Genomic DNA, 56,335 nt, shown 5'->3' on the forward strand with positions numbered 1-56,335 from the left:
ACGGCGGCGCTGTTCACGCACTGGACCGTCCCGCTGTCCGAGCGCTGGACGCTGGCGGCCGGCGCGCGCGTGGAGCGCAACCGCGTGGAACTGGCCCCCGTGGGCGCGGCGGCGCGCAGCGACGACTGGTCGCGCTTGAGCCCCAAGCTCTCGCTGCAATACCAGTGGTCGCCCCAGGGCCAGATCTACACCAGCCTCAGCGAAGGCTACCGCGCGGGCGGCTTCAACGTGTTCTCTCCGGCCATGGGCTATGCGGCCTACGAGCCAGAGACCGTGCGCGCATGGGAGATCGGCACCAAGGGCCGGCTGCTGGGGCAGCGCCTGCGCTATGCGGCCTCGGTCTACACCCAGCAGGTTCGCGACATGCAGGTGCAGCAGATGGGCCTGCCGGGCGTGGTCTACATCACCAATGCGGCGCGGGCACGCTCCACGGGCGCGGACTTCGAGCTGGACTATGTGTTCGGCGGCGGCTGGCAGCTGCAGACGGCCCTGGGCCTGAACCGCACGCGCTTCGGCAGCTTCCGCGACGGCGGCGCCGTCTACGACGGCCACCGCAACCCGTTTGCGCCCGACATGACGGCCCATGTGGCGCTGCGCTACGACGCGCCCGGCCGCTGGTGGGCGCAGGCCGCCGTGCAGGGCACGGGCAAGGTCTACCTGGACGCCGCCAACGCCTACCGCCGCCCCGGCTACGGGCTGCTCAACCTGGCGGCCGGCTATGCCCAGGGGTCCTGGGAAATCGCCGCCTACCTGCGCAATGCCGCCAACCGCCGCTACGACGCCGTGGGCTACCTCAACGGCCAGGTCGTGGTCTACAGCCCGCCGCGCGAGTTCGGCGTGCGGCTGACCTGGCGCATGTGACTCCCTTTCGTGAAAAGGACCTTCCGATGAATACACCCCGCTGCGAATCCCCTACCCACACCCCCTCCCACGCCCTGCAGCCGCTGTGGGACCTGGCCGCCGCCCAGGTGCAGGCCGAGGCCCTGGTGCTGGCGCTCGAATCGGGGGCACTGGACCGACTGGCCACGCCACAGACGCCGGCCGAGCTGGCCCAGGCCCAGGGCTGGAACGAGGCCAATACCTCCCATTGGCTGGAATTGCTGTGGAGCATGGGCCTCCTGCGGCGCGGCCAGCACGAGCCCGTGAGCTACCTGCTGGCCACCGATGCGCTGCGCTACCTTCACAGCGCATCGCCCGAGTCCTGCGGCGCGGCCTGGCTGTTCCGCCTGCGCTCGCTGCGCCACTCCGCCACGCTGCTGCGCGGCCTGGTCGAGCACGGCCCTGCCGGGGACGGCTCGGCCTGCAGCGCCCCCTTGGCCACGGGCAATGCCGAAGGCTGGGCCGCCGCCGCGCGCGCCCAGATCGGCCAGGAGCAGCGCGCCGTCAGCGTGCCTGCCGCGCTGAACCTGCTGCAGCAGGTTCCCGAGGCAGGCGCCGCGCGCCGCATGCTGGACCTGGGCGGCGGCCCCGGCTGGATCGCGCTGGCCCTGCTGCGCCGGCAGCCCGCGCTGCAGGCCAGCGTCTTCGACTGGCCCGAGGCCGTGGCCGTGGCGGCGGACAACGCCCGCCAGTCCCGCCTGTCCGACCGCTTCACCGCCCTGGGCGGCAACCTGGCCACGGACGGCATAGGCAGCGGCTACGACCTGGTCTGGTGCTCGTCCGTGCTGCACTTCGTGCCCGATGCGGCAGCCGTGGTCGCCAAGGTGTTCGACGCGCTGGCGCCCGGCGGCGTCTTCGTCTGCGCCCATGCGGAGGTGGACGACGCGCCCGAATCGGCCCTGCGCACCCTGCCCTACTACCTGCCCATGCGCCTGCTGGGCCGCAGCGTGACGCGGCGCGGCGAGCTGCAGGCGCTGCTGGCGCAGGCGGGTTTCGAGCGCATAGAACGCATCGAGTCGCGCGAGTTTCCGATGGCGCCGCTGGCCGTGCTCGTGGCGCGCAAGGCCGCGCCATGAAGGCCGCAGCTCCCCGCCCTGTCTGGCTGCTCCAGGCACTTTTCGGCTGGCTGCACCTGGCGCTCACCGCCCCCAGCGTCTACCTCTGGCTGGGCCTGCCCCTGGTCATGCGCCAGCATGGCTGGTCGGGCACGGCCATCGGCCTGTTCCAGCTGGCGGGGCTGCCCGCGCTGATCAAGTTCGCGCTGGCCGCGCCCGTGGAAGCGCGCAGCGCGAACGGCCAGCCGCGCTACCGCGCCTGGGCGCTGGCCCTGTGCCTGGCCTATGCGGCCGTGCTGCTGGCCCTGGGCTGGCAGCAGTTGCTGGCCGAGCGCCTGTGGCTGTTCGGCCTGGCCTTCGCGGCCGCGCTGGCCGCCACCTGGGCCGACATTCCCGTCAGCGCCCTGGCCATCCGCCTGCTGCCCGCGTCCGAGCGCATGCGCGCCGGGGGCGTGCGCGCAGCGGCGCTGTCGCTGGGCGCCATCGTGGGCGGCGGGATGATGCTGCTCATGCAGGCGAAATGGGGCTGGCGCGCGCCCTTCCTCTGCCTGGCCGGCGCGCTGGCCCTGGGCGCCCTGCTGCTGGCCTGGGTGGTGCGCCATGAGCCGGGGGATGCGCCCTCGCCCCTGCTGCTGCCTGCGCCCAAAGCTGGACTGGCCGCCATGGTCCGCGGCTATGGCGCCCAGCCTGGGGCCTGGCGCTGGGCCCTGGTGCTGGTCAGCTGCTTCCCCTTCATCGGCGCGGCCTGGTTCTACCTGAAGCCGCTGATGCTGGACCATGGCTTCGCACCCGCCCATGCCGCCCTGCTGGCCGGCATGGGCGGCGGCGTGGTGGCTGCGCTGGCGGGCGCGGCCTCGCCCCTGCTCACGCGCCGCCTTGGCACCCGGCGCGCCCTGCCCCTGTATGCGGGCTGCAACGTGGCGGCGCTGGCCCTGCTGGCCGCCGTCATCGCAGCCGGCGCCCCGGCCCCGGGCCTGGTCGCGGCCGTGGCCTGCGTGGCAGCAGCCATGGGCGCCTCCTCGGCCTGCGTCTTCGGACTGATGATGCAATTCGCCCGCCCGCGCTGGCAGGCCTTCGACTACGGCCTGCAGGCCAGTCTGTTTGCCGCCAGCCGCATGCTGGTGCCGCTGGCCGCCGGCGTGGCGCTGGACGCCGTGGGCGCGGCAGCCATGCTCACCGGGCTGACCGTAGCGGCCGCGCTGGCGTGGGTGTGGGCGCTGCGGTGTGCGGGGGATGGTTGGGCTTCAGCCACAGCGTAGGCCGCTAATCCCGCTGCCGCTCCGACGCATACACCGCCGCCTGCACGCGCGAGCTCAGGCCGAGCTTGCGCAGGATGTGTTGCACATGGATCTTGACCGTGGTCTCGGCAATGTCCAGCGTGCGGGCGATTTCCTTGTTGCTGGCGCCCCGGGCGATCTGGACCAGCACCTCTTCCTCGCGCGGGGACAGCGGCGAGGCCGGGGCCTCGTCCGGCTCGGGCGCCTGGGGCTCGGGCGCGCCCTGGGACTGGAAGGCGGCCACCAGCTTGCCCATCATCTCGGGGCTGACCACAGGCTCGCCGCGCGCGGCGCGGCGCAAGGCTTCGGACAGCAGGTCGCCGTCGATGGTCTTGAGCAGATAGCCCTGGGCGCCGTTGCGCAGCGCGGCCGCCAGGTCCTGGCCGTCCTCGCTCACGGTGAGCATGACGACGCGGCTGCCGGGCGATGCGGCCCGCAGGCCCGCGATGGCATCGACGCCCAGCACGCCGGGCAGGTGGTTGTCCAGCAGGATGACCTGGGGCGCCAGCGCGGGCACCAGGCGCAGGGCCTCGCCCGCGTCGCCGGCCTCGCCGACCACGCGCAGGCCCGCATCCTGGGCGATGAGGGCGATCAGGCCGCGGCGGAACAGCGTGTGGTCGTCGATGACGAAGACGGAGATGGGGCTGGAGAAGGACATGGGGCGGCTTTTTTCTTCCGGGAGCGTGTCACGCGTTCGAGGGGAGGGCCTGCGCTGGCGCGCCGGCCGAGGCCGACGGCGGCAGCTCGATCAGCACGCGCGTGCCCTCGCCGGGGCGGGAGTGGACATGGACCAGCGCCTGCGCCAGCAGGGCGCGCTCGCGCATGATGCCCAGGCCCACATGCAGCGAGTCCGGCGCCACGTCGGCGGGGACGAAGCCGCAGCCGTCGTCGCTGACCTCGAAGCGCCAGGGGTGGCGCCCCACGCGCAGCTGCACATGCCTGGCACCCGCGTGCTTGCGCACGTTGGACAGCGCCTCCTGCACCATGTGCAGCACCTGGATCTGCACATCGGGCGCCAGCGGCAGGCCCTGGCCCGTCATGCTCAGCGAGGTGGCAATGCCCGTCTGGTGCTCGAACTTGGACAGCGTGGCGCGCAGCGCGGCCTCGATGTCCTCGGCGCTGGTGCGCGTGCGGAAATGCACCAGCAGCTCGCGCACGTCGGCATAGCATTCGCGCACGCCCACTTCCAGCTCGCCCAGGCTGCGGTCGCGCGCCTCGTCGCGGCCCTTGGCCACGGCGTCGCGCAGCAGCTGGGTCTGTATCTTGAGAAAGGCCAGCGACTGGGCAATGGAGTCATGCAGCTCGCGCGCGATCAGGCCGCGCTCCTCGGCCACGGCGGCTTCGCGCTCCAGCGCCGTGGCGCGCAGGCTTTCCATGGCACTGGCCAGGTGGCGCGCCATGGCGGACAGCAGGTCGCGCATGTCGTCCGTGAGCACCACGCTGGAGCGAAAGAACAGGTTGACCTCGCCCAGCAGGCGCTGCTGCAGTTGCACGGGGATGCTGACCACGGTCTCGAAGCCGGCCTCGCGGCAGTGCGGCAGCTGCAGGTCGCTGGCCGGCGTGATGGGGATCACGCGCAGCCGCGCCTGCTCGCGCGGCTGGCCGCACAGGCAGGCGCCCGTGTGCAGGCAGTGCTCCTGCACCGACATGGACTGGGGCAGGCCGTCGCCGGCCAGCAGCACGTAGCGCTCGTTGGCCTCGTCGGACCAGCGCACCGTGGCCGCATCGGCCTGGGCTGCCAGGCGGACCTGGCGCACAAAGCCTTCGGCCAGGGCCTGGAGGCTGGCCGCCTCGGAGGCCTGCACGCTGACCGCGTACAGCGCCTGCAGCTGCTGGTGCTGCACGTTGAGGCTGGCGGTCTTCTCGCGCACCTTGTCTTCCAATTCGGCGTGCGAGCTTTGCAGCGACTGGGCCATGAGGTTGAAGCCGGCCGCCAGCTGGCCGAACTCGTCGTCCACCTCCACGCTCATGCGCGTGTCCAGGTGTCCGCGGCGCATGCGCTCCAGCGCCGAGCGCAGCTGGCCCACGGGATGCAGCACCAGCCAGTAGCTGGTGGCCATGAAACTCACGGCCGCGATGATGGCCAGCGCCATCAGACACATCTGAAACAGGTGCAGGATGGCCGTCCAGCGCGAGAGCCGGTCCTCGATGGCTTCGACAAAGCCGTCCACCTCGCGCACGAAGGCGTCGGCGCTGCCCATGATGGCCTGCGCATCAGCCTGGTCCTCGGCCTGCCAGCGCGCGTGCAGCGCGCTCCAGTCGCGGCGTATGCGCTCGTAGCGCGCCCTGACCTCGTCGCTCCAGGGCACGAACAGCGGGCGCGACATGTCGCCGCTGCGCAGCAGGTCCAGGCTGGCGTCGAACTGCTGCGCGCGCGCCTGCCACTGCGCAGGCGCCTCGTTCTGGCGCGCCATGGCCATGCGCACCATGCTCATGCGCAGCCGCCCGGCCTCGTTCACGGCGGCCGCGCCGCCCTCCAGCTGCCAAGCCACCCACAGCGTAAAGCCGATCGATGCCACGGCCGCCAGCAGGCAGGCCGCGCCCATGAGCAGCAGCTTGGTCGAAAGCGAGGGCTTGCCATGCATGGTCGCACTGTAGCCACGGCACATTTGCGCGTCTTGACCTGAATCAAGCGCCACCCGTTTGCGCCGTGCCCCCGCCCCGATTCCTAGGATCCTTTCCAACTGCCCCCAATGCCCACAGGGCCTATGGAGGCCCCGGGCAAGGCCAGTGTTTAGCATGGGGCCATGCAAGTCCGCTCCATCCCCCGCCCCTTCATCCGCACCCCGCGCCTTGCCGGCCTGGCTGCGGCCGCATGGCTGGCGGCAGCCCTTGCCGGCTGCGCCAGCTCCTCCACACCGGCGCGGGACTGGACGCAGCAGCTGCAGCGCTGGTCCGACGCACCCCTGGTGCTGCTGGGCGAGCAGCACGATGCGGCGGCCCACCAGGCCTGGCAACAGGCCACGGTGCAGCAGCTGGCCACGCAGGAGCGCCTGGCCGCGCTGGTGATCGAGATGGCGCCGCGCACGGGCTCCACGGCCAGCCTGGCGCGCGATGCCTCCGAGGACGCTGTGCGGCAGGCCCTGCAATGGCAGGACGCCGCCTGGCCCTGGCCGCGCTACCGCGGCGTGGTCATGGCCGCCGTGCGCGCAGGCGTGCCCGTGCTGGGCGGCAACCTGCCCCGCGCCGACATGAAGCAGGCCATGCGCAACCAGAACCTGGACACCCACCTGCCGCCCGAAGCCTGGCAGCGCCAGCTCGACGCCATCCGCGAAGGCCACTGCGGCCTGCTGCCCGACACCCAGTTGGCGCCCATGGCCCGCATCCAGCTGGCCCGCGACGCCAGCATGGCCGAGGTGGCCAGGGCCGCAGTCAAGCCCGGCAAGACCGTGCTGTTGGTGGCCGGGCGGGGCCATGTCCTGCGCGGGGTGGGCATCCCGACCTGGCTGCCGGAGTCCGCAGCAGCCAAAGTGGCCGTGGCGCAGGCAGGCGAGACATCGGTGGCGCACGAATCCGATGTGGACTGGCTGCAGAAGACGGACGCCTTGCCGGCCAAGGACCACTGCGCAGAGCTGCGCGAGAAGTTCAGGAACCCGCCGGCACCGCGGGCGGATGCGGGTCGGGTGGACTGAGCTTCACCCCTGCACGGCCCACATCCCCTCGTTGCCCGAGACCCACTCGCCGAACGCCTGCGCAGGCATGGGCTTGCTGCACAGATAGCCCTGGAAGAAGTCGCACCCCTTGCCGCGCAGGAATGCCAGCTGCTCGGCCGTCTCCACGCCCTCGGCCAGCACCTTCAGCCCCATGGCATGCCCCAGCGCGATCACCGACCCGCTGATGGCCATGTCGTCGGCGCTGTGCGGGATGTCGCGGATGAAGCCCTGGTCGATCTTGAGCAGGTCCAGCGGGAAGCGCTTGAGGTGGGCCAGCGAGGAATAACCGGTGCCGAAGTCGTCGATGGCCAGCCGCAGGCCCTGGGCGCGCAGACGGCGCATGACGGCCAGGGCCTCCTCGGGGCGCTCGGCCAGGGCGCTTTCGGTGATCTCCAGCTCCAGGCAGTGCGGGGCGAAGCCCGTGGCGGCCAGCGCGTCGGCGGTGGCACCGGCGATGTCGGTCAGCAGGAACTGGTGCAGCGAGACATTGACCGCGATGGTCATCTCGGGCAGGCCCTGATCGCGCCAGCGCTGGCCCTGGGCGCAGGCCTCGCGCAGCACCCACAGGCCCAGCGCGCCGATGACGCCCGAGCTTTCGGCCACGGGAATGAAGCGTGCCGGGGAGATGAGGCCCTCGTCCGGGTCCAGCCAGCGCACCAGGGCCTCGGCGCCCACCAGGCGGCCCGTGGCCAGGTCGATCTGGGGCTGGAAGTACAGGCGCAGGTGGCCCAGGTCTATGGCCTGCCGCAGCCGTGCCTCCATGGCCAGGCGCTCGCGCGCGGCCGAGGTCATGTCTTCCTCGAAGAAGCACCAGGCACGGCCGCTGCGCGACTTGGCGCCGTAGACGGCCGCATGCGCGCCCTGCAGCAGGTCCTGGGCATTGCCGGCGTGGGAGGGGTACATGCAGATGCCCACGCTGACGCCGGCCATGACGGACAGGCCGTCCGGCGAGCTCCAGGGCTGGCCGGCCGCCGCGATCAGTTGCCGTGCGCGGGCGATGGCGTCGCCGCGCTCGCTCATGCCCTTGCACAGCACGGCCAGTTCGTCACCGGCCATGCGACCTATGAGGTCCTGGGGACCCAGGGAATCGTGCACACGGGCGGCGATGTGGCGCAGCACCTGGTCGCCGATGGCGTGGCCGTAGCTGTCGTTGACGTCCTTGAAGCGATCGATGTTCAGCAGCATTACGGCCAGCGTGCCCTGCTCGGCGGCCGCCTCGGCCACGGCGTCTTCCAGCAGCGCTGTGAAGCGCACGCTGTTGGGCAGGCCGGTGAGCATGTCGCGGTGGGCCAGGAATTCGAGCTGGGCCTCGCGCGCCTTCTCGGCCGAGATGTCGGTGAACATGCACACGTAGTGCGTGACCTTGCCCTGTGCGTCCTTGACGGCGCTGAGCGACATGCGCTCGGGAAAGACCTCGCCGTTCTTGCGGCGGTTCCAGATTTCGCCCTGCCAGTGGCCCGTGGCCTGCATGCTGTCCCACATGGCCTCGTAGAAGGCCTTGTCGTGGCGGCCGGACTTGAACATGCGCGGGGTCTTGCCCAGCATCTCCTGCTCGGTATAGCCCAGCAGCCGCGTGAAGGCGCTGTTGACCGAGAGGATGCGGCTGCGCGCATCGGTGACGACCACGCCCTCCATGGTGTTGTCCACCACGGCGGCGGCCAGGCGCTGGCGTTCGTCGGCCTCCCGCCCGGCGGCCATCGCGGCATGGGCAGTGCGCTCTCCACGGCGCATGCGCCACAGCAGCCAGCCGCCGCCCACGGCCGTGACCAGCACCAGGGCCACCGAGGACAGCATGCGCCGCTGCGCTGCCGGCCCCGGCGGTATCTGCAGGTGCGCCAGCAGCCATTCCACGCCCCAGAGCCACAGCAGACCTGCGCACACATACAGGGTCAATGCGCCCCAGAGCGGTATTCGGGGCTGCTCTCCCTGATCTTGCATGTGGTTCCTCAGAACGTTCCCAGAACGTGTGACTTGCGCAGGGTCGTGTGCATGCTGCGACAATTGCGCCGCTATGACCCAAGCCTATATTCTTACCCTTTCGTGCCCCGACCGGCTCGGTCTGGTACATGCCGTCTCGGGCTTCCTGCTCGAGCAAGGCGGCAACATCGAAGAGGCCGCGCAGTATAACGACCCGGCCACCGGACTGTTCTTCATGCGCGTGCAATTTGCCTGCAACGGCTGCGATCCCGCGGCTCTGAGGGCGGCCCTGGCCGACCTGGGCGGCCAGTACCAGATGAAGTGGCGCCTGCACACCAAGGCCGAAGCCATGAAGACCGTGCTCATGGTCAGCAAGGAAGGCCACTGCCTCAACGACCTGCTGTTTCGCTGGAAGAGCGGCCTGCTGCCGGTGGACATCCGCGCCATCATCAGCAACCACCGCGAGTTCTACCAGCTGGCGGCCAGCTACAACATTCCCTTCCACCACATCCCCGTCACGGCTGCCACCAAGGCCCAGGCCGAGGCAAAGCAGTTCGAGATCATCGAGGCCGAAGGCGCCGAACTCGTGGTGCTGGCGCGCTACATGCAGGTGCTGTCCAACGACCTGTGCACCAAGCTGGCCGGCCGCGCGATCAACATCCACCACAGCTTCCTGCCCAGCTTCAAGGGCGCCAAGCCCTACTACCAGGCCCATGACCGCGGCGTGAAGCTGATCGGCGCCACGGCCCACTATGTGACGGCCGACCTGGACGAAGGCCCGATCATCGAGCAGGACGTGGCCCGCGCCGACCACACCGACACCGTGGAAGACCTCACGGCCCGCGGCCGCGACACCGAGAGCCAGGTGCTGGCCCGCGCCGTCAAGTGGCACAGCGAGCACCGCGTCATCCTCAACGGCCACAAGACCGTGGTCTTCCGCTGAAGCCGGCTCCCGGCCGCCCATGGCGAACGTGACCCTTGCCGCCGGCAGCGGCTTTGCCCCGCCCGGCAGCGGCGCCCGCCGCATCCCGCCCATACAGTGCCTGCTCACTTTCGAGGCGCTGGCGCGGCTGCGCAGCGTGACGCAGACGGCCGAGGAGCTGTGCGTCACGCCCAGCGCCGTCAGCCACCGCGTGCGCCAGCTCGAGCAGATCCTGGGCACGCGGCTGTTCGGCCGCTCGGACTTTTCGCTCACCACCGAAGGCAGCGCCTACCTGTCCCACGTGCGCGAGGGCCTGGGCGCGCTGCAGCGCTTTCCGGGCGAGGTGACGGCACCGGGCCGCCGCAGGCTCAAGCTGGCGGTCACGCCCACCTTTGCGCGCGTGATCCTGATCCCGCGCCTGCGCCAGTTCACGGAAACCTATCCCGAGATCGACATCGCCCTGCAGGTCTCCATCCCGCTGCTGGACGTGGTGGCCGAGGATGCCGACCTGATGGTGCGCTTCGGCCCCGGCCACTACGCCGACGTGGAGCACATCGAGCTGGCGCGCGACGTGGTCACGCCGCTGGCCTCGCCGGCCTTCATCCGCGAGCATGGCCCCTTCGAGCAGCCCCAGGACCTGGAAGGCATGCCCCTGCTGCGCAGCCCGCTGGAGCCCTGGCGCACCTGGTTCGGCGCCACCGGCCTGGACTGGCCCGAGCCGCACGAGGGCTCGCAGTTCAACGACATCGGCCTGATGTGCGACGCGGCCTCGGCCGGCATGGGCATTGCCCTGGTGCGCCACAAGCTGGGCGCACCCTGGATGGACAACGGCACCCTGGTGCGCCTGTTCGACATGGACACGGCCAGCCCCCATGCCCACTACCTGTGCTGGCGCACCGGCACCATGGACCGCTGGGAATGCGCGGCCTTTGCTGAATGGTTGAAGAGGGCGATGGCCTGCTGAGGCGCCCACAACGGAATTCACGGATTTCGCGGATTTCACGCGCCGTTGCAATAAACATCAGCGCAGTCCCGCTGCACAAAGACGGCGGCATCGCCTAAAGTCAGGCCCCATGACTTCCGCCAGCTCCCCAGCCAGCCCTGCCCCCGGCGCCATGGCGTCGGCCGCCGCCGATGCCGCCCACCAGCAGCCCACGGCCTCCGAACGCGCACGGCGCCAGGCCGAGGTCGTGGCCGCGCTGGCCCGCCATGTGCCCGCGCATGCCCTGCTGTGGAACGCCGAGGACACCACCCCCTATGAATGCGACGGACTCACGGCCTACCGCCAGCGCCCCCTGGTGGTCTGCCTGCCCGAGACCGAGGCCCAGGTCCAGGCCGTGCTGCGCGCCTGCCACGCCATCCAGGTGCCCGTGATCGCACGCGGCGCAGGCACCGGGCTGTCGGGCGGCGCCCTGCCCCATCCCATGGGCGTGACGCTGTCGCTGGCCAAGTTCAACAAGATCCTCCAGGTTGATGCCGCCAGCCGCACGGCCGTGGTGCAGTGCGGCGTGCGCAACCTGGCCATCAGCGAGGCCGCCGCGCCCCTGGGCCTGTACTACGCGCCCGATCCCAGCAGCCAGATCGCCTGCACCATCGGCGGCAACGTGGCCGAGAACTCGGGCGGCGTGCACTGCCTCAAGTACGGGCTGACCGTACACAACGTGCTGAAGGTGCGCGGCTTCACGGTGGAGGGCGAGCCGGTGGAGTTCGGCTCCATGGCGCTGGACACGCCGGGCTTCGACCTGCTGGCCATCCTGGTCGGCAGTGAAGGCATGCTGGCCGTGACCACCGAAGTCACCGTGCGCCTGATCCCCAAGCCCCAGCTGGCGCGCTGCATCATGGCCAGCTTCGACGACGTGCGCAAGGCCGGCGACGCCGTGGCCGCCGTGATCGCGGCGGGCATCATCCCGGCCGGGCTGGAGATGATGGACAAGCCCATGACGGCCGCCGTCGAGGACTTCGTCAAGGCCGGCTACGACCTCACGGCCGAGGCCATCCTGCTGTGCGAGAGCGACGGCACGCCCGAGGAAGTCGAGGAAGAGATCGCCCACATGAGCGAAGTGCTGCGCGGCGCCGGGGCCACGGCCATCACGGTGAGCGAAAGCGAGGCCGAGCGCCTGCGCTTCTGGAGCGGGCGCAAGAACGCCTTTCCCGCCAGCGGGCGCATCAGCCCCGACTACATGTGCATGGACTCCACCATCCCGCGCAAGCGCCTGGCCGACATCCTGCTGGCCATCCAGGAGATGGAAAAGAAATACGGCCTGCGCTGCGCCAACGTCTTCCACGCGGGCGACGGCAACCTGCACCCGCTGATCCTGTTCGATGCCAACGACCCCGACGAGCTGCACCGCTGCGAGCTGTTCGGCGCCGACATCCTGGAGACCAGCGTGGCCATGGGCGGCACGGTCACGGGCGAGCATGGCGTGGGCGTGGAAAAGCTCAACTCCATGTGCACCCAGTTCACCACGGCCGAGAACGACCAGATGTTCGCGCTCAAGGCCGCCTTCGACCCGCAGGCCCTGCTCAACCCCGGCAAGGTGATTCCCACGCTCAACCGCTGTGCCGAATACGGAAAGATGCTGGTGCGCGGCGGCCAGATCTCACACCCGGACCTGCCGAGATTCTGAGGCGTGGTGCAACCGGCGTGGTGCAACGGGCGCGGTGCAACCGGCGACGTGCGGCGTGCAACAGGCGCCGTGCAGTCCTTCCCGCCCTCAGGGCTGCTGCAGGCAGCGCGCCCACAGTCCGTCAAGCGCCCGGGCCAATGCGCCTCCCTGGCGGGGCACGGCCTGGCCCTCGCCCAGGTCTTCGACCAGGGTGTCCAGCGGCATGGCTTCGGTCAGCGTGCGCACGCCGCACTCCATGGCCAGGGCCGTGTCCAGGTAGGCCACGCGTGCGCCGGCCACGCTCCAGCGCGTGAGCTCGCGCACGCGGCCCACCTGGCCCAGCCGCAGGCGCATGGCCTCCATGCGCGCGGCCAATGAGCGGCGTATGCGCTCGCCCGCCTCGGGGCGGTCTTCCTCCAGTCGGCGCAGCGCCGCCTCCTGCTGCTCCAGGGTGCGGTCCATCGCCTGCAAGGCCGCCTCGCGGCCCAGCCGGGCCTCGTCGTAGCGCGGCAGGGCCGCGCGCAGCCGCACCAGCGTCCGCTCCCGCTCGCGCGCATAGACATGCCCGGCCGCGCGCCCGGCCTGTGCACAGGCCTGGGCTGCCAGCACCAGGCGCTGCGGCGCGGCCTCGGCACTGAGGCTTTGCGGACGGAAGCTGCCGCACTCCTTCATGTCCCCCAGCACACGCAGATCCTCCAGGTGCCGCTGCCTGTGGTCGGCATCCCTTTGCGCCTCCTGCGCGTGGCGCCGCAGCATCTCCTGCCGCTGCCGCTCCAGCACGAGCAGCTCACGCCATTCGCCACGCAACCGCGCCTCGAACCGGGCCTGTTCGCTTTCGGCGGCGCGCTGCAGTGGCCCGACCTCCTGGCGCAGACTGGCCTGCAGGTAGTCACGCACGCCTGCGCGCTCGCAGGCGTACTCGACGATGCGCCCGCCGCTGCCGTCTCCCACGCTGCGCCAGCTGCTGCGCGCGCAGGCCGACCTGTCCTGCAGCACCTGCCCTATCGACACGCCCGAGGCGGCGCCCCAGGGCGCAGCCCGCACGGTCAGCACCTCGCCATCGTCACCGCCGCAACCGCCCAGCAGCAGGGCCAGGCCCGCAGGCAGCAGCCACACTCCTTGCCAGCGCATGGGCCCTCCTGTGCTTGTGATTTCTGGTTGAGTCTTTGATGTTAACTATCAATCACAACGGATATGTGATTTTTCACAATACTCACTGCACAATCAGACTTATCCCATAGCGTGCCCGCATGCAGGATGCGAAGCAGCGGTTTGCGCAGAAATTACGTGATTCCCTGGAGGCCCGTGGCTATGAAGCCAAGCCCTCGGTGCTGGAGCGCGAATTCAACACACGCTTCTGGGGCAAGCCCATGTCGCAGCACGGCGTGCGTCTGTGGCTGCTGGGCAAGACCATGCCCAACACCAAGAAACTTGCTGCGCTGGCCGACTGGCTGCAGGTGCCGCTGGAGGAGTTCCTGCGCGCGCCGCAGCCGGCGCGCGAGGTGCGTGAGCCCAAGGGCAGCTGGTCCGCCGGCCTGGGCTACGAGGACAACGAGCTGTTCAAGATCTACCTGCGCCTTCCCGTACCCAAGCGCCGCCTGGCGCGCGACGTGATCCTGGCCATCGCACGCGCCCATGAGGCCGAGGAAGCGGAACGCGCCGCAGGCTCGTAGCCGCGCGGCGCGTCGATCATCCCTTGATACGGCTGCTGCGGGGCAGCACTGCATCGCCCCGCACGTGCATCAACCACCCATGGCACGCTGGCGTGCATCGCGCTGGGCAGGCGTTTCGTTGATCAGTTCATTGATCACTTCCTGCCGCGTCTTGCCGCCACCGGTCTGCGGTGCAGGCGCCGGGTAGACGCCGGCATTGAAGCGCGAGGTGCCGCCCTGGCGCACGGCCGCCTCGGCCTCGGCCGTCACCTGGGCGCGCGTCTTGCTGCTCTTGAAATGTTCGGGATGGACGACGGCACCCGCCTCGTTGTTGGCCGGGTGGATGTACCCGGCCGCCGATGCCATGCCCGGCAGCAGCAGCGCTGCCGATGCGACCAGGCCGGCGATCAGGGTAGCGGGGGTGAAACGGCGTTGCGACATGGTGTGTCCCTTTCAAAGAACGTTGGTGATTCGTTCTCCCCACGCCCCGCAAGGCGGAACGCCGGGGAGAGGACTCCAATGTAGAAATCGCCCCCCCACGCCACCCCCACAGGATGGTGACATTGCTGTCATACAACCGACACAGATGACCGCGCCACGGTGGCGCCTCGGCGCTCGTCAGCCACGGTACTGCGCACGCGCGCGGCCGGGCGCCAGAGGGTCCAGGCGCACGTCCAGCAGGCCCTCGGCATCGCCCGCGATGCGCGCCAGCGTCTGGCCGAAGGGATCGGCGAACTGGCTGCCTCCGCTGAAAGCGTAGCTGTCGCCAGGGCCCACGCGGTTGGCCATGGCGATGTAGCACTGGTTGTCCATCGCACGCACGGGCACGGCATGGCGATGGATGTGGCCGTGGGGGTGCATCATCCCGTCCATCAGCACGATCAGGTCCACGCCCTGCGCACCCAGCGCGCGGGCCGGTGCCGCAAACTCGATGTCGAAGCAGATCAGCATTCCCAGCCGCAGGCCGCGCCATTCGCATGTGGGCCAGCGCTCACCTGCCTCGAACACGCCCTGGTCCGAGTCGTAGAGCATGGTCTTGCGGTAGTGCAGCAGCACCTGCCCGTCGGCATCGATCAGCAGGCCGGCATTGAAGCGGCGGCCCTGGTCTGCTTCGGCCAGGCCGATGGCGACGGCCACGCCGGCTTGCCGCGCGGCCTCGCGCAGCGCGGTGGCCGAGGGGCCGTCCAGCGGCTCGGCCAGCTGCGCCACGTTGTCGGGCCGGGGAAATCCGCTGATGCAGGTTTCGGGAAAGACCAGCAGGTCGGCCTGACCCGCGCTGGCCCTGATCGTCTTCAGCGTCATCGCCAGGTTGCCGGCAATGTCGCCGTCACGCAGACGGGGCTGGATGATGCGGATGCGGTGCTCCGTCATGGTGTGTGCTCCTTGGGATGCAAAGGGTGGCTGTCCTGCCGCGGCTGGCAACGGGCGGCCTCCTCGGCCTGCAGATCCAGGTTGCGGGCCAGCACCCAGTAAAGGCCGCCGGCCACGAGAATGCCCGGCAGCCAGGCGAAGTCCACGCCGCCCAGCCGCTGCGCAGCCCAGCCGATGAAGACCGCATGGCCATCGGTGGCGTCGTGGATGTGGAAGAAGGGCACCATGGCTGCAAAGCCGCCCAGATAGGCGCAGATGCCGCGCCAGCCCCAGGCGCCGTAGATGCCCTGTGGCGTGAAGAAATCAGCGATGGCGTAGCGGCCCTTGCGCACCAGGAAGTAGTCCACGAGGTTGACCGCCGTCCATGGCACCAGGAAGTACAGCAGCAGCGCCAGGAAGGAGTGCAGCAGTGCCACGCCGCTGCCCTGGATGGACAGCACGCACGCGAGGATGCCGACGCTGATCGCCGCGATGGCAAAAATACGGGCGGCGCGCGTGGGCCGCATGCCGCCCAGCGAATCCGCCGCCGTGAGCACGGTCAGCGCCGCGCTGTACGTGTTCAACGCGATGATGGGCAGGAAGGCCACGACGGCCAGGGCAGGCAGCAGCCGGTCCGCACCCGGGAACAGGCCGGTGCCGATCCGTCCCAGCGCCGCCAGCGCGTCGCCGGCCTGCAGCCGCTGCGCCATCCAGGCACCCAGCCCGATCATCCAGGCCCCGGACAGCGAGGCGCCCAGGAAGATGGCCGCGATCAGGCGCCGGGGCGCAGTGTGGCGCGGCAGGTAGCGCGAATAGTCGGACACATAGGGCGCATAGGAGATGTTGTAGCTGGCCGCGATGGTGAACTGCGCGGCAAAGGCGCTCCATGCGAATCCTGGCAATGGCTCCGACCGACCGTGCAAGGCGGGCTCGCCCACGCCTGCCAGCAACGCCAGCGTGGCCAGCGCATACAGGGGCAGCGCCAGCACCAGTGCATGGCGGAAGGCCTTGTGCATCACATCGTGGCCGCAGACCGCCAGCAGCGCACCCACGGCCACGGCCACGCACGCGGTGGGCACGGGCGGCAGGCCGAACACGGCCTGCATGCCCTGCATGATGAGCGAGACGTTGACGACGTTGAACCCCGTGAACACCAGCAGCGTGGCGCACAGCGGCAGGGTGACACCGCGAAAGCCAAACTGCGCGCGCGACTGGATCATCTGCGGCAGCCCCAGCTGCGGCCCCTGCGCGCCGTGCAGCGCCATGAACAGCGTGCCGAACATGATGCCCAGCGTCCCGGCCAGGGCGCTCCAGGGCGCCGAAAGCCCCAGCGACGGGCCGACGAAGCCGATGGAAAGCGTGAAGAAGTGGAAGTTGCCAAGGAACCAGAACGGCCCCTGGTCGGCGAGCCGCGCGTGGCGCTCGCCATCGGGAATGCAGTCGATGGACCGGCTCTCCACGGCGATGCGGGCACGGCCGTGCTGTCCGCTGGCGGGGCTGTTCATGGCCTTGTCCCTCCCGTTGTCCTTGCTGTTGTGGGACGAATTCTAGGCAGGGGCTCGCAGCCGCTCCATGCCAAATGCGCGAGGTTCACATCGATGGGCAAAGATGTGTGGCCCGGGATATCCCGGGCAGGAAGAAACCCGCTGCAGCCAGGCTGCAGCGGGTTCCAAAGTGGCCGCCCGGGTGCTGCCCGGGCGCCGCGTCACACGGCAGGTGCCGGCGCGGAGGGCGCGGGGTCTGTGCCGCTGGCCTCCGACGGATCGTTGCGATGCACCAGCCGGTACAGCAGCGGCAGCACCAGCAGGGTCAGCAGCGTGGACGACAGGATGCCGCCGATCACCACCGTGGCCAGCGGCCGCTGCACCTCGGCGCCCGTGCCCGTGGCAATGGCCATGGGCACGAAGCCCAGCGAGGCCACCAGGGCCGTCATCAGCACGGGGCGCAGCCGGGTGAGCGCGCCCTCGGTCACGGCATCGGGCACGCTGGCGCCCTGTTCGCGCAAGGTTCTGATCCAGGAGATCATGACCAGGCCGTTGAGCACGGCCACGCCCGACAGCGCGATGAAGCCCACCGCCGCCGAGATGGACAGCGGTATGTCGCGCAGCCACAGCGCCAGGATGCCGCCCGTGAGCGCGAACGGAATGCCCGTGAAGACCACCAGCCCGTCGCGCACATTGCCGAACATGGCGAACAGCAGCACGAAGACCATGAGCAGGGCCACGGGCACGACGATCTGCAGGCGGCGCGTGGCCGACTCCAGGTTCTCGAAGGTGCCGCCCCAGCGCGTCCAGTAGCCGGGCGGCAGCGACAGGCCCTGCAGCTTCTGCTGTGCCTCGCCCACGAAGGAGCCCATGTCGCGCCCGCGCACATTGGCGCTGACCACGATGCGGCGCTTGCCGTCTTCGCGGCTGACCTGGTTGGGGCCGGGCGCGGTCTCGAACGTGGCCACGGCCGACAGCGGCACGAAGCCGATGCGCCCGTCCGCCCCGCGCGGCAGGGCGATGGGCAGGCGGCTCAGGGCCTGCAGGTCGTTGCGCACGGCGTCCGGCAGGCGCACCTGGATGTCGAAGCGCTTGTCGCCCTCGAACACCGTGCCGGCCTCGGTGCCGCCCATGGCGGTGCTGATGGCGTCCTGCACATCGCCCATGTTCAGGCCGTAGCGCGAGGCCTTTTCGCGGTCGATCTGCACGGTGAGCATGGGCAGGCCCGTGGTCTGCTCGACCTTGACCTCGGAGGCGCCCGCGATCTGCTGCAGCATGCCGGCCACGGTCTGGGCGCTTTTCTCCAGCACGGCCATGTCGTCGCCGAAGATCTTCACGGCCACGTCGCTGCGCACGCCCGAGATCAGCTCGTTGAAGCGCAGCTGGATGGGCTGGGAGAACTCGTAGTTGTTGCCCGGGATGCGGTCCACCGACGCCTGCACGGCGGCCAGCAGCTCATCGCGCGGGCGCGCCGGGTCGGGCCACTCGCTGCGGGCTTTCAGCATGATGTAGCCGTCGGAGATGTTGGGCGGCATGGGGTCGGAGGCGATCTCGGCCGTGCCGGTGCGCGCGAACACGCGGTCGATCTCGGGGAACTCCTTCTTGAGCGCCTTCTCGATCTGCATCTGCATTTGCAGCGACTGCGTAAGGCTGGTGCCCGGGATGCGCAGCGCCTGGATGGCGAAGTCCCCCTCGTTGAGGTTGGGCGCGAACTCGCTGCCCAGGCGCGTGGCCAGCAGCAGGCTCAGCGCCACGGCCACGGCGGCGGCCGTGAGCACCACGGCGGGCGCGGCCATGACGCGCGCCAGCACGGGCGCATAGCCGCGGCGTGCCCAGCCCATGAGGCGGTTTTCCTTCTCGGCCACCTTGTCGCCCATGAACAGCGCAATCGCCGCCGGGATGAAGGTGATGGACAGCAGCATGGCGCCGGCCAGCGCGATGACCACCGTGAGCGCCATGGGGTGGAACATCTTGCCCTCCACACCCGTGAGCGCGAAGATGGGCAGGTAGACCACCATGATGATGAGCTGGCCGAACAGCAGCGGGCGGCGCGCCTCCTTCGCGGCGGCGAAGACTTCATGGAAGCGTTCGCTGCGCGTCAGCGACCGTCCTCGCGCCTCCTGCGCATGCGCCAGGCGGCGCACGCAGTTCTCCACGATGACCACGGCGCCGTCGATGATGATGCCGAAGTCCAGCGCCCCCAGGCTCATGAGGTTGGCGCTGACCTTGTAGTGCACCATGCCCGTGAAGGTGAACAGCATGGACAGCGGGATGATCAGCGCCGTGATCAGCGCCGCGCGCAGGTTGCCCAGGAACAGGAAGAGGATGACCACCACCAGGGCCGCGCCCTCCACCAGGTTCTTCTTGACCGTGGCGATGGCCTTGTCCACCAGGTTGGTGCGGTCGTAGACGGTGATGGCCTTGACGCCCGGGGGCAGGCCCCGGTTGATCTCGGCCATGCGCTGGTCCACGGCGCGCGAGACGGTTCGGCTGTTCTCGCCGATCAGCATGAACACCGTGCCCAGCACCACCTCGCGGCCGTTGTCGGTGGCCGCGCCCGTGCGCAGCTCCTGGCCCAGGCCGACCTCGGCCAGGTCGCGGATGCGGATGGGCTGGCCCTGGGCCGAGCCCACGATGACCTCGCGGATGTCGGCGATGCCGCCGACCTGGCCCGGCGCGCGGATCAGGTACTGCTCGCCCTGGCGCTCGATGTAGCCGGCGCCCACGTTGGCGTTGTTGCGCTGCAGGGCGGTGACGATGTCGGCCAGCGTGAAGCCGTAGGCGGCCAGCTTCTCGGGCGCGGGCGCCACCAGGTACTCCTTGGCGTAGCCGCCGATGGAGTTGATCTCGGTGACGCCGGGCACGTTGCGCAGCTGCGGCTTGATGACCCAGTCCTGGATCTCGCGCAGGTCCATGGGCGTGTAGGGCGTGCCGTCGGGCTTTTTCGCACCGTCCTCGGCCTCCACGGTCCACAGGTAGATCTCGCCCAGGCCCGTGGAAATGGGGCCCAGCGTGGGCGTGATGCCCGCAGGCAGGCTGTCGCGCGCCTGCTGTATGCGCTCGCCCACCAGCTGCCGCGCGAAGTAGATGTCCGTGCCGTCCTTGAACACCACGGTGACCTGGGACAGCCCGTAGCGCGACAGCGAGCGCGTCTGCTCCAGGTGGGGCAGGCCGGCCATCACCGTCTCTATGGGATAGGTGACGCGCTGCTCGGTCTCCAGCGGCGAGTAGCCGCTGGCCTGGGTGTTGATCTGCACCTGGACATTGGTGATGTCGGGCACGGCGTCGATGGGCAGGCGCTGGTAGTTGTAGATGCCCAGGCCCGCCATGGCCAGCACGGCCAGCAGGACCAGCCAGCGCTGCTCTATGGCGAATCGGATGATGCGTTCAAACATGGACTCTCCGATCAGTGGCTGTGTTCGGCGCTGGCCTTGCCCAGCTCGGCCTTGAGCATGAAGCTGCCCTCGGCCACGTAGGATTGGCCGGGCTTGAGGCCTTCGAGCACCTCGGTGGCCTTGCCATCGCTGCGGCCCACGCGCACGGGCTGGGCGCGGAAACCGCCCTGCACGGGCACGAAGACCACGGTCTGCTGCTCCATCTTCTGCAGTGCCTGCGTGGCCACGGCCAGCGGCGCCTGCCGGGACGATGCCGTCAGCTCCACATTCACGAACAGGCCCGGGCGCCACACGCCGTCGGGGTTGGGCAGGGTGATGCGCGCGGGGGCCGTGCGCGTGTCCTGGCCGATCAGGGCGCCCACATAGGCCACCTCGCCCGTGGCCGAGGAGTCGAAGGCCGTGGCGCGCACCGTGGCCTTCTCGCCCACACGCACGGCGGGCAGGTCGGGCGCGGCCACGCGCATCTCGGCCCAGACGCTGCGCAGGTCGGAGATGGTGAAGACCTGGGTGGTGTCCTGCACGGCCTCGCCCACGGACAGGTGCTTTTCCACGATCACGCCGTCAAACGGCGCGCGCAGCTCGAAGCGGTTGAGCCCGCCCGCACCACCGCCGGCACCGGCGCCCGTGGCGGCCAGCTTCTGCTGGGCGTTGGAGACGGCGATCTCGGCCTCGCGCAGCGCCTGGCGCGCCTGCAGGTAGTCCTGCTCGGCCGAGACCTTTTCCTCCCACAGCTGCTTTTCACGCGCATAGGTGGTGCGGGCCAGCTCCAGGCGCTTGCTGGCGGCCAGCAGTTCGCTGCGCTGCTCGGAGACGGCGGCGCTGCTGAGCACGGCCAGCAGCTGGCCCTTCTTCACGTTCTGGCCCAGGTTGGCGGGAACGCTCTCGGCAATGCCGGCCACGCGCGGCACGACGTGGGCCGTGCGGTCTTCGTTGAAGCGGATCTCCCCGGGCAGCTGCAGCACGGAGCGCACGGTGGCCGGGCCGGCCTCGGCCAGGCGCACGCCGGCCGCCTGCATGCGCTGGGCGTCCATGGCGATCAGGCCTTCGTCGTCGCCATGGCCGGCTTCGGCGGCGGCTGCGGGTTTGGCGGCGGGCTTGGCCTCGGCTTTTTCCGCCTTGGAATCTTCATGGTGCTCATCGTCGGCATGGCCTTCGTCGTGCTTGTGGCCATCGGCTGCGGCTGCGGCTGCAGCGCCGTGGTGCTCGCCATCGGCATGGCCTGCGGCCTCGCTGTGGCCGTGGCCATGGCTGTCGGCCTTGGCGGCACCCGGCGGGCCGCTGCGCAGGATCAGCGTGGCGGCCAGCGCACCCACGGCCAGGATGACGGCAATGGCCACGAGGGTGCGGCGCGGTGCCAGGGGGGAGGAGGAGGGCTTGGTGTTCATGGTCTGGATGCAATCAGGTGGCTATCGGGGTCAGAGGCCGGCTTCTGTGCCGAGCAGGCGGTCGATGTCGGCGGCGGCGCGGTGCGTGGCCAGCAGCTGGTCCAGGTACTGGCTGCGCGCCTCGGACCAGGTGCGCTGCGCGTCCAGCACGTCGAGGTAGGCGAACTTGCCCAGCGCAAAGCCGCGCGAGGCCAGCTCGTAGGCCGTGCGCGCCGTGGGCAGCACCTCCTCGGCCAGCTGGCGCGCCTGCTCGCGGCTGGACTGCAGCAGCTCGCGCGCCTCGAACAGCTGGGCCTGCAGCTGAACGCGCGTGGCCAGCAACTGCTCCTCGGCCTGGTCGGCCAGGCGCAGGGCCTGCAGCTGGTTGCCCCGGTTGCTGTCGAGCACGGGCAGGGGCACGGAGACGCCGACCACGAGCTGGTTGCGCCCGACCTCGGTGGCGCGCTTGACGCCCAGGCTGACGGTGGGATCGGGCAGGCGCCGTGCACGCTCCAGCTCGGCCGTGGCGCGGCTTTGCTCCAGCGCCTGGCGCGCACGCAGCACGGCGGGAGCCTGTTCGATGCGCTGCTGCAGGGCCGCCAGTTCCGGCAGCTGGGGCAGCGCGTCCACGGCGCCCTCGGCCTGGCCGAAGGGGCGCACGCTCTCGCCCCACAGCGCCTGCAGCTGGCCGCGCGCCACGCGCAGGGCAGAGCGGGCCCGGGCCTGCTCCAGCAGGGCGCCGGACTCGGCCACGCGGGCCCGGGTCTCCTCCAGCGGCGCCACCTTGCCGGCCGCCACGCGCCGGGCCGCCGCCTCGCGCGCGCTGCTGGCGATCTCCAGCGTCTGCCCGGCCAGGACCACGCGCTGCTGCGCGGCCAGCACGCCGAAAAAGGCCGCGCCCACATCGGCGCGCAGCGCGGCCTCGGCCCCTGCCAGTTCGGCGCGGGCCAGGTCGCGCCCGCGCTCGGCCACGCGCATGCGGGCCTCGCGCTTGCCGCCCACTTCCAGGGTCTGGTTCAGCTGCACGGTCAGCGTGCGGGTGCTGCGGCGCGTGTCCTCCTGCGACCAGGCCAGCTCGGGATTGGGCCGGGCCTGGCTTTGCAGCACGGCCCCCTCCGTGGCGGCCAGCGCCTGGCGGGCCGCGCGCAGGCCGGGATTGCCGTCCAGCGCCAGGGCCAGTGCCTGCTGCAGGTCCAGCGGCGGGCCATCAGGAAGGGATGCGCCTGCAAAGGCGGGTGGCGCCACGGAATCGGCCGGTGGCTCGGCGGCCTGCACGACGCCGCAGGCGGCCAGCGCCGCCAGCACCCACGGTGCGAAGGCTGTCCTCGACGGAAAGGACGAAGGAAAAGACATACACGGGCTCCTTGCCCGCAGCGCGGATCAGGCGTGATCGCTTGGTCGATCAGGCCCCACGCCACAGGGCGCGCACGGACGAGGGCCGCTGCGCGCGAAGGGATTTCTGGAAAATGCCGGTCCGGGGCAAAACAGGGCGATGAACGCCGAATGTCCGGCCGGCGGCTGCAGGAGCGTCAGCCCTGCCAGCGGGGCCGGTCGGGACGCAGCAGCACGGCCGAGGCATGCCGGCGCAGCGGCTCGGCGAATTGCGCGGGCGGCGGGGCCACCGGCGCCGCCTGCCAGTGCTGTGTGGCAGCGGCCACCCAGGCGTGGCACATGGAGCAGTCCACGCTGAGCGAGGACTGCAGGCCCTGGTCGGCCTTTTGCGCAGGCGGGCCGGACTCGGCATCCGTGCCCGTGCCCGCATGGCGCTCGGCGCCCATGCCGTGCAGGCTCACGCCATGGACATGGTGGCCGAAGTGCCGGGTCTCATGCCCGTCGTGGCGGCACAGCGCAGCGGCCGCCATCCAGGTCCACTGGAACAGCAGCGCGATCACGAGGATGGCAAGGGCGGCAAGACGGGGCCGGGTCATGGAAGAGGGCATGGCAGAAGTGCGGGATTGTCGGGCATGGCGTTTGACCCCAATCGCGACTGCCCCATGCCGGCGAGTCTAGGGCGGCGCAACGACCCGGCGCTGTCGGGCACATGACAAATTTGTCATCTCCGAAAACCCTTGCCTGCCCCGACAATGCTCGGCATGAAAGTCCTGGTCATCGAAGACGAAACCAAGCTGGCCGACTACCTCCGCAAGGGCCTGACCGAGGAGGGGTTCGTGGTCGATGTCGCGCACAACGGCATCGACGGCCTGCACCTGGCCACCGAGCTGGCCTACGACCTCATCGTGCTCGACGGCATGCTGCCCGGCATCGACGGCCTGGCCGTGCTGGCGGCGCTGCGCCAATCGCGCCAGACGCCGGTGCTGATGCTGACGGCGCGCGGCCAGGTGGAGGACCGCGTGCGCGGCCTGCAAGGCGGCGCCGACGACTACCTGGTCAAGCCCTTCGCGTTCTCCGAACTGGTGGCGCGCATGCATGTGCTGCTGCGCCGCGGCGGCGGCACGGCCCAGCCTGCGGCCGAGGCCACCACGCTGCGCATGGCCGACCTGGAGCTGGACCTGATACGCCGCCGCGCCACGCGCGCCGGCCAGCGCCTGGACCTGACGGCCAAGGAATTCAACCTGCTGAGCCTGCTGCTGCGCCGCCAGGGCGAGGTGCTGTCGCGCACCGAGCTGGCCTCCCAGGTCTGGGACATGAATTTCGACAGCGAGACCAATGTGGTCGAGGTGGCCGTGCGCCGCCTGCGCCTGAAGCTGGACCAGCCCTTCGCGCAGCCGCTGCTGCACACGGTGCGCGGCATGGGCTATGTGCTGGAGTCGCGCGCACCGTGAGCGTTGCCCCTGCCGACATTCCCCATCTGGGCCGGCGCCTGTCGCGCTGGCTGGCCCTGCAGACCATGCTGGGCCTGGGCCTGGTGTGCGCGGCCGTCTACGGGGTGGCATCGATGACGCTGGAGCAGCACCAGCACGAGACGCTGGACCTCAAGCAGCAGGCCGTGCTGCACCTGATGACCGAAAGCCGCAGCGCCCACAACGAAGCCGGGCTGGCCCACATGCTGGACGACTTTCTCACGGGCCTGGACGAGATGTCGCTGCGCATCACCGACCTGCAGGGCCGCGTGCTCTACGAGCGCCTGCGCACGCCCAAGAATCCCGGCCGCACGCTGCAGCGCAGCTTCGAGGTCGTGCTGGCCGACTCCGGCCAGCAGGCCCGTGCCCAGCTCACGCTGGACCGGGCCGAAGACGACCGGCAACTGTCCCTGCTGGCCTGGACGCTGGCCCTGGCTGCCGTGGGCGGCGCGCTGCTGGTGTCGCTGACCGGCATCTGGCTGGTGCGCCTGGGCCTGGCGCCGCTGCGACAGCTGACCGAGCAGACGCGCCAGCTGTCGGCCCAGGACCTGCAGCGGCGCCTGGACGACAGCGGGCAGCCGCAGGAGCTGCGGCCGCTGATCGCACAGTTCAACGCCCTGCTGGAGCGGCTGTCCGTGGCCTACCGGCAGATGGAGGCCTTCAACGCCGACGTGGCCCATGAGCTGAACACGCCGCTGACCACGCTGATCAGCAGCTGCGAGCTGGCCCTGCGCAAGCCGCGCAGCGAGGCCGAGCTGCGCGAGGTGCTGGCTTCCAACCTGGAGGACCTGCGGCGCATGGCCGGCATCGTGGCCGACATGCTGTTTCTCTCCCAGGCCGACCGGGGCCAGGGCGCGCGCCTGGCGCCCTGGGCCAGCCTGGCCGCGCTGGCCCATGAGGTCATCGACTTCCACGAGGCCGCGCTGCAGGAGGCCGACCTGCAGGTCGTCGTCCAGGGCGACGCGGCCGCCGAGGTCGATGCGCGGCTGCTGCGCCGGGCGCTGTCCAACCTGCTGGGCAATGCCACACGCTATGCACAGCGCGGCTCCACCATCACCGTGCAGATCGGCGCCCGGCCCTGTACCCACCACGGGGGCGCCGGCGATGTGGCGCTGGCGGTGCTCAACCGGGGCCCGGCCATCGATTCCGTCCACCTGCCGCGCCTGTTCGACCGCTTCTACCGCGCCGACGCCGCGCGCAGCCAGGCCGACCGCAACCATGGCCTGGGCCTGGCCATCGTGGCCGCCATCGCGCGCATGCACGGCGGGCGCTGCTTTGCCGAGTCCGAGGGCGGCTTCACGCGCATCGGCCTGGAACTGCCCGACAGCCCGAGCCCGCCGCGCGATTCCCCGGCCTGAACACAGGCACCGGAGCGGCGGCACAATGGCGCCCCATGACGCAAGACGCCCTCTCCTCCTACGCAACGCTGCTGGCCGAAGGCAATGCCCTGGTGGCCCAGGCGCAGCGGGCCGCCACCCAGGATTTCGCCCAGGCCCGGGCGCTGTGGCAGCAGGCCGGCAAGCATTTCTATCTGGCCCATAAGGCCGACCCCGATCAGGCCGAGGGCGCGTTTCGCCTGGCCCAGGCCTGGATGGCCGAAGCCCATGCGCTGCAAAAGGAAGAATCGCCAGACGCCGTGGTGATGTGGCGCAACGCCGCCGCGCAATGCGAGCTGGCGTTCGACCTGGAGCCCGAGAACGGCCGCCTGGCCATGACGGCCGCCAGCTGCCACATGTTCGGCGGCCAGCATGACGCGGCCAAGGCCTGGCAGCAGATCGGCCAGCATCTGCTGCCGCCGGCGCCCGAAGGCGACGGCGCCTGAAGCCAGGCTACAGCGCGATCAGCTTGAACACGGCCCGCGCCGTGCACACGGCCTGGCCCGCGCTGTCCAGCACATTGCCCTCGCAGAACACGGTGCGCGCGCCTGCGCGCAGCACGCGGGCCTCGATCAGCAGGTCGGTGGTGGCCGAGGCGAGGAAATGCGTGCTCATCTCGATGGTCACCACGCCCAGCCCCAGCGGGTTGGACGAGCGCGCGGCCGCGCTCAGCGTGAAGTCCAGCGCGCTCATCAGCGCGCCGCCATGGCCGTGCCCCCGGCTGTTGGCCAAGTGCGGGCGCATGGGCAGCCGCGTGCGCGCCAGGCCGGGCGCCAGGCTCACGGGCTCCAGGCCGATATGGGACATGAAGGGCACGTCGATGCCGAAGTAGCCGCGCGCCAGCGCGGCGGCCTCCAGGTCCGGGGTGGTGGAGATTCCAACGGCGTTCATCCGATCTCCGCAATCGCCTGGCCTTCGGCCACCGGCTCGCCCACGGCCACGAGCATGCGGCGCACGACGCCTGCCACCTCGCTTTCCACGGGAATCTCCATCTTCATGGACTCCACGATGATGAGGGTGTCGCCCAGGGCGACGGTGCCGCCTTCGGCGGCTTCCACAGCGGCCACGAGGCCGGCGATGGGGCTTGTGATCATGTTCGGGGTGGTGGTCATGGGTAGGGCTTTCAAAGGGGGGCCAGCACGCGCTGGGCGATGCCGGTGTCGATGCGCAGGTCCAGGAAATCGGCGTGGCCCAGGATGCGTTCGATGAAGGGGATGTTGGTCTTCACGCCCTCGATGCGGGTCTGCGCCAGTGCCTGGCGCAGCCGTGCGATGGCCTGGGCGCGGTCGCTGCCATGGGCCACGAGCTTGGCGACCATGGGGTCGTAGAAGGGCGTGACGCTGCAGCCCTGGGCATAGCCGGTCTCCACGCGCAGGCCTTCGCCCTGGGGCATCTCGAAGCGGTCCAGGCGCCCTGGCGAGGGCAGGAAGCGCACGGGGTCCTCGGCATAGATGCGCGCCTCGATGGCATGGCCGCGGGCCACGGGTTCGGCGGGCAGCACCTCCCGCATGCGCTCGCCGGCGGCCAGGCGGATCTGGGCCTCGACGATGTCGATGCCCGTGATCTCCTCGGTCACCGCATGCTCGACCTGCAGCCGCGTGTTCATCTCCAGGAAGACAAAGCCGTGCTGCGGCGTGTAGAGCATCTCCACGGTGCCGATCACGTCATAGCCCGTGCGCGCCAGCAGGCCGGCCAGCAGTTGCCGCATGTCGGCCAGGGCCTGCGCGGGAATGCCTGCGGGGCGGGCCTCTTCCACCACCTTCTGGTGGCGGCGCTGCACCGAGCAGTCGCGCTCGAACAGCACGCGCACCTCGCCATGGCGGTCGGCCAGCACCTGGAACTCGATGTGGCGCGGCGCCTCGATCAGCTTTTCCAGGTACAGCTCGGCCGTGCCGAAGTACTTGGCGGCCATGCCGCTGGCCTTGGACCAGGCGGCCTCCAGCTGCGGTGCATCGTGCGCGGGCAGCATGCCGATGCCGCCGCCCCCGCCTGCGGGCTTGACCAGCACGGGAAAGCCGATGCGCGCCGCCTCCGCCTGCGCCTCCTGCACGCTGTGCAGCACGGCCGAGCTGGCCGCCTGCGGCATGCCCTGGGCGGCCATGAAGGCCCGCGCCTGGGTCTTGTGGCCCAGCGTGCGTATCCAGTGCGGCGAGGGGCCGATGAAGCACAGGCCCTGGCGCTGCACGGCCTCGGCGAACTCCGCGTTCTCGGAGAGAAAGCCGTAGCCCGGGTGCACGGCATCGGCGCCGGTCTCGCGCGCCACCTGCAGCAGCCGCGCCTGGTCCAGATAGCTTTGCGCGGCGGGCGCAGGGCCTATGCACACGGAATGGTCGGCCGCGCGCACATGGGGCAGGCTGGCATCGGCCTCGGAGTACACGGCCACGGATTCAAGGCCCATGCGCCGCAGCGTGCGGATCACGCGTGCGGCCACGGCGCCCCGGTTGGCGACCAGCACGCGGCGGATGGGGTGCGGGGCGCCGCTCATGCCGCCTCCGAGGAGACCGCTGGCGCGGCGGCCACGGCCACCACCGCATCGACGATGACCGGCGCCTGTGCGCCGCGCGCCACGAGCACGGGATTGGCATCGACCGACTGCACGCGCCCGCCCTGGGCCAGCATCCAGTCGCCCAGCCGCACCATCATGGCGGCCACGGCGTCCAGCTCCACGGCCGGCATGCCGCGCACGGCCGCAAAGGCCGGGGCGATGGCCAGGCGCGCAAGGGCATCCAGCGCCTGCCGCGCACTGAAGGGGGCGACAAGGAATTGCACGTCCCTGAGCGCCTCCACCAGCACGCCGCCCTGGCCGACCATGACCACCACGCCGAACTCGGCATCGACATGGGCACCCAGCGCCAGCTCGAAGTCGGCCCTGTGCTGGGCGCCCAGCAGCAGGCCGCCATCGGCCGCGCCCAGGCGGGCCAGCGTGGCGGCGAAGTCGCCAAAGGCCTGCAGCGCCTGCTCCGCCTCGTGGATGTTGAGCCGCACCAGGCCATGCTCGGACTTGTGCGAGAGATCGGCGGACACGCCCTTGGCCACCAGGGGCCGGGGCAGGGACTCGATGGCGGCGCGCACCTCGTCCTCGCTCCTGCAGACCAGATGGCGCATCACCGGCAGGCCGGCGCGGGCGAGTTCGGACAGGCTGGAGGGCTCGTCCAGCGTAACCAGCGTAAGGGAGCGGGAGGCCGCCACCGGCACCGATGCCTCGGCAGACGGCGCCTGTGCCTGCCTGCCACCGGCCTGCTCGGCCAGCAGCGCCAGGCCGCGCATGGCGGCGCGTTCGCTCCAGAAGGTGGGCACGCCCTGGTCCTGGAAGGCCTGGGCCACCCAGTCCTGGTTGACGCTGACCGCAATGGGCACGCCGGTGTCGCGCGCAAAGCGGCTGGCCTGGCCCGCGAAGTCGGCAAAGTCATAGCCCTCGCCACCGATCGGGAAGCCCACGTGAACGAGGTCCGCCGCACCGCTGCCCGACAAGGCCCGCAGCGTGTCGCCAAAGGTCTGCGGCCTGCCCAGCAGGGCCGTGGTCATGTCGATGGGATTGCGCGCCGTGACATAGGACGGCAGTGCCTGGGACAGGCCGTCCAGCGTGGCGGCATCGAACGGCTCCAGGGCCAGGCCGTATTCCTCGGCCGCGTCGGCCGACAGCACGCAGGTGGCGCCCGAATTGCTGATGCTGACCACGCGGCGACCGCGCGGCGCAGGCTGGGACAGGAACAGCGGCGCGTAGTCGATCAGCTCGCGGAAGTCGGCCAGGCGCGGTATGCCGTGCTGGCGCAGGAAGGCATCGGCCAGCGCGTCCTCGGCCGCCAGCGCGCCCGTGTGCGAGCTGGCCGTGGCCTGGCCTGCGCGCGTGCGGCCGGCCTTCACGGCCAGGATGGTGACGCCGCGCGCATGGGCCAGGCGCGCTGCCTCGGCCAGCCAGGCGCTTTGCCGCAGCGTCTCGATGTAGAGCACGACCAGGCGGATGCCTTCGTCCTCGACCACGGCGCGCACGGCCTCGGCTGCGCAGACATCGGCCTCGTTGCCCGTGGACAGCATGTAGCGCACGCCGATGCCCGCGCGGCGCAGGCCGCCGTAGAGAATGGCCGCGCCCGCACCGCTCTGGCTGACGATGGCCACGGGGCCGTCGGCCGGCGCGTTCTCGTTGATCATGGTCGAGAAGTTGAGGATGGCGCCCGTGGCGAAGTTGGCCACGCCCTGGCAATTAGGGCCGAACAGGCGCAGCCCGCCGCCTGGCGCCCTGCGCGCCCGCGCCACCAGGTCGGCCTGCTGCCGGCGGCCTTCCTCGCCCAGCTCCGCAAAGCCCGAGGAATAGATCACGGCCAGGCGCGCGCCCACGGCCACGCAGTCGTCGATGGCGGCGGCCACGTCCTCGCCGGGCAGGCTGATGACCACGGCGTCGGGCGCCTCGGGCAGCGCGCGCAGCGAGGGGTAGGCGGCCAGGCCCTGGACCTCGGCGCGCTTGGGATTGACGGGCAGGATGCGGCCCGCGAAACCATGGCGCCGCAGGTAGTCGATGGGCCGGCCACCGGCCTTGATGGGATTGTCGGATGCGCCAAGGATGGCGACGGAGCGGGGGTTCAGTGCTTGCAACAGAGACATGCGTACCTCATCAATCCAAAGACAAGGCTTCGCGCTGGATGACTTGGCCCCAGTCGGCCACTTCCTTGGCGATGCGCTGGCCGAACGGCGCGGGCGGCATCATCACGGGCTCGCCCTGGCTGCTGAGCACGGCGCGGATGCGGGCGTCCTGCAGCACGCCCCTGGAGGCCTCGTAGAGCCGGTTGACGATGGCCGGCGGCGTGCCCGCGGGCGCCAGCAGGCCGGCCCAGAAGGTGACGTCGAAATCGGCATAGCCGGCCTCGGCCATGGTGGGCACCTCGGGCAGCTGCTGCATGCGCCGGGGCGCGGTGACGGCCAGCGCCACGAGCTTGCCGCTGGCGATGTGGGGCAGCGCGCTCCAGGTGTCGAACTGCGTGTCCAGCTCGCCGCTGAGCACGGCCATCTGCGCCTGCGATGCGCTCTTGTAGGGCACATGCGTGGTCTTCACGCCCGTGCGGTTGCTCCAGGCCGCATAGGCCAGGTGGGCGATGTTGCCGGGGCCGGCCGAGCCGTAGCTGAGCTTGTCGGGATGGCCCTTGGCGAAGGCGATCACGTCCTTGGCCGAGCGGATCTGGTGCTTCTGCGCCCACTCGGGGTTGACGGTGAGGATGAAGGGCGCATCCAGCACCATGGTGATGGGCGCGAAGTCCTTGGCGCGGTAGGTGATCTTCTTGTAGATCTGGGGGTTGATGGTGATGCTGCTGGAGTTGGTGACCAGCAGGGTGTAGCCGTCGGGCGCGGCGCGCGCCACCTCGCCCACGCCGATGGCGCCGTTGGCGCCGGGCTTGTTCTCCACCACCACGGGCTGGCCCAGCGACTTGCTCAGCGGCTCGGACAGCGCGCGTGCAATGGTGTCGGTGAACGAGCCTGCAGGAAAGCCGACCACGATGCGCACGGGGCGCGTGGGCCACTTGTCCTCCTGGGGGGTCTGGGCCTGGGCCGCCGTCGCGGCGCACAGGGTCAGGCACGGCGCCAGGCACAGGGCCAGGGCGGTGCGGCGCGAGGGCGCGCGCGGTTGTCTGGTTGCCATTGCTTTGTCTCCTTGGGTTTTTATGCGTTCAGGGCCGCAGGCCGAACTGCGGCGCTCCGGCCTCGCGCAGCGGCGCGGCCAGTTCCACGAATTCGCTGAGCAGGGCGCGCGTGTCGCGCGGATCAATCACCTCGTCGATGCCGAAGGCCTCGGCCGTGCGGAAGGGCGAGGTCAGGCTGCGCACGCGCTGCTCGATCTCGGCGCGCTTTTGCACGGGGTCGTCGGCGCCTTCGATCTCGGCCTTGTAGGCCACCTCCAGCCCGCCCTCGATGGGCAGCGAGCCCCAGTTGGCCGAGGGCCAGGCATAGCGGAAGTTGAAGCGGCCCATGTGCTGGTGGCCCGCCGCCGCCACGCCGTAGGCGCGGCGGATGAGGATGCTGCACCAGGGCACGGTGGCCTGGTAGACGGCGGCCAGGGCGCGCACGCCGTAGCGCATGACGCCGGCCTTCTCGGCCTCCACGCCGATCTGGAAGCCCGCGATGTCCACCAGGTTGACCACGGGCAGGTGGAAGGTCTGGGCCATGTCCACGAAGCGCGTGAACTTCTCGGCCGAGGGGCCGTCCCAGCCGCCGCCGTAGAAGTACGGGTCGCTGGCCACCACGGCCACGGGCCAGCCGTCGATGCGCGCCAGCCCGGTGACGATGGCCCGGCCCCAGTGGCGGCCCGTCTCCAGGAAGGAGCCCTCATCGACCAGGCATTCGACGATGGGCCGGATCTTGTAGACCTTGCGGCCATCGCGCGGAATGGCCGACAGCAGCCATTCGTCGCGCCGCCGCGGATCGTCCTGCGGCGCGGTGCGCGCAGGCAGCTCGTACACCGACGATGGCAGGTAGGACAGGAAGCGGCGCACGCGCTCGAAGGCCTCCTGCTCGGTGGCCACCTCGTCATCGACCACGCCGTTGCGCGTGTGCACCTGGCTGCCGCCCAGCTCGTTCTTGGTCACGTTCTGGCCGATGCGCGCCACCACGGGCGGGCCGGCATTGAACAGCTGGGCGGTCTCCCTGACCATCACCGAGTAATGGCTGGAGGCCACGCGCGCTGCGCCCATGCCGGCCACCGAGCCCAGGGCCAGCGAGACCACGGGCACGGTGGACAGGTTCTGCACCACCTGGCTCCAGACCTTCATGGTGGGCACGCTGGTGTAGCCCTTGGTCTCGATGTTGCGCACCGAGCCGCCGCCGCCCGTGCCGTCCACCAGGCGCACCATGGGCAGGCGCAGGTCGTGCGCCATCTTCTCGGCAAAGATCAGCTTGTCGCCCACGGCGCCGTCGTTGGCGCCGCCGCGCACCGTGAAATCGTCGCCCACCACGACCACGGGCCGCCCGCCCACGCGTGCCCGGCCCATGATGAGGTTGGAGGGCGTGAAGTCCGTCAGCCGGCCCAGGCCGTCGTACTGTCCCGAGCCGGTGAGCGAGCCCACCTCCACGAAGGACTGCGCGTCCGTGCAGGCCTCGATGCGCTCGCGCACCGTGAGCTTGCCGGCGGCCTTGTGCCGCGCCACCTTGTCCTCTCCGCCCAGTTTGGCCGCCAGTGCGCGGCGGTATGCGATCTCGTCCACTTCGGGTTGCCAGCTCATGTCGTCGTGTCTCCTTTTGCCTGTGGAGATGCACAAGGCGTGCCAGAACGCAGTGCGTTGAATTCAAAGGATTTTTTCCACAGTCGATCTCCGTGTGTCCACATCAAGGACAACCTCGAAGACACGGGTTGAGCGCTGTCTTCAATGGAGACACCACGGGGACAGACCCGTGGCCTGCGCGCCGCTAGAGTGCGTTCAATCCCAGCCACTGCCCGCCATGCCCATGCCCAGCTCCCCCGACCACCGATTCGGCGTTCTCGTCTGGCGGCGCGACTCGCCCGAGCCCGTGGCGCGGCTGGGCCTGGCGCAGGAGCCGCTGCTGCATGCAGCCGTCACCGAGGCCCTGGCCCGCGCGCACGGCGACGGGCACAACCCCATCGGCCATGGCCAGCTGCTGCACGTGGAAACACCGGGCCCGCGCGGCACGGTGGCCCGCCATGTGGCCGTGGTGCTGGCCGATGCCGAGGGCGAGGTCGCCCTGCTGCGCCCGGCCGACGAGGCGGCGGCGCTGTTCGACATGGTGGCCAGCGTGCCCTTCGCCTTCGCCATCCTCAACATGTTCCTGACCAACCCGTACCAGGCGATCACGGTGGCCGACCATGAAGGGCTGATGCGCTACATCAGCCCCGTGCACGAGAAGTTCTTCGGCCTGGCGCCCGGCACGGCCGCAGGCCGGCGCGCGGAGGACGTGATCCCCAACTCGCGCCTGCCCCACGTGGTGCGCAGCGGCCGGGCCGAGATCGGCGACCTGCAGCAGCTGGGGCCTGGCGTGAGCCGCATCGTCAACCGCATGCCGGTCTACGAGGGCGGCGCCGTGGTGGGCGCCGTGGGCCAGGTCAGCTTCAGCGGCGTGGAGGCACTCAACCGCATGCAGCAGCGGCTGAACCAGCTGCATGACGAGGTGCAGCACTACAAGCGCGAACTGAGCCAGCTGCGCGGCGGCACGCCCACGGCGCAGATGGTGGGCGCCAGTGCCCCCATGCAAAGGCTGGCCCGCGAGATCGACGCCGTGGCGCGGCTGGACGTGCCCGTGCTCATCCTGGGCGAGAGCGGCAGCGGCAAGGAGCTGGTGGCCCAGGCCCTGCATGCGCGCGGGCGCGATGCCGACGCGCCCCTGGTCAGCCTCAACCTCGCGGCGCTGCCGGCCACGCTGATCGAGTCCGAGCTGTTCGGCTACGAGGCCGGCGCCTTCACGGGCGGGCGCCGGCAGGGCCAGCCAGGCAAGCTGGAGCAGGCCGAGGGCGGCACCCTCTTCCTCGACGAAGTGGCCGACATTCCCATGGAGATCCAGGTCAAGCTGCTGCGCGTGCTGGAGGACCGCCAGGTGCAGCGCCTGGGCGCGCACAGCGGCCGGCAGGTGAACTTCCGCATCGTGGCCGCCACGCACCGCGACCTGCGCGGCCTCATCGACAGCGGGCGCTTCCGGCTGGACCTGTTCTACCGCCTCAGCGGCGTGGTGCTGCATGTGCCGGCCCTGCGCCAGCGCCTGGAGGACATCCCGGCCCTGGTGCAGCGCTTTGCCCAGTCGTTCTGCGAGCGCAACGGCATTGCGCTGCCCCGCATCGCGCCCGGCGTCATGCCCTACCTGGCCCGGCAGGCTTGGCCCGGCAATGTGCGCCAGCTGCGCCAGCGCGTGGAAGAGGCCCTGGTGTTCTGCGACGGCCACCTGCTGGGCGTGGACAACTTCGCGCGCCACGAGGACCCGCTGGCCGGCGCACGGCCTTCGCCCGTTGCCGAGCCCGGCCTGCCCGCCACCGGCGCCGTGGCCCCGCTCAAGGACCAGGAGCGCAACGCCATCCTCGACGCCATTGCACGCTGCGGCGGCAACAAGAAGCTGGCCGCGCAGGAGCTGGGCATCTCGCGCTCCTATCTGTACAAGGTGCTGGGCGCGGCAAACCAGGGCTGATCCCTGCGGGCCCAGGGCCTGCAGGGGAATGAAGCAGCGGGCCGGCTGTGCCGTTGCCATACTAGGCGCCCCACATCCGCCCCACATCCGCGTACCCGCCCCGTACCCGCCGCCATCGGCCTCCTGAATGCAAGACACCCGAGACGCGCTCGAACAGCGCCAGATCCCCATCTACTTCGCCGCCGTGGCCCTGGCCGCAGTTGCCGCCTGGGCGCTGCCCGGCACGGGCGTGCTGGAGCGCGCCATCAACCCCGCGCTGGCACTGATGCTCTATGTGACCTTCTTGCAGGTGCCCTTGGCCGAGCTGCGGCGCGCCTTCGGCCAGGTGCGCTTCCTGGCGGCGCTGATGACGGCCAACTTCATCGTGGTGCCGCTGCTGGTCTGGGCCCTGCTGCAGTTCCTGCCCGCCGCCCCCCTGCTGCGCCTGGGCGCGCTGCTGGTGCTGCTGGCGCCCTGCATCGACTACGTGGTCACCTTCTCCCACCTGGGACGCGCCGATGCGCGCCTGCTGCTGGCAGCCACGCCGGCCCTGCTGATCGCGCAGATGCTGGCCCTGCCCGGCTACCTGGGCCTGTTCCTGGGCGACGATGCGGCGCGGCTCGTGCAGGCAGGGCCTTTCCTGCATGCGTTCGTGTGGCTGATCGCCGTGCCGCTGGCCCTGGCCGCCGCCACCCAGTGGTGGGCGGCCCGCAGCCGTCGCGGGGCCAGCGCCTCGGCATGGCTGGGCCTGCTGCCCGTGCCGGCCACCGCGCTGGTGCTGTTCGTGGTGATCGCCTCCGTGCTGCCCCAATTGGGCCCGGCCACGCAGGCCGCCTGGAGCATGGTGCCCGTCTATGCGGCCTTTGCGGTGGCGGCACCCGCACTGGGCTGGCTGGTGGCGCGCGCCTTTCGGCTCCCGGCAGCCTCGGGCCGCGCCGTCGCGTTCAGCGCGGGCACGCGCAACTCCCTGGTCGTGCTGCCGCTGGCCCTGGCCGTGCCCGGCGCCATTCCCGTGCTGCCGGCCGTCATCGTCACGCAGACGCTGGTGGAGCTGCTGGCCGAGCTGGCCTATGTGCGCGTGATTGCGCTGTGGGGCCGGGACCGGGAGCCGGCCCTGGCCCGCGGTCAACGCGATGACGCCGCGCCATAGGCCTGGCGCAGCTGCGCCATATTGTCCAGCAGCGCCGTCGGCCCGGCGCTGCCCATCAGGTACCAGCCCTTGGGATCGAGGAAGACGACCTGCCCCTTGCGGCCGGCCGCCGTGGCGTGGATCCGCGCGTTGTCGAACACCTTGCGCGAAGCCATGATCTCGCCGCCGCCTGCCGCCTGGCCCGTGGCCGTGTTGCGGTCGATGACGTAGATCCACTCGGGGTCCAGCCGCGCCACATCATCGAAGCCGTAGGCGGTGCCGCGGGCTGGCAGTTGCGCAGCCGATAGCGCCGAGCGCGCGCCGAACACATCGAACAGAAAGCCGAAGCGCGATCCCGGCGCCTGCGGCAGGAGCTTGTCGTTCACGGCCATGAGCAGCAGGCCCGGCGCGGCCTGCGAGGCCTGGGCACGCAGGCCCTGCAGCTCGGCGTGGATGCGCTGCACCAGCGCACGGCCCTGCGCCTGGCGGCCGAACAGCAGCGCCAGCGTGGCGATGTTGCGTTCGATATCGGCCAGCATGTGCTTGCCGCTGACGCTCAGGTCCAGCGTGGGCGCGATGCGTCCCAGCACCTCGGCCTTGCCGGCCGAACGCCCGCCCACGACGATCAGGTCGGGCGCCAGCCGGCTCAGCGCCTCGTAGTCGGGCTCGAACAGCCCGCCCGCCGCAGGCCGCTGCGCGAAGCTGTCCAGGTACCGGGGCAGCTGCGCCCGGGGCACGCCTGCGACCGCCGACGCGGGCACGCCCAGCGCATGCAGTGCATCCAGCGCCCCCAGGTCATAAACCACCGCGCGCCGGGGTGCGCCGGGCAGGCTGGCCACTCCCCCGGCATGCCGCACGGACAGCGGGGCTGCCACCGCAGTCCCCAGGAACAAGGCCGGCAGGGCCAGCGCCGCCGCGCGGCGCGTGATATCGAAGGTCATGGCAAAGAATCCCAGGAAAAAATGAAAGGAGTTCCGGCCTCCGGAGGCGGGTGCCGCGCCGGGAAGCGGCGCGGCCTGATCCGCAGGCCACGGGCAGCGGCCGCCCTTGCGGCCGGGATGCCTAGAACTTCACGTTCATGCCGATCCAGTAGCGCCGGCCGTCCTGCACCGTGGCGTAGTCCTCGTAGTACACGTCCTTGTCGAACAGGTTGTAGATGCCTGCGTAGAAGGTCACGTCCTTGCTGTAGTTGTAGGAGCCGCCCATGTCGAACATGGCATAGCTGCCGGCCACCCAGGTGCGCGCCGAACGGCCGCCCGTGGGCTGGCTTTCCTTGCCCCGGTAGGACAGCTTGGCCCAGCCCGCCCATTGCTGCGAAGGCTTCCAGTTCAGCGCCAGGTTGAGCATGTGGCGCGGCAGCTGGCTCAGCGGCTGCCCCGCGAACTCGCCGCTCTTTTGCTCGGACTTGGTGAAGGTGTAGCTGCTGCTCAGGTCCAGCGTGCGCGCCAGCGGGGCCTTGAACGTGGCTTCGACGCCGCGCGTGATGGCCTTGTCGATATTGACGTTGGTGGTGGGCGTGTTGCCCGAGGAATTGGCCGGTCCGCACTCCGGGCAGGCGATGCGCGTGATCTTGTCGTTGAACTCGTTGTCGAACACCGTCAGGCCTGCCGACAGGCCGGCGCCGTTGTTGTAGAGCACGCCCAGTTCCTTGCTCAGCGAGGTTTCGGGCTTCAGGTCGGGGTTGCCGTAGATGTTGCCGCCGCGGCTGGACTGGCCCCAGTCGCCCAGGGTCTGGCGCAGCGAGGGCGCGCGAAAGCCGGTGGACACGCCGCCCTTGACGGTCCATTGCGCGTCGAGGTTCCACACGCCGTACAGGCGCGGGCTCCATTGCGATCCGCCCTTGCTGTCGTGGTCGTAGCGCAGGCCGCCGGTCAGGGCGAAGTTCTCGCGCAGGCGCCACTCGTCCTCGGCGAACCAGGCGTACTGCGTGCGATCGGCCGTGGTGCGCGCCGAGCCCGGCAGCGTATTGGTCGTCGTGTCGCGCAAGTCCTGCTGGTTGTAGTACACGCCCGTGGTCAGCAGGTGCTGGCGGCCCAGCGGCGCCACCCAGCTGCTGTTGAACACCGTGTTCCTGATGGTCATGTCGCGCGACAGGTTGCGCGTTTCCTCGCGCTGCAGATAGGTGTCGGAGGAAGCCCAGCCCCAGCGGCCCTTGTGCTGCAGCGAGTAGTTCTCGCGCTCGAACTTGCGGTCGCTGGGCGCATCGGTGGGCAGCAGGGTCATGCCAGGCGACGAAACGAAGTGCTGGCGCGAAGTGCCGATCTCGGCGATCAGGTCGTGGTCCTTGCTGGGGGTCAGCGCCAGGCGCAGGTTCAGCGAACGGTTGTCGCTCTTGTTGTAGCCCTGGTAGATGCGGTCCTGGTCGCGCTTGCTGTAGTTGCCGTACAGGCTCAGGCCCAGCAGGTCGGTCTTGATCGGGCCTGACAGGTAGAAGTTGGTCTGGTAGGCATCGCCCGAGGTGGAGCGCTCCTGCAGCGTGGCGTCGGCGCGCACCGAGCCATGCCAGTTCTTCGCCACCTTGCGCGTGATGACGTTGATCACGCCGCCCATGGCGTCCGAGCCGTACAGCGAGGACATGGGGCCGCGCACCACCTCGATGCGCTCGATGGCCTCCAGCGGCGGAATCCAGCTCTGGTCCGTGCCCGTGCTGCCGTTGGTCTGGGTCTCGCGCGTGCTCATGCGCTTGCCGTCCACCAGGATCAGGGTGTAGTTGGCGCCCATGCCGCGCAACGAGATGTCGTTGGAGTTGTTGTCCGAGGGCGTGAGGATCACGCCGGGCACATCGCGCAGGGCATCGTGCAGGTTGCGGTAGGCGCCCTGCTCCAGTTCCTGGCGCGTGATCACCGAGATCGAGGCCGGCGCCTGGCTGATCTCCTGCTCGAAGCCGCTGGCCGTCACGACCAGGGTTTCCAGCGCGGCCCCGTCTGCTGCCTGAGCCAGCGCGCTGCCCGAGGCCAGCAGGCCCAGGCAGGCGCCCAGCGCGGTGCGGCGCAGGGGAGCGACGGTGGAGGGAAACGAAGCACGCAGGGAGGTGCAAAGGGCGGACAGGGCAAAGCCACGGCCCGCCGCGGGGGCTGTGCAGTTGTGCATGGGAAAGCTCGCAAGAAGAATCACGGACGGTCGAACGACCGGGGTGCGCATCCGCTCTGTTGTTTTTGATGAGTGCGAATCGTTCTTATTTTATTTTCCCGCCGACAACGGCCTGGCCGACGGCAGCGCAGCTGCTGTTTTTCTTTACAAGCGGACCGATCTGTGAGCAATTCATTCAGGATGCTGAATGTTGCCTTGTTCATCAATGACATGCAGGGCCGCCAGTGCCCGGGCGCGTGCGGCGCCCGGCCCGATTCACGGCGTTCCGGCGAACACGGCGGCTTTGTAAAGTTGGCCCGATGTGGCCGGCAGGCAACATCCTGATACGAAGATCAGGACCACAGCCGCCCCGCATTGGAGACCAGGAACAGCAGCAGCCCCACGGCACCGCCGACCACGGTGCCATTGATGCGGATGTACTGCAGGTCCTTGCCGATGTGCAGCTCGATCAGCTCGGACAGCTCGCGCGCATCCCAGCGCCGCACGGTGTCGGCGATGTGCTGGGCCAGGAACTGCGAGACATCGGGCGCCAGCGCCTGGGCCCAGCGCTTGAGGCGTTCGTTCATGGAGTGGCGCAGCGCCTCGTCATGCGCCAGCGACTGGCCCAGCCAGCGGCCCATGGCCGCGGTCTTGCGCGCCACCTGCGAATGCTCGTTGGCCAGGTCGGCCTGCAGCCTGGCGCGCAGGCCCAGCCACAGCGCCCGCAGGTAGCCGGCCAGCTTCTCGTCGTGCAGCAGGTAGTCGCGCAGGCGCTCGGCGCGATCGGCCATGGCCGGGTCGGACTGCAGCCGGTCAATCAGCCGCTGCACGGAGGCATCGAACGCCTTGCGCATGTGGTGCCCGGGATCGCTGGCGATGTCCTGCAGCAGGCTGTCCAGCGCCCCGGCGATGGCCGTGGCACCCTTGTCGCCGAGCCAGTCCGTAGGCAGCATCTTTTCCTTGAGCGGATGCTCGCGCTTGAGCCACAGCACGATGGTCCGGGCGATCAGCACATGGGTCTCGGATTCGCGCAGCACGCCGCTGACGCGCGCCAGCACATCGTCGAGCACGGCCTGGTGGCGCCCGTCCTGGGTCAGGCCCGACAGCAGGTCCGCCGCCGCGCGCGGCAGGTCCAGATGCTCCAGCAAGGCCTTGAACGAGTGCGAGAGAAAGCGCTCCACCTGCCGGTCCTGCACCATCTCCAGCGCCGCCAGCGCCAGCCGCGCCACCTGCCGCCCCAGCAGCGTGCTGTTGGCCGGTGAGGTCAGCCAGCCCGCCAGCACGCGCGCGGGATCATGGCGCTCGATCAGCGCCACCAGTGAAGGCCCGTCCAGGAACTTGTCGCGCACGAAATTCGCCAGGTTCAGCCCGATGCGGTCCTTGTTGCGCGGAATGATGGCCGTGTGGCGCCCGACCACGGGCAGCGGAATGTGCCGGAACAGGGCAGACACCGCAAACCAGTCGGCCAGCGCGCCGACCAGCGAGGCCTCGGTCACGGCCTTGATGCAGGCCAGCCACAGCGGCACCTGCTGCCAGTGCGCTGCCGCCACCGACGAGGCCACGAAGCCCAGCGCCATGAGCAGCAGCAACGCCAGCGGCAGGCGCTTGGCCGACTTCAGTGTTTGACGTTGCTCTGGCGACAGCATGGAGCGCAGCATACGACGCCCGCCGGGCCCCGCGTGGCGATGCCTGCCGCCAATGCCTGTCAGCCAGCGCCTGACCCCGGATTGCGCGGACAATACCGGCTTTCTTCAGAACCCTCTTGCGAGAACAAGACCATGACCGACGCCAACGCATCCGCCGAGCGCCCCGCCCTGCCCGACCACCTGTCCATCGACCCGCGCAGCCCGCACCACGTGGCGGCCGTGTTCGAGCACGACATCGGCATCCGCTTCAACGGCAAGGAGCGGTTCGACGTGGAGGAGTATTGCGTGAGCGAGGGATGGATCAAGGTGCCCGCGGGCAAGACGGTGGATCGCAAGGGCAGGCCCTTGCTGATCAAGCTCAAGGGCACCGTGCAAGCCTTCTACCGCTGAGCCTTCGGACCTTGTCGCGCCTCTTGCCACAGAGGTGCTACAAGGGGCGCGACAAGGACGCGACAAAGGCATGCCCGGGGTGCGGCAGAGCCAGAAACCACCCAGGGCAGGCTCCGGCAAAGCCTACTGGAGCGCCTCGGCCGGCCCAAAAAACTCATACCGCACCTGCTCCTGCGGCACCCCCAGGGCCTTCAACGATTCCTTCACCGACCGCATGAACGGCCGAGGCCCCAGGAAGTAGACATCGGCATCCACGGCGGGCAGCCATTCACCCAGCTGGCGGGCGGTCAGCAGGCCCTGCGCATCGACCCCATCGCCCTCCTCCGCCCGGTCATAGCAGTAGTAACGGGTGAGCTGCGGATGCACGGCAGCCAGCGCATCCACATGCTCGCGGAAAGCATGCACCCCGCGCTCGCGTGCGCAGTGGATGAAGACCACGGGCCGCCGGGTCGGCAAGGCCGCGTCCAGCATGGGCAGGGTCGGCGTGATACCCACGCCGCCGCTGATCAGCACCAGCGGGCGCTCGCCGGGCTGCAGCGTGAAGTGGCCTGCGGGCGGGAACAGCTGCAGCGTGTCGCCGACCCGGACCCGGTCGTGCAGGAAGTTGGAGACCTTGCCACCCGCCTCGCGCTTGACGCTGATGCGCAGGCTGCGCCCGTCTGCGGGTGCGGACAGGGAGTAGTTGCGCCGCTGCTCCTGGCCGTCCACCACCAGGCGCAGGCCGATGTACTGCCCGGGCTGGTGGGCGATCACGGGGCCGCCATCGGCCGGCACCAGGTAGAACGAGGTGATCTCGGCGCTTTCCTGCACCTTGTCCTCGACCACGAAGGCGCGCTCGCCGCGCCAGCCGCCTTCGGCCGCCGCCGTGCGGTCATAGGCCTGGCGCTCGGCGCCGATCAGGATGTCGGCCAGCTGCTGGTAGGCGGCGCCCCAGGCGGCTATGACCTCGTCGGTGGCGATCTCGGCGCCCAGCACTTCGCGGATGGCGCGCAGCAGGCAGGTGCCGACGATGGGGTAGTGCTCGGGCTGCACCTGCAGCGCAACGTGCTTGTTGATGATCTGCGCGGGCAGGTCGCCCAGGGCGTCCAGCCGGTCGATGTGCCTGGCGTACATGAGCACGCTGTAGGCCAGGGCACGCGGCTGGGCGCCGCTTTGCTGGTGGGCCATGTTGAACAGGGCGCGCACCTCGGGGTACTCGCCCAGCATGGTTTGGTAGAAATGCGTGATCAGCGCTTCGCCGCCGGTTTCAAGCAGCGGAACGGTGGATTGGACGATGGCACGTTGGCGGTCGGTCAGCACGGGAAACTCCTTGGGTACGGGGACGGACATGCCCGGTGCGATGCCGGACATGCCTTGGCAAAGGCAAGGGCCGTGCCAGTCCCGCGACCCTTGAAGAACAAGGGCTTGGCGTTTCATGCGTCAATATGACCTTCGTCAAAACAAGTCTTTTTGACAGCCATCGCAGTCTTTATGACCACATCCACCGCCCTGCATGCCCTGACCCCTCTGGTGGCCGACCTGGCCCAGGACCTGCCCGAGCGCGAGCGCTTTCGCCGCCTGCTGGCAGCCCTGCGCGCCGTGCTGCCGGCCGATGCCGCCGCCCTGCTGCGCCTGGAAGGCGAGTGGCTGCGGCCCGTGGCCATTGATGGCCTGGTGCCCGATGCGCTGGGCCGGCGCTTTCGCATTGCCGAGCACCCGCGCTTCGCCCAGCTGCTGGCCGCGGGCCAGGCCATGCGCTTTGCGCCCGACAGTCCGCTGCCCGATCCCTATGACGGCCTGGTGGCCCAGGGCCACGGGCCGCTGGAGGTGCACGACTGCATGGGCTGCGTGCTGCAGACGGGCGGCCTGCCCTGGGGCCTGCTCACGCTGGACGCGCTGGACCCGGGGCGCTTTGCCGACCCGGCCGCGCTGGCGGCGCTGCAGGCTTTCAGCAACCTGGCGGCGGCCACCGTGACCACGGCCGAGCGGCTGCGCCGGTTGGCGCGCAGTGCGCGCGCCCTGCCCGCACCCGGCGCCGCCCCGGGGGGCGATTCATCGCGTCCGCTGATCGGCCAGAGCCCGGCCATGCGCGCGCTGCAAAAGGACATCCCCCTGGTCGCGGCCAGCGACCTCAATGTGCTGATCACGGGCGAGACCGGCACGGGCAAGGAACTGGTGGCCCAGGCCGTGCATGCGCAGTCGGCGCGTGCAGGCCGGGCGCTGGTCAGCATCAACTGCGCGGCCCTGCCCGACAACCTGGTCGAAAGCGAGCTGTTCGGCCATGTGCGCGGCGCCTTCACGGGCGCGCTGTCCGAGCGCAGCGGCAAGTTCGAGCAGGCCGACCAGGGCACGCTGTTCCTGGACGAAGTGGGCGAACTGTCCCTGCCCGTGCAGGCCAAGCTGCTGCGCGTGCTGCAAAGCGGACAGCTGCAGCGCCTGGGCTCGGACCGCGAACACCATGTGGACGTGCGCGTGATCGCCGCCACCAACCGCGACCTGGCCGCCGAGGTGGCGGCAGGCCGCATGCGCGCCGATTTCTTCCACCGCCTGAGCGTCTACCCGCTGCGCGTGCCCGCGCTGCGCGAGCGCGACAGCGACGTGCTGATGCTGGCCGGCTTCTTCCTCGAGGAAAACCGCTCGCGCCTGGGCCTGGGCGGACTGCGCCTGCACCCCGCTGCGCAATCGGCCTTGCTGGCCCAGGACTGGCCCGGCAATGTGCGGGAGCTGGAGCACCTCATCAGCCGCGGCGTGCTGCGGGCGCTGAGCCGTGCGCCCTCCGCCGCTCCAGCCGGTGGCCGGGCTCGCATGGTCACGCTGGGCCAGGCCGATCTCCGGGATGACGCGCAGCCCCCGGCGACGGCCACCCCGTCCCTGCCCGTCCCACAGGCCGCATCGCCCGGCGCCAACCCCCAAGGCCTGCGCGAAGCCGTGGAGAGCTACGAGCGCCATCTGATCGACGCCAGCCTGCAGCGCCACCACGGCAGCTGGGCCGCCGCCGCACGCGAACTGCAGATGGACCGCGCCAACCTGCAGCGGCTGGCGCGGCGGCTGGGACTGGCATGAGGGATCATGCGGCCGGCCCGCCGCCTTGAGACGAAGGCTTATTTAAGTCTGCTTAACTTGGCGCTCTCGTTATTTAAGAAAAACCGCATTTGCTTAAATAAGCGTCCGAAGCCATAGTCAGCCCATGCCCGATTCCCCTACCAGCCAGCGGCTTGGCCGCTTCATCGAGACATCTGCAGCGGGCGAGAAGGTGCGCGCCTTCGTGCCGCCACCGCTTCCGCCGGAGCCGGCCATCGATGTGCTCGCGCTCCTGGAAAAGCTCAGCCTTGCCGAGCGGGCGCTGGGACGGCTCGATGGCATCACCATGCTGCTACCCCGCCAGGAGCTGTTTCTCTACATGTACGTGCGCAAGGAGGCCGTGCTTTCTTCGCAGATCGAGGGCACGCAATCGACGCTGTCGGACCTGCTGCGCTTCGAAGCCGAGGCCCAGGCGGGCCAGCCCATCGACGACATCCGCGAAGTCTCGAACTATGTGGACGCGATGATGTACGGACTGGAGCGCCTGCGGGACCTGCCGCTGTCACTGCGCCTGATCCGCGAGATGCATGACCGGCTGTTGCAAAGCGGACGCGGCGGCACCAAAAGCCCCGGCGAGTTCCGGCGCTCGCAGAACTGGATTGGCGGCACGCGTCCAGGCAACGCCTTGTTCGTGCCGCCGCCCGTCAACGAGCTCGGTCCCTGCCTCGACGCCTTTGAACGCTTCATGCATGAGGATGCTTCCCGCCTGCCCTCCCTCATCAAGGCGGGCCTGCTGCACGTGCAATTCGAGACACTGCATCCGTTCCTCGATGGCAATGGCCGTATCGGCCGCCTGCTGGTCACGCTGTATCTCTGCATCAACGGCGTGCTGAACAAGCCGCTGCTCTACCTCAGCCTTTTTCTCAAGACGCACCGGGCCGAGTACTACCGGCTGCTCCAGGAAGTGCGCGAGAACGGCAATTGGGAAGCCTGGCTCGACTTCTTTCTCACCGGCGTGGCACAGACCGCGAACCAGGCCTTCGAGGCCGCCACCCATATCGTCGACCTGTTCAGGCAGGACCGCGAACGCATCGCGACCGAAGGCGAGCGCGCCAACTCCACACTGCGCATCCACGACCTGTTCCAGCTCAACCCCTTCCTGACGTCGAACCAACTGGTCCGGCAGACAGGGCTGTCCTCGCCCACCGTCAACACGGCGCTCGCCGACTTGCAGCGCCTGGGCATAATCGAGGAAGTGACCGGCCGCAAGCGAGGCCGGGTCTTCAGCTATCGGCGCTATCTTTCCGTGCTCAACGAGGGCACGGATCCGCTACCCCGGCCGGCCTGACCCCTGGCCTCACCGCCTGAGCGACATCAGCCACCCATACCCGCTCACCAGCAGCACCCCTGCCAGCACCATCAGTGCCCCGGCCAGGAAGTTGGGCTCGATGGGCTCGCTGAGCAGCCAGGCCCCGAAGACCACGCCGAAGATGGGCGTCATGAAAGAGAACACGCCCAGGCGAGAGGCCAGGTATTGCGTGAGCAGCCAGAACCAGACCAGGAAGCTCACGAAGCAGACCAGCACGGACTGGAAGGCCAGGCCGGCCCAGGCCAGCGGCGTGGGCTCGAAGCGGGTCTGGCCCAGCAGGAAGGCGGCGGGCAGCAGCAGCGCAAAGCCGGTGGCCAGTTGGTAGAGCAGGGTCTGCGCGGCGGGTAGCGATGCCAGCCGCGTGGTGCGGATGGCCACCGTGGTGGCGCCCCAGGCCACGCCGGCGGCCAGTGCCAGCAGGTCGCCCAGCAGCATGGCGGCGCCGGCTGCCTTCGAAGGCTTGCCGCCGCCCAGGAAGGCCAGCGCTATGCCGGCAAAGGCCAGTGCGATGCCCAGCCATTGCAGCGGCGCCAGGCGCTCCGAGGGCAGCTTCCAGTGCAGGCCCAGCGCCGCGAACACGGGGGCGGAATACAGGAAGACCACCACATGGGCGGCCGAGGTGTGGTTGATGCTCTCGCCCACCAGCAGGAATTCCAGCGCAAACAGCGTGCCCACGGCCAGGCCCGGGCGCCAGCTGCCGTCGCCCCACTGCACGCGCATGCCGCGCCAGCGCATGAACAGCCACACCAGCACGGCGCCCACGCCCGAGCGCAGCGCGATCTGCAGCGTGGGCGCAATGGCATCGGCCGTGGCCTTGAGCAGGATCTGCTGCAGGCTCCAGATCAGGCACAGCATGAGCATCAGCGCGGCGGCGCGCGCGTCCAGCGGTTTGCGTGAATCCACGGCATATCCCTTTCAACGACCGTAAAAAAGCCGGCCCGCAGGCCGGCTTTGCATCAAGCGGGGGCTGGCCCGGCCAGCGGGCCGGCCATCACTTGATGCCCAGCAGTTCCACCTCGAAGTTCAGCGTGGCGTTGGGCGGGATCACGCTGCCCGCGCCACGGCTGCCGTAGGCGATGGAGGGCGGGCAGGTCAGCTTGGCCTTGCCGCCGACCTTCATCTTCTGCACGCCTTCGGTCCAGCAGGGAATCACGCCGGTCAAGGGGAACTCGATGGGCTGGCCGCGCGTGATGGAGCTGTCGAAGTCCTTGCCCGTGTCGGGGAAGTAGCCGCGGTAGTGCACGCGCACCGTGTCGCTGGCCTTGGGGCTGGCGCCCGTGCCTTCCTTGAGGCTTTCATAGACCAGGCCGCTGGCCGTGGTGACGGGTTCGGCCGCATGGGCAGCCACGCCGGTGAATGCGGCGAGCATCAGGCCGCAGGAGGCGGCCAGGGTGGTGAGGGTCTTGTTCATGAGGGTTCTTTCAATGCAATGTTTGCAGCGGGTTCACGCCTTGGCGGGGACACCGATGTCGTCAAGGGCCTTGGCGATGTGGCCGACGGTGCGGTCCACGTTGTGCCATTTTTCCAGGCCGAACAGGCCGATGCGGAAGGTCTTGAAGTCCGGGCCTTCGTCGCACTGCAGGGGCACGCCCGAGGCGGTCTGCAGGCCGGCCTCCATGAACTTCTTGCCGCTCTGGATGCCGGGGTCGGTGGTGTAGCTGACGACCACGCCGGGGGCCTTCCAGCCTTCGGCCGCCACGCTGGGAAAGCCGCGCGATTCCAGCAGGGCGCGCACCTTGGCGCCCAGGGCGATCTGCTCGTCGCGCACCTTGGCGAAGCCGTAGGCACGCGTCTCCAGCATCACGTCGCGCAGGCGGACCAGGGCGTCGGTGGGCATGGTGGTGTGGTAGGCGTGCTGGCCTTTTTCGTAGCCCTCGGCGATCTGCATCCACTTCTTGAGGTCGCAGGAGAAGCTGGAGCTTTGCGTGTGCTCGATGGCTTCGCGCGCACGCTGCGAGAGCATGACCATGGCGCAGCACGGCGAGCTGCTCCAGCCCTTTTGCGGCGCGCTGATCAGCACGTCCACGCCGGTCTTTTCCATGTCCACCCACATGGCGCCCGAGGCCACGCAGTCCAGCACGAAGAGCGCGCCCACCTCGTGCGCGGCATCGGCCACGGTGCGCAGGTAGCTGTCGCTCAGCAGGATGCCGCTGGCCGTCTCCACATGGGGGGCGAACACGACCTTGGGTTTTTCAGTGCGGATGGCGGCGGCCACGTCCTCGGCCGCGCACGGCGCCCAGGGGTCCTGGCTGCCCGGTCCCTGGCGACGCGCCTTGCAGACCACGGCGCCACCGCCCAGTCCGCCTTCCTCGAAGATCTGCGTCCAGCGGTAGCTGAACCAGCCGTTTCGCACGATAAGCACCTTTTCGCGGTTGGCGAACTGGCGCGCCACGGCCTCCATGCCGAAGGTGCCGCTGCCCGGCACCAGCACGGCCGTGTGGGCGTGGCAGACCTCCTGCAGCGTGGTGAGGATGTCCTGCATCACGCCCGCGAAGCGCTTGGACATGTGGTTGAGCGCGCGGTCGGTGTAGACCACCGAGAATTCGAGCAGGCCGTCGGGATCGATATCGGGCAGAAGTCCGGGCATGGGGAGTCTCCAGAGGCAGCGGGGCCTGCACACTGCAGGCCCGCCATCATGTTCGTCGGAAAGGCGGCCAGCTTAGCATGCCGTCCGCGGCGTTTTCAGGGCCTACCAGGTGTCCACGAAGCCGGCTTGGGCAGGCGCAACGCGCGCCCCTGCCAGGCCGCGCGACAGCCACGCGCGCGTGTCGGCGGGGTCGATGACGGCGTCGATCTCCAGCGTGCCGGCCATGTGAATGGCCTCGCCGTGGGCGTACTGCTGGGCCAGCAGCCGGTCGAACAGGGCGTTGCGTTCGGCGCCCTCGGGCAGGGCCTCCAGTTCCTTGCGAAAGCCCAGGCGCACGGCGCCTTCCAGACCCATGGCACCGAACTCGCCCGTGGGCCAGGCCACGTTGAACACCGGCGCATGGAAGCTGCCGGCCGTCATGCCCATGGCCCCCAGGCCGTAGCCCTTGCGCAGCACCACGCTGAAATACGGCACGCGCAGCTTGGCAGCCGTGACGAACAGGCGGCTGACATGGCGCACCTGGGCCGTCTTCTCGATCTCGGGGCCGACCATGAAGCCGGGCGTGTCCACCAGGCTCACGATGGGCAGGCCATGGGCATTGCACAGCTGCATGAAGCGCGCGGCCTTGTCGGCCGCATCGGCGTCGATGGCGCCGCCCAGGTGGGAGGGGTTGTTGGCCATCAGCCCCACGGGCCGGCCTTCGATGCGCGCCAGCGCCGTGTGGATGCCTGCGCCAAAGCCCGTGCGCAGCATCAGCAGGCTGCCTTCGTCCACCAGATGCGCCATGGCCGCACGCGTGTCGTAGGCACGCAGCCGGTTCTCGGGCACCACATGGCGCAGGGCGCGCGTGTCGGGCGCGGCCCACTCCGTGGTGCGGCCCTGAAAGAAGGACAGGTAGTGGCGCGCGGCGGCCACGGCTTCGGCCTCGTCCTCGACCAGCACGTCGATCACGCCATTGGCATGCTGCACGCTGCTGGGACCAATCTGCTCGGGCCGGAAGACGCCCAGCCCGCCGCCCTCGATCATGGCCGGCCCGCCCATGCCGATGCAGCTGGCGCGCGTGGCGATGATCACGTCGCTGCAGCCCAGCAGAGCCGCGTTGCCCGCAAAGCAGCGGCCATGGGTGATGCCGATCACGGGCACCTGGCCCGACAGCGCCGCATAGGCCGCGAAGGTGTGCACATGCAGGCCCGCGACCACGGGCGTGTCGGTGTCACCGGGCCGCCCGCCGCCGCCTTCGGCGAACAGCACCACGGGCAGCTTCTGCGCCAGCGCAATGCCCAGCATGCGGTCGGTCTTGGCATGGTTGCGCGCGCCCTGGGTGCCCGCCAGCACGGTGGCGTCATAGGACATGACGACGGCGCGCGAGCGCTCCTGGCCGAACTGCGCGCCGTTGATGGAGCCCATGCCCGTGACCATGCCGTCGGCCGGCGTGTTGGCGATCAGGTCGTCCATGCTGCGCCGGCGCGTCTGCGCGGCAATGGCCAGCGCACCGTATTCGATGAAGCTGCCCTCATCGCAAAGATCGGCGATGTTCTCGCGCGCGCTGCGGCTGCCCTGGGCATGGCGCTTGGCCATGGCCTCGGGCCGGGCGGCATCGCGCGTGAAGGCATGGCGGTCGATGACGCGCTGCAGGTCGGCGCGGATGTGGTCCGGGTCCTGTGCGGACTGCTGCGCGCGTGCGTCGGCCTGCACGCCTTCGGCGGCGGCCAGCACCAGCAGGGGCTGGTCCTGGGCCACATAGGCACCGGCCTCGGCCAGCAGTTGGGTGATGGTGCCGGCCTGCGGCGCCAGCAGCACATGCTCCATCTTCATGGCTTCGAGCACGCCCAGCTCGGCGCCTGCGGCCACGGCATCGCCCACGGCCACGCTCCACTGCACGATGCGCGCGGGCATGGGGGCCGTGAGGGCGCCTTCGGGGACGGGCGCGCCAGCAGCCTCGGCCGCCATCGGCACATCGGCGGCCACAGCCGTGCGGCGCGCGCCTTCGGCCAGCGCCTGGGCGTCCGCCACCAATTCGGGAAGGGCCTCTTCAAGCCAGCGTGTGTGCACGGCCTGCGACGCCATCTCGGGCCGGCCGGCCAGCGCCTGCAGCAGCGGCAGGTTGGTGGCCAGCCCGTCGATGCGGCATTCGTCCAGCGCGCGGCGTGCGCGGCGCAGCACGTCTTCGAAGCGCGGCCCGCTGCTGTGCACGATGAGCTTGGCCAGCAGCGTGTCGTAGTGCGGCGAGGGGCTGGCGCCCGCCACCGCATGCGTGTCGATGCGGATGCCGGGGCCGGCCGGCCACTGCAATGCGCCTATGCGTCCGCTGCCGGGGCGCGAATGGCCTGCGGCATCCAGCGTCTCGGCATTGATGCGCCACTGCATGGCATAGCCGCGCGGCGCGGGGGGTGTCCTGGCATCCAGGCCCAGCTCGCCCAGGTGATCGCCCGCCGCAATGCGGGTCTGGGCCTGCACCAGGTCGATGCCGAAGACTTCCTCGGTGATGGTGTGCTCGACCTGCAGGCGCGGGTTGGCCTCGATGAAGACATAGGGCAGGGAGTCGGAGGCGGCATCGACCAGGAATTCGAAGGTGCCCAGGCTCTCGTAGCCGATCTCGGCGGCCATGCGCAGCGCGTCGCGCGTAATGCGCTCGCGCAGCGGCTGCGCCAGGCTGGGGCTGGGCGCGATCTCCACCAGCTTCTGGAAGCGCCGCTGCAGCGTGCATTCGCGCTCGCCCAGCGCGATGGGGGCGGCGCCGCCGTCGCCCAGGATCTGTACCTCGATATGGCGCGCGCCCGTCATCAGACGCTCCACATAGACACCGTCCACGCCGAAGGCGGCGCGCGCCTCGCTGCGGCAGCGCTCGTAGGCAGCGGGCAGGTCCTCGGCACGCGCCACGGCGCGCATGCCGCGCCCGCCGCCGCCGCCGATGGCCTTGACCATGATGCCGCTGGCGCCCCCGGCCTGCTGCGCCTCGAAGAAGGCCTGGGCCTGTTCCAGCGTGACAGCCTCGCTGCTGCCCGGCATCAGCGGCACGCCGCAGCGGCGCGCCAGATCGCGTGCGCGGGCCTTGTCGCCCAGCAGCGCCAGATGGGCGGGTGCAGGGCCGATGAAGCGCAGTCCCGCGTCGGCGCAGGCCTGGGCAAAGCCGGCGTTCTCGCTGAGAAAGCCGTAGCCCGGATGGATGCCGTCGCAGCCGTGCTCGCGCGCAATGCGCAGCAGGTGGGCGCCGTCCAGGTAGGCCGAGGGGCCGCTGGCGTCCAGGGGCACGGCTGCATCGGCAGCGGATACATGGGGCGCCTGCGCATCGTCTGCGGCAAAGACCGCCAGGCTGGGCACACCCAGCTCGCGCAGCGCGCGCACGATGCGCAGCGCGATCTCGCCGCGGTTGGCAATCAGGATCTTCTGGAACATGGGTAAAAGGTCCGGTATCAATGGTCAACAGCGTTTGCAACTGGCGCCCTCAAATGCAAGGGGCACCGAGGAAGGGCCGCCCCGCACCGAAGGTGTCGTCCCCCTCCCCCGCGAAGCGGGTAGAGAGGGGGAAGGCGCGAAGCGACTCAGGGGGTGTCTTTCAACATCCTGCGCAGCACCTTGCCCGCGCCGGTGGCAGGCAGCGCCTCGATGAAACGCACCTCGCGCGGCGCCTTGTAGCTGGCCATGTTCTCGCGCGACCACTGCACCAGGTCCTCGGCCGCGATCTGCTGGCCCGGCCGCGTGACGATGAAGGCGCGCACGACCTCGCCCTTTTGCGGGTCGGGCACGCCGATCACGGCGGCCTGGGCCACGGCCGGATGCTTGATGAGGATGGCCTCCACCTCCTCGGGGAAGACGCTGTAGCCCGAGACCTTGATCATTTCCTTGAAGCGGCCGATGAAGGTCAGGTAGCCCTCGGCGTCCAAGCGGCCCATGTCGCCCGTGTGGACCCAGCCGTTCTTCAGGGTCCTGGCCGTGGCCTCGGGCTTGTTCCAGTAGCCCTTGAAGTTGCCGGGGCCGCGGATGGTGATCTCGCCCACTTCGCCGGCCGGCAGCGGCTCGCCGGTCTCGGGGTCGATGATGCGCACCTCGTTGCCGGGCAGCGGCTTGCCGTGCGTGCCCCAGCGGATGGCATCGCCGGGCATGGTGGTGTCCATGGTGTGGGTCTCGCTGAGGCCGTAGGCCGCCTCGCTGGAGATGCAGTTCGGGGTGAAGCGCCTCCACTGCCGCGCCAGCTCCTCGGTGTAGGCAATGCCGAAGCTGGTCACCGTGTTGCGGCGCAGCGCGGAAAAGTCCATGGCCTCCACGCCCGGCAGCTGCATCACGGCCACGTTCATGGGCGCGATGCTGTACCACCAGGTCACGCGGTAGCGCTCCAGGGCCTGGGCCACGGCCAGCGGGTCGAAGCGGTGCAGCAGCACGCAGGTGGCGCCGCTGTGCACGGGCATGTTCACGCCCATGGACATGCCGGCAATGTGATAGAGCGGCGCCACGGCCAGCAGCATGTCGCCGGCGTTCACGCCCGTGGCGCTGGAGGCGCCGGCCGTCTTGCTGGCCGCGTTGCCGTAGCTGAGCATGGCGCCCTTGGGCAGGCCCGTCGTGCCCGAGGTATAGGTCATCAGCGAGACATCGTCCATGGCGACATCGACGGGCACGGGCTTGGCGCCGCTGTGCATGACATCCCAGAACGATTCCACGCCCTCGGGCAGCGGCTGCACGGGGACCTGCAGTTCGGGCGGCAGCGCCAGCGTGGCCGATTCAGGAAGCCAGTCGCCATAGCGCACGGCCAGCACATGCCTGAGCGCCGTGCTGGCGCGCACCTTGTCCACCACGGGCAGCAGCACATCGGCCGCGACGATGACGCGGGCCTTGAGGTCATCGAGCTGGTACTGCAGCTCATGCTCCTTGTTCAGCGGCCCGCAGGGGCAGACGATGGCGCCGACCTTCTGGATGCCGTAGTGCGCCACGATGTACTGCGGGCAGTTGTTCATGAACAGCGCCACGGGCTCTCCCCGGCCCACGCCCAGCGCCTGCAGCCGCGCGGCAAAGGCGTCGCTGGCCGCATCCATCTCGGCCCAGCTGATGTGGCGGCCATACCAGATGTAGGCGTCGCGGCCGGGGTGGTTGCGCGCATTGCGGCGCAGGGCCTCATGTAGGGGAATGAGGGTCTCGGAATCCGCCATGCTTGTCTCCTGGGTGTATGGCCATCCCGGAACCAGTCCTAAGGGATAGCCTTGATTTGTTTTGGGGTCCAGCGGCTTGCCAATATATACCCGCTGGTAGAACATTGCTACCCACCGGTATAACCATCGCAGCCACCGACGCGACACGAGATTTCCCGCATGCCCAAGCCCCCTGTCACCCCGCGCGGCCGCCAGCGCCTTCCCACGGCCGGCTCCGATGAAAAGCGCGAACGCATCCTCAAGGCGGCCGAGGCCCTGTTCGACCGCAACGGCTACGCCAACACCACGATGGAGCAGATCGTCCAGGCCCTGGGCGTGACCAAGCCCTTCGTCTACTACTACTTCCGCAACAAGCAGGAGATCTTCGAGACCCTGTGCTGGGCACCCACCGAGGCCTGCTTCACGGTGCTGGACTTCGCGGCCGACGATCCGCGCGCCGCGCACGAGAAGGCCGTGGACGGCCTGCAGCGCCTGATCGCGGCCACCATTGCCCACTATCCGGCGGCCTTCTTTCCCTACCGCGAGCCCCAGGCCTTCAGCCCTGCGTATATGAAGGCCTCGCGCACGCTGGCGCGCCAGTTCTACCGCCAGTTCTGCGCGCTGCTCGAAGAAGGCCGCGCCAGCGGCCACCTGGACTTTCGCGAGACACGCATCACCGCCCAGGCCGCCTGCAGCCTGCCGGGCTTTCTCTACAACTGGTACCGCCCCGGCGGCCGCCTGGGCACGGCCGAGATGGTGGCCGAGCTGACCGAGCTGGCCAGCCGCGTGCTGGGCCTGCGCACGGCGCCAGCCACCGCGCCCGAAGCCATTGCCGCATCCCCCGCGAAAAAGACGCCTGCACGGCGCAGCCGGCCCCGGGCCGAGCCGCCCGGCAAGGACTGACGACCATTCCTTCGAGGAGACAAGACATGCCGATCCGCCGCCATTGCATCCGACGATATTCCCAGCCATCCATGGCACTCGCCGCCGCCCTGCTGTGCAGCACGGCCGCCCACGCCCAGGGAACCGACAGCTTCAAGATTGCCTTCATCGATCCGCTGTCCGGCCCCTTCGTCAGCACGGGCGAGCTGATGCGCGACCACGTGCAGTACGCGGTCGAGGACGTGAACGCCAAGGGCGGTCTGTTCAACGGGGCGAAGCTGCAGCTGCTGCAGTTCGACAGCAAGCTCTCGGCCCAGGAAAGCCAGGCCGCGCTGCAGGCGGCCCTAGACCAGGGCGCGCGCGTGGTGGTGACCGGGGGATCGGGCTCGTCGGTGGTGGCAGCCCTGGTGCAGGCGGCCTCGCGCCACAACCAGCGCAATCCGGGCAAGGAGGTGCTGGTGCTCAACCACTCCTCCATAGACCCCGAGCTGACGGGCAAGGCCTGCAGCTTCTGGCATTTCATGTTCGATGCCAACACCGCCATGCGCATGCAGGCGATTGCCAGCTACATCAAGACCCAGCCGGGCATCCGCAAGGTCTACCTGCTCAACCAGGACTACGCCCACGGCAAGCAGTGGGCGGCCTACGGGCGCCAGATGGTGAGCGCGGCCCGGCCCGACATCCAGTTCACGGGCGAGATGCTGCACCCCATAGGCCGCGTCAAGGACTTCGCGCCCTACGTGGCCAAGATCAAGGAAACGGGTGCGGACTCGGTGATCACGGGCAACTGGGGGCAGGACCTGACCCTGCTGCTCAAGTCGGCGGCCGACTCGGGCTATGACCTGCGCTACTTCAACCACAGCGCAGGCGGCATGCCGGGCACGGTGACATCCTTCGCCCAGACCCGCATCGGCCAGCTGACCTGGGTGGCCGAATGGCACCCGGGCCAGGCCGGCCGCCCGCTGGCCGACGCCCGCGCCCAGGAATACAAGGCCCGCATGGGCAAGGACTTCCTGGCCCCGCGCATGGACCTGGTGCCGCGCATGCTGGCCGCCGCCATGGCCAAGGCACAGTCCACCGAACCTGTGAAGATCGCGCTGGCCCTGGAGGACCTGCAGATGGACACCGTGGTAGGCCCCGTGCGCATGCGCGGCAAGGACCACCAGCTGCTGCTGCCCCAGGTGGTCAACACCATCGCGCCCGTGGATGGCAAGCTGGTCAAGACCGGCTGGGAAGGCACGAACTACGGCTTTCGCACCGACGCCGTCTACACGCCCGAGCAGGTGGAGCTGCCCACGGACTGCCAGATGAAGCGGCCCGGCAGCCGCTGAGGCTGAGGCTGAGGCTGAGGCTGAGGCTGAGGCTGAGTATCCCGCCAGCTACGCCCCGCTCAGCGCGGGGCGTAGTTTCTCTGGCCGAAGATGCCGCTGCCCACGCGCACCATGGTCGATCCGGCGGCCACGGCCGCTTCCAGGTCGCCCGTCATCCCCATGGACACCGTGTCGAAGCGCTCCAGCCCCGGCAGGCCGCTGCCGCGGATCTGCGTGAACACGGCCGTGGCGCGGGCATGCACCTCGCGCTGGGCCTCGAAGCCCGGCACATCGTCGGGAATGCTCATCACGCCGCGCAGCACCAGGCGCGGCAGCTGCACGATGGCGGCGGCCAGCTCCAGCGCCTGCTGAGGCGCCACGCCGGCCTTGGTCTCACCGCCATCCACGTTCAGCTGGATGCAGACCTGCAGCGGCGCCAGGCCTTCGGGGCGCTGGGCCGACAGGCGTTCGGCGATCTTCAGGCGGTCCACGGTCTGGGCCCAATCGAAATGCTCGGCCACCAGGCGCGTCTTGTTGCTCTGGATGGGGCCTATGCAATGCCATTGCAGGGCCTCGCCGCCCGGCAGGCCCATGGCGCGCACGGCGGCGATCTTGTCCACGCCTTCCTGGATGTAGTTCTCGCCAAAGCTGCGCTCGCCGGCCAGCACGGCCTGGCGCACGGCGTCGGCGCCGAAGGTCTTGGAGACGGACAGCAACTGCACCGAGCCGGCCGCCCGGCCCGCCTGCGCGCAGGCCGAGGCAATCCGTTCGTGAATCTGTTGAAGCTTGTTTTCAATCGTCGTCATAATTGCCGCCAGCGTACCAAACGAGGGAGCGAACTCCGTGGACATCACCCAATTGCTGGCTTTCAGCGTCAAGAACAAGGCCTCCGACCTGCACCTGTCCGCAGGGCTGCCGCCGATGATCCGCGTGCACGGCGATGTGCGCCGCATCAATGTCGATCCGCTGGACCACAAGACGGTCCACGCCATGGTCTACGACATCATGAGCG

47 protein-coding genes (2 of these 47 only partly in view) are annotated in these 56,335 nt (G+C 70.0%); 20 read left to right on the forward strand and 27 right to left on the reverse strand.

Going from position 1 to position 56,335, the window contains the following annotated elements:
* The 3 genes in view from U6958_RS30895 to U6958_RS30905 are tightly spaced (at most 26 nt apart) and all read left to right on the forward strand, a layout consistent with a single transcriptional unit that may run on beyond the window.
* Window positions 1-861, forward strand: partial view of a TonB-dependent receptor gene (locus U6958_RS30895; protein ID WP_074920729.1) — the end only. 1,134 nt of this gene lie to the left of the window's left edge; 861 of the gene's 1,995 nt are visible here — the last part of the coding sequence; the start codon falls outside the window, past its left edge; its stop codon occupies window positions 859-861.
* A 26-nt stretch (window positions 862-887) separates the two neighbouring features.
* A complete protein-coding gene (locus U6958_RS30900) occupies window positions 888-1,955 on the forward strand; it encodes a trans-aconitate 2-methyltransferase (protein WP_074920731.1) in 1,068 nt (355 codons plus the stop codon).
* A complete protein-coding gene (locus tag U6958_RS30905; RefSeq protein WP_074920733.1) occupies window positions 1,952-3,193 on the forward strand; it encodes an MFS transporter in 1,242 nt (413 codons plus the stop codon). The genes U6958_RS30900 and U6958_RS30905 overlap by 4 nt, the downstream gene beginning before the upstream one ends.
* A 4-nt stretch (window positions 3,194-3,197) precedes the next feature.
* Here the strand turns inward: U6958_RS30905 and U6958_RS30910 are convergent, their stop codons facing one another.
* The gene (locus tag U6958_RS30910; RefSeq protein WP_012203037.1) at window positions 3,198-3,869 is read right to left on the reverse strand and encodes a response regulator; all 672 of its coding nucleotides are present in this window, start codon (window positions 3,867-3,869) and stop codon (window positions 3,198-3,200) included.
* Between the two features lie 28 nt (window positions 3,870-3,897).
* Window positions 3,898-5,796 carry a type IV pili methyl-accepting chemotaxis transducer N-terminal domain-containing protein gene (locus tag U6958_RS30915; RefSeq protein ID WP_016451960.1) on the reverse strand — a complete coding sequence of 633 codons (1,899 nt, stop codon included), beginning with the start codon at window positions 5,794-5,796 and terminating at the stop codon, window positions 3,898-3,900.
* 162 nt (window positions 5,797-5,958) lie between these two features.
* Here U6958_RS30915 and U6958_RS30920 point away from each other — a divergent pair, with 162 nt between their 5' ends.
* Window positions 5,959-6,843: a ChaN family lipoprotein gene (locus tag U6958_RS30920; protein WP_074920734.1), complete on the forward strand. Its 885-nt coding sequence runs from the start codon at window positions 5,959-5,961 to the stop codon at window positions 6,841-6,843.
* 3 nt (window positions 6,844-6,846) lie between these two features.
* Here the strand turns inward: U6958_RS30920 and U6958_RS30925 are convergent, their stop codons facing one another.
* Window positions 6,847-8,802: a bifunctional diguanylate cyclase/phosphodiesterase gene (locus U6958_RS30925; protein ID WP_016451962.1), complete on the reverse strand. Its 1,956-nt coding sequence runs from the start codon at window positions 8,800-8,802 to the stop codon at window positions 6,847-6,849.
* A gap of 73 nt (window positions 8,803-8,875) precedes the next feature.
* Between U6958_RS30925 and purU the strand changes: the two genes are divergently transcribed.
* From purU to U6958_RS30940, 3 genes are all read left to right on the forward strand, one after another.
* The gene (gene purU, locus U6958_RS30930; protein WP_013804418.1) at window positions 8,876-9,724 is read left to right on the forward strand and encodes a formyltetrahydrofolate deformylase; all 849 of its coding nucleotides are present in this window, start codon (window positions 8,876-8,878) and stop codon (window positions 9,722-9,724) included.
* 19 nt (window positions 9,725-9,743) lie between these two features.
* Entirely contained in the window at window positions 9,744-10,667 is a 924-nt protein-coding gene (locus U6958_RS30935; protein WP_017405258.1) for a LysR substrate-binding domain-containing protein, read from the forward strand.
* Between the two features lie 151 nt (window positions 10,668-10,818).
* Window positions 10,819-12,330 (forward strand): FAD-linked oxidase C-terminal domain-containing protein, encoded by a 1,512-nt coding sequence (locus U6958_RS30940; protein WP_074920736.1) that lies wholly within the window; start codon window positions 10,819-10,821, stop codon window positions 12,328-12,330.
* 87 nt (window positions 12,331-12,417) lie between these two features.
* Here U6958_RS30940 and U6958_RS30945 read toward each other — a convergent pair whose 3' ends face one another.
* Window positions 12,418-13,440 (reverse strand): hypothetical protein, encoded by a 1,023-nt coding sequence (locus U6958_RS30945; RefSeq protein WP_074920737.1) that lies wholly within the window; start codon window positions 13,438-13,440, stop codon window positions 12,418-12,420.
* Between the two features lie 119 nt (window positions 13,441-13,559).
* On the opposite strand from U6958_RS30945, the gene U6958_RS30950 reads away from it, so the two are divergent.
* A complete protein-coding gene (locus tag U6958_RS30950) occupies window positions 13,560-13,982 on the forward strand; it encodes a hypothetical protein (protein WP_016446649.1) in 423 nt (140 codons plus the stop codon).
* Window positions 13,983-14,051: 69 nt separating this feature from the next.
* Here the strand turns inward: U6958_RS30950 and U6958_RS30955 are convergent, their stop codons facing one another.
* From U6958_RS30955 to U6958_RS30985, 7 genes are all read right to left on the reverse strand, one after another.
* Window positions 14,052-14,402: a DUF4148 domain-containing protein gene (locus U6958_RS30955; protein WP_016446650.1), complete on the reverse strand. Its 351-nt coding sequence runs from the start codon at window positions 14,400-14,402 to the stop codon at window positions 14,052-14,054.
* A gap of 177 nt (window positions 14,403-14,579) precedes the next feature.
* Window positions 14,580-15,332 carry a carbon-nitrogen hydrolase family protein gene (locus tag U6958_RS30960; protein ID WP_016451966.1) on the reverse strand — a complete coding sequence of 251 codons (753 nt, stop codon included), beginning with the start codon at window positions 15,330-15,332 and terminating at the stop codon, window positions 14,580-14,582.
* Entirely contained in the window at window positions 15,329-16,816 is a 1,488-nt protein-coding gene (locus U6958_RS30965) for a cytosine permease (RefSeq protein WP_074920739.1), read from the reverse strand. Before U6958_RS30965 ends, U6958_RS30960 begins: the two co-directional genes overlap by 4 nt.
* A 200-nt stretch (window positions 16,817-17,016) precedes the next feature.
* Window positions 17,017-20,190, reverse strand: a complete 3,174-nt coding sequence (locus tag U6958_RS30970; protein ID WP_074920740.1) for a CusA/CzcA family heavy metal efflux RND transporter — start codon at window positions 20,188-20,190, stop codon at window positions 17,017-17,019.
* Between the two features lie 11 nt (window positions 20,191-20,201).
* A complete protein-coding gene (locus U6958_RS30975; RefSeq protein WP_016451969.1) occupies window positions 20,202-21,575 on the reverse strand; it encodes an efflux RND transporter periplasmic adaptor subunit in 1,374 nt (457 codons plus the stop codon).
* Between the two features lie 30 nt (window positions 21,576-21,605).
* On the reverse strand, window positions 21,606-22,907 hold the full coding sequence (locus tag U6958_RS30980; RefSeq protein ID WP_074920742.1) for a TolC family protein: 1,302 nt from the start codon (window positions 22,905-22,907) through the stop codon (window positions 21,606-21,608).
* Window positions 22,908-23,083: 176 nt separating this feature from the next.
* On the reverse strand, window positions 23,084-23,494 hold the full coding sequence (locus U6958_RS30985; RefSeq protein WP_223275155.1) for a hypothetical protein: 411 nt from the start codon (window positions 23,492-23,494) through the stop codon (window positions 23,084-23,086).
* Window positions 23,495-23,647: 153 nt separating this feature from the next.
* Here U6958_RS30985 and U6958_RS30990 point away from each other — a divergent pair, with 153 nt between their 5' ends.
* The 3 genes from U6958_RS30990 to U6958_RS31000 are packed head-to-tail and all read left to right on the forward strand — an operon-like array spanning window position 23,648 to window position 26,177.
* Window positions 23,648-24,337 (forward strand): heavy metal response regulator transcription factor, encoded by a 690-nt coding sequence (locus tag U6958_RS30990; protein WP_026062596.1) that lies wholly within the window; start codon window positions 23,648-23,650, stop codon window positions 24,335-24,337.
* Window positions 24,334-25,713, forward strand: a complete 1,380-nt coding sequence (locus tag U6958_RS30995) for a heavy metal sensor histidine kinase (protein WP_074920744.1) — start codon at window positions 24,334-24,336, stop codon at window positions 25,711-25,713. Before U6958_RS30990 ends, U6958_RS30995 begins: the two co-directional genes overlap by 4 nt.
* A gap of 35 nt (window positions 25,714-25,748) precedes the next feature.
* On the forward strand, window positions 25,749-26,177 hold the full coding sequence (locus tag U6958_RS31000; RefSeq protein ID WP_074920745.1) for a hypothetical protein: 429 nt from the start codon (window positions 25,749-25,751) through the stop codon (window positions 26,175-26,177).
* Between the two features lie 7 nt (window positions 26,178-26,184).
* On the opposite strand, the gene U6958_RS31005 is transcribed toward U6958_RS31000, so the two are convergent.
* Genes U6958_RS31005 through U6958_RS31030 form a run of 6 tightly spaced genes read right to left on the reverse strand, consistent with a single transcriptional unit; the run spans window position 26,185 to window position 32,936 of the window.
* Window positions 26,185-26,622 carry a PaaI family thioesterase gene (locus U6958_RS31005; RefSeq protein WP_016451973.1) on the reverse strand — a complete coding sequence of 146 codons (438 nt, stop codon included), beginning with the start codon at window positions 26,620-26,622 and terminating at the stop codon, window positions 26,185-26,187.
* Window positions 26,619-26,843, reverse strand: coding sequence for an acetyl-CoA carboxylase biotin carboxyl carrier protein subunit (locus tag U6958_RS31010; RefSeq protein WP_012203026.1), 225 nt, complete (start codon window positions 26,841-26,843; stop codon window positions 26,619-26,621). The genes U6958_RS31005 and U6958_RS31010 overlap by 4 nt, the downstream gene beginning before the upstream one ends.
* Before the next feature lie 11 nt (window positions 26,844-26,854).
* On the reverse strand, window positions 26,855-28,216 hold the full coding sequence (locus U6958_RS31015) for an acetyl/propionyl/methylcrotonyl-CoA carboxylase subunit alpha (RefSeq protein ID WP_074920747.1): 1,362 nt from the start codon (window positions 28,214-28,216) through the stop codon (window positions 26,855-26,857).
* Entirely contained in the window at window positions 28,213-30,330 is a 2,118-nt protein-coding gene (locus U6958_RS31020) for an acetate--CoA ligase family protein (protein WP_074920749.1), read from the reverse strand. Before U6958_RS31020 ends, U6958_RS31015 begins: the two co-directional genes overlap by 4 nt.
* Window positions 30,331-30,340: 10 nt before the next feature.
* A complete protein-coding gene (locus U6958_RS31025) occupies window positions 30,341-31,360 on the reverse strand; it encodes a tripartite tricarboxylate transporter substrate binding protein (protein WP_074920751.1) in 1,020 nt (339 codons plus the stop codon).
* Window positions 31,361-31,388: 28 nt separating this feature from the next.
* Window positions 31,389-32,936, reverse strand: a complete 1,548-nt coding sequence (locus tag U6958_RS31030; RefSeq protein WP_074920753.1) for an acyl-CoA carboxylase subunit beta — start codon at window positions 32,934-32,936, stop codon at window positions 31,389-31,391.
* A gap of 223 nt (window positions 32,937-33,159) precedes the next feature.
* Here U6958_RS31030 and U6958_RS31035 point away from each other — a divergent pair, with 223 nt between their 5' ends.
* Together U6958_RS31035 and U6958_RS31040 are read left to right on the forward strand one after the other, a co-directional pair.
* Window positions 33,160-34,842 (forward strand): sigma-54-dependent Fis family transcriptional regulator, encoded by a 1,683-nt coding sequence (locus tag U6958_RS31035; RefSeq protein ID WP_043789220.1) that lies wholly within the window; start codon window positions 33,160-33,162, stop codon window positions 34,840-34,842.
* A gap of 127 nt (window positions 34,843-34,969) precedes the next feature.
* The gene (locus tag U6958_RS31040; RefSeq protein WP_016446666.1) at window positions 34,970-35,971 is read left to right on the forward strand and encodes an arsenic resistance protein; all 1,002 of its coding nucleotides are present in this window, start codon (window positions 34,970-34,972) and stop codon (window positions 35,969-35,971) included.
* Here the strand turns inward: U6958_RS31040 and U6958_RS31045 are convergent.
* Window positions 35,947-36,891, reverse strand: coding sequence for a siderophore ABC transporter substrate-binding protein (locus tag U6958_RS31045; RefSeq protein WP_074920755.1), 945 nt, complete (start codon window positions 36,889-36,891; stop codon window positions 35,947-35,949). The genes U6958_RS31040 and U6958_RS31045 overlap by 25 nt on opposite strands.
* Before the next feature lie 121 nt (window positions 36,892-37,012).
* The gene (locus U6958_RS31050) at window positions 37,013-39,040 is read right to left on the reverse strand and encodes a ligand-gated channel protein (RefSeq protein ID WP_043789217.1); all 2,028 of its coding nucleotides are present in this window, start codon (window positions 39,038-39,040) and stop codon (window positions 37,013-37,015) included.
* Between U6958_RS31050 and U6958_RS31055 the strand changes: the two genes are divergently transcribed.
* Window positions 39,039-39,206 (forward strand): hypothetical protein, encoded by a 168-nt coding sequence (locus U6958_RS31055; RefSeq protein ID WP_156180070.1) that lies wholly within the window; start codon window positions 39,039-39,041, stop codon window positions 39,204-39,206. The genes U6958_RS31050 and U6958_RS31055 overlap by 2 nt on opposite strands.
* Window positions 39,207-39,372: 166 nt before the next feature.
* On the opposite strand, the gene U6958_RS31060 is transcribed toward U6958_RS31055, so the two are convergent.
* Complete coding sequence (locus tag U6958_RS31060) at window positions 39,373-40,677, reverse strand: DUF445 domain-containing protein (protein WP_074920757.1); 1,305 nt, start codon at window positions 40,675-40,677, stop codon at window positions 39,373-39,375.
* Between the two features lie 120 nt (window positions 40,678-40,797).
* Here U6958_RS31060 and U6958_RS31065 point away from each other — a divergent pair, with 120 nt between their 5' ends.
* Entirely contained in the window at window positions 40,798-41,055 is a 258-nt protein-coding gene (locus U6958_RS31065; RefSeq protein ID WP_016446670.1) for a DUF3297 family protein, read from the forward strand.
* A gap of 123 nt (window positions 41,056-41,178) precedes the next feature.
* Here the strand turns inward: U6958_RS31065 and hmpA are convergent, their stop codons facing one another.
* A complete protein-coding gene (gene hmpA / locus U6958_RS31070) occupies window positions 41,179-42,405 on the reverse strand; it encodes an NO-inducible flavohemoprotein (RefSeq protein ID WP_017407870.1) in 1,227 nt (408 codons plus the stop codon).
* 120 nt (window positions 42,406-42,525) lie between these two features.
* On the opposite strand from hmpA, the gene norR reads away from it, so the two are divergent.
* Both norR and U6958_RS31080 read left to right on the forward strand, forming a co-directional pair.
* The gene (gene norR, locus U6958_RS31075; RefSeq protein WP_074920760.1) at window positions 42,526-44,097 is read left to right on the forward strand and encodes a nitric oxide reductase transcriptional regulator NorR; all 1,572 of its coding nucleotides are present in this window, start codon (window positions 42,526-42,528) and stop codon (window positions 44,095-44,097) included.
* A 124-nt stretch (window positions 44,098-44,221) separates the two neighbouring features.
* Entirely contained in the window at window positions 44,222-45,403 is a 1,182-nt protein-coding gene (locus tag U6958_RS31080) for a Fic family protein (RefSeq protein ID WP_074920762.1), read from the forward strand.
* A gap of 9 nt (window positions 45,404-45,412) precedes the next feature.
* Here the strand turns inward: U6958_RS31080 and U6958_RS31085 are convergent, their stop codons facing one another.
* From U6958_RS31085 to U6958_RS31105, 5 genes are all read right to left on the reverse strand, one after another.
* Complete coding sequence (locus tag U6958_RS31085) at window positions 45,413-46,327, reverse strand: DMT family transporter (protein WP_074920764.1); 915 nt, start codon at window positions 46,325-46,327, stop codon at window positions 45,413-45,415.
* 88 nt (window positions 46,328-46,415) lie between these two features.
* Window positions 46,416-46,835 carry an FKBP-type peptidyl-prolyl cis-trans isomerase gene (locus U6958_RS31090; RefSeq protein WP_017407873.1) on the reverse strand — a complete coding sequence of 140 codons (420 nt, stop codon included), beginning with the start codon at window positions 46,833-46,835 and terminating at the stop codon, window positions 46,416-46,418.
* A gap of 33 nt (window positions 46,836-46,868) precedes the next feature.
* Complete coding sequence (locus U6958_RS31095) at window positions 46,869-48,011, reverse strand: alanine--glyoxylate aminotransferase family protein (protein WP_074920766.1); 1,143 nt, start codon at window positions 48,009-48,011, stop codon at window positions 46,869-46,871.
* A gap of 102 nt (window positions 48,012-48,113) precedes the next feature.
* Window positions 48,114-51,407 (reverse strand): carboxyl transferase domain-containing protein, encoded by a 3,294-nt coding sequence (locus U6958_RS31100; RefSeq protein ID WP_074920768.1) that lies wholly within the window; start codon window positions 51,405-51,407, stop codon window positions 48,114-48,116.
* 146 nt (window positions 51,408-51,553) lie between these two features.
* A complete protein-coding gene (locus tag U6958_RS31105; RefSeq protein ID WP_074920770.1) occupies window positions 51,554-53,152 on the reverse strand; it encodes an AMP-binding protein in 1,599 nt (532 codons plus the stop codon).
* A gap of 159 nt (window positions 53,153-53,311) precedes the next feature.
* Here U6958_RS31105 and U6958_RS31110 point away from each other — a divergent pair, with 159 nt between their 5' ends.
* Window positions 53,312-54,034 carry a TetR/AcrR family transcriptional regulator gene (locus U6958_RS31110; RefSeq protein ID WP_016446678.1) on the forward strand — a complete coding sequence of 241 codons (723 nt, stop codon included), beginning with the start codon at window positions 53,312-53,314 and terminating at the stop codon, window positions 54,032-54,034.
* Window positions 54,035-54,060: 26 nt separating this feature from the next.
* Window positions 54,061-55,344 carry a branched-chain amino acid ABC transporter substrate-binding protein gene (locus tag U6958_RS31115; RefSeq protein ID WP_074920773.1) on the forward strand — a complete coding sequence of 428 codons (1,284 nt, stop codon included), beginning with the start codon at window positions 54,061-54,063 and terminating at the stop codon, window positions 55,342-55,344.
* Window positions 55,345-55,403: 59 nt separating this feature from the next.
* On the opposite strand, the gene U6958_RS31120 is transcribed toward U6958_RS31115, so the two are convergent.
* Window positions 55,404-56,129 carry a YggS family pyridoxal phosphate-dependent enzyme gene (locus tag U6958_RS31120; RefSeq protein ID WP_047326312.1) on the reverse strand — a complete coding sequence of 242 codons (726 nt, stop codon included), beginning with the start codon at window positions 56,127-56,129 and terminating at the stop codon, window positions 55,404-55,406.
* A 37-nt stretch (window positions 56,130-56,166) separates the two neighbouring features.
* Here U6958_RS31120 and U6958_RS31125 point away from each other — a divergent pair, with 37 nt between their 5' ends.
* Window positions 56,167-56,335: the 5' end (the start) of a type IV pilus twitching motility protein PilT gene (locus tag U6958_RS31125; protein WP_016450723.1), read on the forward strand. It continues 875 nt past the right edge of the window; the window shows 169 of its 1,044 coding nt (coding positions 1-169); it begins with the start codon at window positions 56,167-56,169; its stop codon lies off the right edge, out of view.

Origin of the sequence: Delftia lacustris (genome assembly GCF_040267515.1) — a bacterium.
Classification (GTDB): Bacteria; Pseudomonadota; Gammaproteobacteria; order Burkholderiales; family Burkholderiaceae_C; genus Comamonas; species Comamonas tsuruhatensis.

Bases quoted from the DNA above. Each gene is read 5' to 3' on its own strand.
- U6958_RS30900 (WP_074920731.1), top strand. From the start codon at position 888: ATGAATACACCCCGCTGCGAATCCCCTACCCACACCCCCTCCCACGCC.
- U6958_RS30905 (WP_074920733.1), top strand. From the start codon at position 1,952: ATGAAGGCCGCAGCTCCCCGCCCTGTCTGGCTGCTCCAGGCACTTTTC.
- U6958_RS30910 (WP_012203037.1), bottom strand. From the start codon at position 3,869: ATGTCCTTCTCCAGCCCCATCTCCGTCTTCGTCATCGACGACCACACG.
- U6958_RS30915 (WP_016451960.1), bottom strand. From the start codon at position 5,796: ATGCATGGCAAGCCCTCGCTTTCGACCAAGCTGCTGCTCATGGGCGCG.
- U6958_RS30920 (WP_074920734.1), top strand. From the start codon at position 5,959: ATGCAAGTCCGCTCCATCCCCCGCCCCTTCATCCGCACCCCGCGCCTT.
- U6958_RS30925 (WP_016451962.1), bottom strand. From the start codon at position 8,802: ATGCAAGATCAGGGAGAGCAGCCCCGAATACCGCTCTGGGGCGCATTG.
- purU (WP_013804418.1), top strand. From the start codon at position 8,876: ATGACCCAAGCCTATATTCTTACCCTTTCGTGCCCCGACCGGCTCGGT.
- U6958_RS30935 (WP_017405258.1), top strand. From the start codon at position 9,744: ATGGCGAACGTGACCCTTGCCGCCGGCAGCGGCTTTGCCCCGCCCGGC.
- U6958_RS30940 (WP_074920736.1), top strand. From the start codon at position 10,819: ATGGCGTCGGCCGCCGCCGATGCCGCCCACCAGCAGCCCACGGCCTCC.
- U6958_RS30945 (WP_074920737.1), bottom strand. From the start codon at position 13,440: ATGCGCTGGCAAGGAGTGTGGCTGCTGCCTGCGGGCCTGGCCCTGCTG.
- U6958_RS30950 (WP_016446649.1), top strand. From the start codon at position 13,560: ATGCAGGATGCGAAGCAGCGGTTTGCGCAGAAATTACGTGATTCCCTG.
- U6958_RS30955 (WP_016446650.1), bottom strand. From the start codon at position 14,402: ATGTCGCAACGCCGTTTCACCCCCGCTACCCTGATCGCCGGCCTGGTC.
- U6958_RS30960 (WP_016451966.1), bottom strand. From the start codon at position 15,332: ATGACGGAGCACCGCATCCGCATCATCCAGCCCCGTCTGCGTGACGGC.
- U6958_RS30965 (WP_074920739.1), bottom strand. From the start codon at position 16,816: ATGAACAGCCCCGCCAGCGGACAGCACGGCCGTGCCCGCATCGCCGTG.
- U6958_RS30970 (WP_074920740.1), bottom strand. From the start codon at position 20,190: ATGTTTGAACGCATCATCCGATTCGCCATAGAGCAGCGCTGGCTGGTC.
- U6958_RS30975 (WP_016451969.1), bottom strand. From the start codon at position 21,575: ATGAACACCAAGCCCTCCTCCTCCCCCCTGGCACCGCGCCGCACCCTC.
- U6958_RS30980 (WP_074920742.1), bottom strand. From the start codon at position 22,907: ATGTCTTTTCCTTCGTCCTTTCCGTCGAGGACAGCCTTCGCACCGTGG.
- U6958_RS30985 (WP_223275155.1), bottom strand. From the start codon at position 23,494: ATGCCCTCTTCCATGACCCGGCCCCGTCTTGCCGCCCTTGCCATCCTC.
- U6958_RS30990 (WP_026062596.1), top strand. From the start codon at position 23,648: ATGAAAGTCCTGGTCATCGAAGACGAAACCAAGCTGGCCGACTACCTC.
- U6958_RS31000 (WP_074920745.1), top strand. From the start codon at position 25,749: ATGACGCAAGACGCCCTCTCCTCCTACGCAACGCTGCTGGCCGAAGGC.
- U6958_RS31005 (WP_016451973.1), bottom strand. From the start codon at position 26,622: ATGAACGCCGTTGGAATCTCCACCACCCCGGACCTGGAGGCCGCCGCG.
- U6958_RS31010 (WP_012203026.1), bottom strand. From the start codon at position 26,843: ATGACCACCACCCCGAACATGATCACAAGCCCCATCGCCGGCCTCGTG.
- U6958_RS31015 (WP_074920747.1), bottom strand. From the start codon at position 28,216: ATGAGCGGCGCCCCGCACCCCATCCGCCGCGTGCTGGTCGCCAACCGG.
- U6958_RS31020 (WP_074920749.1), bottom strand. From the start codon at position 30,330: ATGTCTCTGTTGCAAGCACTGAACCCCCGCTCCGTCGCCATCCTTGGC.
- U6958_RS31025 (WP_074920751.1), bottom strand. From the start codon at position 31,360: ATGGCAACCAGACAACCGCGCGCGCCCTCGCGCCGCACCGCCCTGGCC.
- U6958_RS31030 (WP_074920753.1), bottom strand. From the start codon at position 32,936: ATGAGCTGGCAACCCGAAGTGGACGAGATCGCATACCGCCGCGCACTG.
- U6958_RS31035 (WP_043789220.1), top strand. From the start codon at position 33,160: ATGCCCAGCTCCCCCGACCACCGATTCGGCGTTCTCGTCTGGCGGCGC.
- U6958_RS31040 (WP_016446666.1), top strand. From the start codon at position 34,970: ATGCAAGACACCCGAGACGCGCTCGAACAGCGCCAGATCCCCATCTAC.
- U6958_RS31045 (WP_074920755.1), bottom strand. From the start codon at position 36,891: ATGACCTTCGATATCACGCGCCGCGCGGCGGCGCTGGCCCTGCCGGCC.
- U6958_RS31055 (WP_156180070.1), top strand. From the start codon at position 39,039: ATGGGAAAGCTCGCAAGAAGAATCACGGACGGTCGAACGACCGGGGTG.
- U6958_RS31050 (WP_043789217.1), bottom strand. From the start codon at position 39,040: ATGCACAACTGCACAGCCCCCGCGGCGGGCCGTGGCTTTGCCCTGTCC.
- U6958_RS31060 (WP_074920757.1), bottom strand. From the start codon at position 40,677: ATGCTGCGCTCCATGCTGTCGCCAGAGCAACGTCAAACACTGAAGTCG.
- U6958_RS31065 (WP_016446670.1), top strand. From the start codon at position 40,798: ATGACCGACGCCAACGCATCCGCCGAGCGCCCCGCCCTGCCCGACCAC.
- hmpA (WP_017407870.1), bottom strand. From the start codon at position 42,405: ATGTCCGGCATCGCACCGGGCATGTCCGTCCCCGTACCCAAGGAGTTT.
- norR (WP_074920760.1), top strand. From the start codon at position 42,526: ATGACCACATCCACCGCCCTGCATGCCCTGACCCCTCTGGTGGCCGAC.
- U6958_RS31080 (WP_074920762.1), top strand. From the start codon at position 44,222: ATGCCCGATTCCCCTACCAGCCAGCGGCTTGGCCGCTTCATCGAGACA.
- U6958_RS31090 (WP_017407873.1), bottom strand. From the start codon at position 46,835: ATGAACAAGACCCTCACCACCCTGGCCGCCTCCTGCGGCCTGATGCTC.
- U6958_RS31095 (WP_074920766.1), bottom strand. From the start codon at position 48,011: ATGCCCGGACTTCTGCCCGATATCGATCCCGACGGCCTGCTCGAATTC.
- U6958_RS31100 (WP_074920768.1), bottom strand. From the start codon at position 51,407: ATGTTCCAGAAGATCCTGATTGCCAACCGCGGCGAGATCGCGCTGCGC.
- U6958_RS31105 (WP_074920770.1), bottom strand. From the start codon at position 53,152: ATGGCGGATTCCGAGACCCTCATTCCCCTACATGAGGCCCTGCGCCGC.
- U6958_RS31110 (WP_016446678.1), top strand. From the start codon at position 53,312: ATGCCCAAGCCCCCTGTCACCCCGCGCGGCCGCCAGCGCCTTCCCACG.
- U6958_RS31115 (WP_074920773.1), top strand. From the start codon at position 54,061: ATGCCGATCCGCCGCCATTGCATCCGACGATATTCCCAGCCATCCATG.
- U6958_RS31120 (WP_047326312.1), bottom strand. From the start codon at position 56,129: ATGACGACGATTGAAAACAAGCTTCAACAGATTCACGAACGGATTGCC.